The sequence below is a fragment of the Companilactobacillus jidongensis genome, from assembly GCF_003946575.1.
Classification (GTDB): domain Bacteria; phylum Bacillota; class Bacilli; order Lactobacillales; family Lactobacillaceae; genus Companilactobacillus; species Companilactobacillus jidongensis.
Map to the genome: position 1 here is coordinate 1 of NZ_RHOP01000023.1, position 46721 is coordinate 46721.

47 protein-coding genes and 6 pseudogenes are annotated in these 46721 nt (G+C 37.1%); 5 read left to right on the forward strand and 48 right to left on the reverse strand.

Translation table 11 applies throughout. The annotated features are described in order from the left end of the window. Positions 1-134: 134 nt before the first annotated feature. Positions 135-1178, reverse strand: a pseudogene (locus tag EKM68_RS11800) (IS5-like element ISLrh3 family transposase); the annotation flags it as partial. Here EKM68_RS11800 and EKM68_RS11805 point away from each other — a divergent pair. Further along, positions 1149-2135: an ISL3 family transposase gene (locus EKM68_RS11805; protein WP_164509433.1), complete on the forward strand. Its 987-nt coding sequence runs from the start codon at positions 1149-1151 to the stop codon at positions 2133-2135. The pseudogene EKM68_RS11800 and the gene EKM68_RS11805 sit on opposite strands and share 30 nt — an antisense overlap. Before the next feature lie 23 nt (positions 2136-2158). After that, on the forward strand, positions 2159-2281 hold the full coding sequence (locus EKM68_RS13865; protein WP_404810807.1) for a transposase: 123 nt from the start codon (positions 2159-2161) through the stop codon (positions 2279-2281). A 117-nt stretch (positions 2282-2398) separates the two neighbouring features. Here EKM68_RS13865 and EKM68_RS11815 read toward each other — a convergent pair whose 3' ends face one another. The 23 genes and pseudogenes from EKM68_RS11815 to EKM68_RS13635 form a co-directional block, all read right to left on the reverse strand. Beyond that, positions 2399-3520 (reverse strand): LCP family protein, encoded by a 1122-nt coding sequence (locus tag EKM68_RS11815; protein ID WP_125591027.1) that lies wholly within the window; start codon positions 3518-3520, stop codon positions 2399-2401. A gap of 23 nt (positions 3521-3543) precedes the next feature. Continuing rightward, a complete protein-coding gene (rfbD, locus tag EKM68_RS11820; RefSeq protein ID WP_125591029.1) occupies positions 3544-4386 on the reverse strand; it encodes a dTDP-4-dehydrorhamnose reductase in 843 nt (280 codons plus the stop codon). Positions 4387-4413: 27 nt separating this feature from the next. Next, positions 4414-5427 (reverse strand): dTDP-glucose 4,6-dehydratase, encoded by a 1014-nt coding sequence (gene rfbB, locus EKM68_RS11825; RefSeq protein WP_054643352.1) that lies wholly within the window; start codon positions 5425-5427, stop codon positions 4414-4416. A 16-nt stretch (positions 5428-5443) separates the two neighbouring features. Beyond that, positions 5444-6025 carry a dTDP-4-dehydrorhamnose 3,5-epimerase gene (gene rfbC / locus EKM68_RS11830; RefSeq protein ID WP_125591031.1) on the reverse strand — a complete coding sequence of 194 codons (582 nt, stop codon included), beginning with the start codon at positions 6023-6025 and terminating at the stop codon, positions 5444-5446. Beyond that, positions 6025-6894 carry a glucose-1-phosphate thymidylyltransferase RfbA gene (rfbA, locus tag EKM68_RS11835; RefSeq protein WP_125591032.1) on the reverse strand — a complete coding sequence of 290 codons (870 nt, stop codon included), beginning with the start codon at positions 6892-6894 and terminating at the stop codon, positions 6025-6027. Before rfbA ends, rfbC begins: the two co-directional genes overlap by 1 nt. A 25-nt stretch (positions 6895-6919) precedes the next feature. After that, positions 6920-8317: a lipopolysaccharide biosynthesis protein gene (locus EKM68_RS11840; protein WP_164509434.1), complete on the reverse strand. Its 1398-nt coding sequence runs from the start codon at positions 8315-8317 to the stop codon at positions 6920-6922. Between the two features lie 18 nt (positions 8318-8335). Next, on the reverse strand, positions 8336-9538 hold the full coding sequence (locus EKM68_RS11845) for an O-antigen polymerase (RefSeq protein ID WP_125591036.1): 1203 nt from the start codon (positions 9536-9538) through the stop codon (positions 8336-8338). Between the two features lie 23 nt (positions 9539-9561). After that, entirely contained in the window at positions 9562-10464 is a 903-nt protein-coding gene (locus tag EKM68_RS11850) for a glycosyltransferase (RefSeq protein WP_125591037.1), read from the reverse strand. A gap of 24 nt (positions 10465-10488) precedes the next feature. Then, complete coding sequence (locus EKM68_RS11855; RefSeq protein WP_125591038.1) at positions 10489-11289, reverse strand: glycosyltransferase family 2 protein; 801 nt, start codon at positions 11287-11289, stop codon at positions 10489-10491. Next, on the reverse strand, positions 11282-12379 hold the full coding sequence (locus tag EKM68_RS11860) for a glycosyltransferase (protein WP_125591039.1): 1098 nt from the start codon (positions 12377-12379) through the stop codon (positions 11282-11284). Before EKM68_RS11860 ends, EKM68_RS11855 begins: the two co-directional genes overlap by 8 nt. Before the next feature lie 23 nt (positions 12380-12402). Then, a complete protein-coding gene (locus EKM68_RS11865; RefSeq protein WP_125591040.1) occupies positions 12403-13257 on the reverse strand; it encodes a glycosyltransferase family 2 protein in 855 nt (284 codons plus the stop codon). Positions 13258-13278: 21 nt separating this feature from the next. After that, positions 13279-13956, reverse strand: coding sequence for a sugar transferase (locus EKM68_RS11870; RefSeq protein WP_125591041.1), 678 nt, complete (start codon positions 13954-13956; stop codon positions 13279-13281). 32 nt (positions 13957-13988) lie between these two features. Continuing rightward, positions 13989-14774, reverse strand: coding sequence for a tyrosine-protein phosphatase (locus tag EKM68_RS11875; RefSeq protein ID WP_125591042.1), 786 nt, complete (start codon positions 14772-14774; stop codon positions 13989-13991). Beyond that, positions 14771-15502, reverse strand: a complete 732-nt coding sequence (locus EKM68_RS11880) for a CpsD/CapB family tyrosine-protein kinase (protein ID WP_125591043.1) — start codon at positions 15500-15502, stop codon at positions 14771-14773. Before EKM68_RS11880 ends, EKM68_RS11875 begins: the two co-directional genes overlap by 4 nt. Positions 15503-15510: 8 nt before the next feature. Next, entirely contained in the window at positions 15511-16287 is a 777-nt protein-coding gene (locus EKM68_RS11885) for a YveK family protein (protein ID WP_125591044.1), read from the reverse strand. Positions 16288-16569: 282 nt separating this feature from the next. After that, on the reverse strand, positions 16570-16806 hold the full coding sequence (locus tag EKM68_RS11890; protein ID WP_125591045.1) for a hypothetical protein: 237 nt from the start codon (positions 16804-16806) through the stop codon (positions 16570-16572). 269 nt (positions 16807-17075) lie between these two features. Beyond that, positions 17076-17213: a hypothetical protein gene (locus EKM68_RS13870; protein WP_164509435.1), complete on the reverse strand. Its 138-nt coding sequence runs from the start codon at positions 17211-17213 to the stop codon at positions 17076-17078. Between the two features lie 18 nt (positions 17214-17231). Beyond that, positions 17232-17480 (reverse strand): GlsB/YeaQ/YmgE family stress response membrane protein, encoded by a 249-nt coding sequence (locus EKM68_RS11900; protein WP_002831196.1) that lies wholly within the window; start codon positions 17478-17480, stop codon positions 17232-17234. Positions 17481-17987: 507 nt separating this feature from the next. Next, complete coding sequence (locus tag EKM68_RS11905) at positions 17988-18575, reverse strand: recombinase family protein (protein WP_003596518.1); 588 nt, start codon at positions 18573-18575, stop codon at positions 17988-17990. 127 nt (positions 18576-18702) lie between these two features. Beyond that, a pseudogene (locus EKM68_RS13630) lies at positions 18703-18798 on the reverse strand (IS5/IS1182 family transposase); the annotation flags it as partial. A gap of 177 nt (positions 18799-18975) precedes the next feature. Continuing rightward, positions 18976-21507 carry a DEAD/DEAH box helicase family protein gene (locus EKM68_RS11915; RefSeq protein ID WP_225423009.1) on the reverse strand — a complete coding sequence of 844 codons (2532 nt, stop codon included), beginning with the start codon at positions 21505-21507 and terminating at the stop codon, positions 18976-18978. Between the two features lie 113 nt (positions 21508-21620). Continuing rightward, complete coding sequence (locus EKM68_RS11920; protein WP_164509436.1) at positions 21621-23687, reverse strand: site-specific DNA-methyltransferase; 2067 nt, start codon at positions 23685-23687, stop codon at positions 21621-21623. Positions 23688-23795: 108 nt separating this feature from the next. Further along, a pseudogene (locus EKM68_RS13635) lies at positions 23796-24025 on the reverse strand (transposase); the annotation flags it as partial. A 145-nt stretch (positions 24026-24170) separates the two neighbouring features. Here EKM68_RS13635 and EKM68_RS13820 point away from each other — a divergent pair. Next, positions 24171-24233, forward strand: coding sequence for a putative holin-like toxin (locus EKM68_RS13820; protein ID WP_225209209.1), 63 nt, complete (start codon positions 24171-24173; stop codon positions 24231-24233). Between the two features lie 152 nt (positions 24234-24385). Here the strand turns inward: EKM68_RS13820 and EKM68_RS11935 are convergent, their stop codons facing one another. From EKM68_RS11935 to mobQ, 18 genes and pseudogenes are all read right to left on the reverse strand, one after another. Continuing rightward, positions 24386-25510 (reverse strand): ArdC-like ssDNA-binding domain-containing protein, encoded by a 1125-nt coding sequence (locus EKM68_RS11935; protein ID WP_125591046.1) that lies wholly within the window; start codon positions 25508-25510, stop codon positions 24386-24388. A 3-nt stretch (positions 25511-25513) separates the two neighbouring features. Next, a complete protein-coding gene (locus EKM68_RS11940) occupies positions 25514-25729 on the reverse strand; it encodes a hypothetical protein (RefSeq protein WP_125591047.1) in 216 nt (71 codons plus the stop codon). Between the two features lie 121 nt (positions 25730-25850). Beyond that, positions 25851-27986 carry a type IA DNA topoisomerase gene (gene topB / locus EKM68_RS11945; RefSeq protein WP_125591048.1) on the reverse strand — a complete coding sequence of 712 codons (2136 nt, stop codon included), beginning with the start codon at positions 27984-27986 and terminating at the stop codon, positions 25851-25853. 6 nt (positions 27987-27992) lie between these two features. Continuing rightward, positions 27993-28391, reverse strand: a complete 399-nt coding sequence (locus EKM68_RS11950; RefSeq protein WP_125591049.1) for a hypothetical protein — start codon at positions 28389-28391, stop codon at positions 27993-27995. A 22-nt stretch (positions 28392-28413) separates the two neighbouring features. Further along, a complete protein-coding gene (locus tag EKM68_RS11955) occupies positions 28414-29283 on the reverse strand; it encodes a conjugal transfer protein TrbL family protein (RefSeq protein ID WP_062688611.1) in 870 nt (289 codons plus the stop codon). Between the two features lie 22 nt (positions 29284-29305). Beyond that, entirely contained in the window at positions 29306-30817 is a 1512-nt protein-coding gene (locus EKM68_RS11960; RefSeq protein ID WP_125591050.1) for a VirD4-like conjugal transfer protein, CD1115 family, read from the reverse strand. Between the two features lies 1 nt (position 30818). Continuing rightward, complete coding sequence (locus EKM68_RS11965; protein ID WP_125591051.1) at positions 30819-31289, reverse strand: conjugal transfer protein; 471 nt, start codon at positions 31287-31289, stop codon at positions 30819-30821. Further along, complete coding sequence (locus tag EKM68_RS11970) at positions 31290-31658, reverse strand: thioredoxin (RefSeq protein ID WP_125591052.1); 369 nt, start codon at positions 31656-31658, stop codon at positions 31290-31292. After that, positions 31645-32262 carry a hypothetical protein gene (locus EKM68_RS11975; RefSeq protein ID WP_125591053.1) on the reverse strand — a complete coding sequence of 206 codons (618 nt, stop codon included), beginning with the start codon at positions 32260-32262 and terminating at the stop codon, positions 31645-31647. The genes EKM68_RS11970 and EKM68_RS11975 overlap by 14 nt, the downstream gene beginning before the upstream one ends. 13 nt (positions 32263-32275) lie before the next feature. Beyond that, entirely contained in the window at positions 32276-33430 is a 1155-nt protein-coding gene (locus EKM68_RS11980; RefSeq protein WP_125591054.1) for a phage tail tip lysozyme, read from the reverse strand. Next, a complete protein-coding gene (locus EKM68_RS11985; RefSeq protein WP_125591055.1) occupies positions 33431-34849 on the reverse strand; it encodes a type VII secretion protein EssB/YukC in 1419 nt (472 codons plus the stop codon). It lies immediately after the preceding gene. Further along, on the reverse strand, positions 34842-36860 hold the full coding sequence (locus tag EKM68_RS11990) for a VirB4 family type IV secretion system protein (protein WP_125591056.1): 2019 nt from the start codon (positions 36858-36860) through the stop codon (positions 34842-34844). Before EKM68_RS11990 ends, EKM68_RS11985 begins: the two co-directional genes overlap by 8 nt. 11 nt (positions 36861-36871) lie before the next feature. Then, a complete protein-coding gene (gene trsD / locus EKM68_RS11995) occupies positions 36872-37531 on the reverse strand; it encodes a TrsD/TraD family conjugative transfer protein (protein ID WP_125591057.1) in 660 nt (219 codons plus the stop codon). Continuing rightward, on the reverse strand, positions 37500-37862 hold the full coding sequence (locus EKM68_RS12000; RefSeq protein WP_014216295.1) for a hypothetical protein: 363 nt from the start codon (positions 37860-37862) through the stop codon (positions 37500-37502). Before EKM68_RS12000 ends, trsD begins: the two co-directional genes overlap by 32 nt. Before the next feature lie 21 nt (positions 37863-37883). Next, positions 37884-38219, reverse strand: coding sequence for a CagC family type IV secretion system protein (locus EKM68_RS12005; RefSeq protein ID WP_015474618.1), 336 nt, complete (start codon positions 38217-38219; stop codon positions 37884-37886). A 1-nt stretch (position 38220) separates the two neighbouring features. After that, positions 38221-38832 (reverse strand): hypothetical protein, encoded by a 612-nt coding sequence (locus tag EKM68_RS12010; RefSeq protein WP_105923099.1) that lies wholly within the window; start codon positions 38830-38832, stop codon positions 38221-38223. Between the two features lie 38 nt (positions 38833-38870). After that, positions 38871-39208 (reverse strand): annotated as a pseudogene (locus EKM68_RS12015) (hypothetical protein). Between the two features lie 52 nt (positions 39209-39260). Continuing rightward, positions 39261-41324: a MobQ family relaxase gene (mobQ, locus tag EKM68_RS12020; protein WP_125591058.1), complete on the reverse strand. Its 2064-nt coding sequence runs from the start codon at positions 41322-41324 to the stop codon at positions 39261-39263. Between the two features lie 269 nt (positions 41325-41593). Here mobQ and EKM68_RS12025 point away from each other — a divergent pair, with 269 nt between their 5' ends. Continuing rightward, positions 41594-41803: a hypothetical protein gene (locus EKM68_RS12025; RefSeq protein ID WP_021816943.1), complete on the forward strand. Its 210-nt coding sequence runs from the start codon at positions 41594-41596 to the stop codon at positions 41801-41803. A gap of 19 nt (positions 41804-41822) precedes the next feature. Further along, positions 41823-42101, forward strand: coding sequence for a hypothetical protein (locus EKM68_RS12030; RefSeq protein ID WP_057881666.1), 279 nt, complete (start codon positions 41823-41825; stop codon positions 42099-42101). 129 nt (positions 42102-42230) lie between these two features. On the opposite strand, the pseudogene EKM68_RS12035 reads toward EKM68_RS12030, so the two are convergent. From EKM68_RS12035 to EKM68_RS13730, 6 genes and pseudogenes are all read right to left on the reverse strand, one after another. Continuing rightward, a pseudogene (locus tag EKM68_RS12035) lies at positions 42231-42972 on the reverse strand (Fic family protein); the annotation flags it as partial. Between the two features lie 50 nt (positions 42973-43022). Next, a complete protein-coding gene (locus tag EKM68_RS13725) occupies positions 43023-43226 on the reverse strand; it encodes a hypothetical protein (RefSeq protein WP_125591060.1) in 204 nt (67 codons plus the stop codon). Between the two features lie 155 nt (positions 43227-43381). Beyond that, positions 43382-44353, reverse strand: coding sequence for a replication initiator protein A (locus EKM68_RS12045; protein WP_125591061.1), 972 nt, complete (start codon positions 44351-44353; stop codon positions 43382-43384). Between the two features lie 664 nt (positions 44354-45017). Beyond that, positions 45018-45221, reverse strand: coding sequence for a hypothetical protein (locus tag EKM68_RS12050; protein WP_015474751.1), 204 nt, complete (start codon positions 45219-45221; stop codon positions 45018-45020). Between the two features lie 50 nt (positions 45222-45271). Then, complete coding sequence (locus EKM68_RS12055; protein WP_015474752.1) at positions 45272-46057, reverse strand: ParA family protein; 786 nt, start codon at positions 46055-46057, stop codon at positions 45272-45274. 267 nt (positions 46058-46324) lie between these two features. After that, a pseudogene (locus EKM68_RS13730) lies at positions 46325-46617 on the reverse strand (TetR/AcrR family transcriptional regulator); the annotation flags it as partial. Between the last annotated feature and the right edge of the window lie 104 nt (positions 46618-46721).

Below are 46721 nucleotides of genomic sequence, written 5' to 3' on the forward strand. Positions count from 1 at the left end.
AGATGTACCCAAAGTAATCACTCCCTATATTGGTTGGAATTAGCTACTACCATTGTAAGTGATTACTTTGGGCTTTTTAATTTCTGTTCGGATTAATTATAGAATTTGCCAGTACTTAATTAGTGGCTGGTGAATTAGGCAACATTCCGGCTACCTGAAACGTGAATTTGATAGTGAATTAAGATGGATTCCTGCTTATATTTTACAAAAATCAAAATTGGTCCATTAAAAAGCCTTAATAGCATCTTTAGATTGGCTAGATTGATCGCAATATCAATCGTCACTGCGATGCTGGCTACCGTTTTAGTCCGCACCAATGAAAGTCCCAAAGGGCCTTTCATGAAGGCAAAACCGCGTTCAATTTTCCCGCGCCGCTTCTCTGCGTCACGATCAACTTGCCGCTGCTTAGCATCCATCTTTTTAGGCTTACGTCCTAAACGTGGTCCCGACAACCTAATGCCTAGTCGTTGACAGAGCTGACGATTCTCGCGGGTACGATAAAGTGTGTCAGCTAAGATTTCATCGGGATAATAACCATGCACGTCGAAATAATGATCGATGGTTGTTGCTAAATCTTGGCTTTCATTGAACGCCTTAAAATCAAATCGTTCGATATCGATCATGCCATCGGCAATTGAAGCATCAATCTTGGGACCAAATTCGGTTCGTTGTTTGGCTTTACCACGGTTAATCGGGCGAATCCACGGTTGTGCCAAGCTAACAATCCGTCCTGGGACCCGATGGGTCCGATTTTCATACATGAACATTTGCTGGTCAAAAAGTTCACGAATCACAGCCAATCGCTTGGTTTGCCTTTCGTTAAGAGAGGCACCGTGGGTCAACAGCACATCGATATAACGTAGATCACGTCGGACATACTGGAGCTGTACTTTGATCTGCTTGCGTGTTTCCTTAGCCCAACGCCGCGGTTTTCTAGCAAAAGCGGTCCACTTAGCTTTTGCTTCACGTTTGTAGGTTCGTGGAGGCTTGATTTGCAACTGATGAGCCATATCTAATAACATTTCTTCTAGATTGAGCCGAGCTTGATTTAGCAGCGAAGTATCTTGTGGAAAACGAATTTCAATTGGCACCGCAGTAGCGTCTGTGATCAAGACACGGAGCTCATCATCTGGCAATAAGCTTTGGATTTGTTCGCGCAAGGTATCACTGATGATATTGGATGTCCACAATGTGGTTTAAATTCATTAGTCAAGAATGGAAAAAGAAAAACTAATGCCAGATTGGCCAGCTTTAACGGTATTGAATATCATTTGGTACTCAATAAGCAACGTTATATTTGTAAGAACTGTGGAAGCACCTGCGGTGCCCACAGTGATTTATTAATCAAAAATCACACTATGACAAAACAAGTTCAAAATAGAATATTCGATATGGCAAGGGAATCTCTTACGTTAACATCTATAGCCAAGATCATCGGAGTATCAGTAAATACAGTAAGTAGAATCTTGTATGACAATATCAAATTACCAAATAGATGTAACGTTCTTCCTGAGAACCTGTGCTTTGATGAATTTCGCTCAGTTAACGGTATATTTACTTTCATAGCTATTGATGCTCAAACTCATCATCTGATTGAACTTATTCACGACCGATTGTCTAAAACAGTAACTGAACATTTTATAAATAACTATAGCTTGTCGGAACGACAAGCAGTAAAGACCGTTTCTATTGATCTGAATGCTAATTATCAGATGGTTGTTCATAGAATCTTTCCTAATGCTCAAATAATAGTTGATAGGTTTCATATTGTTCAATTGTGTAGTAGAGCCTTAGACCAGGTTAGAATCAGTTGTCTGAAAAAGATAAGTGATAAACACTCACGCTTATACAAAGCTCTTAAATCCAATTGGCGTCTCTATCATCTGCCTGAGGCAGATGTAGACGACAAGAAAGTAAAATATATCTTTGGTATCAATGAATATACTACGACACAAAACGTTATCGATATAGCCATTGATAGCTTACCGATTTTTAAAAACACCTATGATGTTTATCAAGGTATTCAGAAGGCAATACATGAACATGACATAGCACTACTCGAAGAAACTATTTACGGGTATAAAAAGAACAACACGTTATGGATACATCTATTTCAACGTTACGGAAGAATTTAAATTACGTGAGAAATAGTTGTACGATGTCTTACTCCAATGGTCCCCTTGAAGGGACTATCGGAAAGATAAAAAAACTCAAACATATCAGTTATGGTTTTAAAAGTCTTGACCATTTTCTTAAGAGAATAAGACTCATTTGTGCATAAAAAAAGACAACCTACATGAGGTTGCCTTCCATACAAAAACTATTCATCAATACTATTTGACAAAGGACCATTTTAACCGTCATTTTCCTACATTTTTATACCGCTCTTGATATTTAATTAATAACCTGAGTTAGAATATCCACTATTGCTTATACCAGAACCACTGTTTGTTCCAGTACTATTCTTATTGGATGTTCCCGTGGTTGAACGTTGTGAACCAATATTATTGATATCTTGAACCGACTTAGTTGTTGTTGAACTTTGTGTAGAAGGCTTAAACTGAATATTACCTGTCTTAGCATGTGGCAAATCTAAATTCTCACGAATAAAGTTTGTAACTCGTTGTAATTCGGATTCCTTCATAACTTCCATACTTTGTTTTGCAACTTCTTCTCCATTACCTTGCAAATGAGTCTCTGAAGTATGTTTTCTAACTGAATTATAATCCTTAGCAAGGGCAGTTAATTCATCGAATGTCAAATCAGTTTGTGTTTGATCAGATAATGAGTTAATAAAGCTTTGGTTTAATAACGTAGATACTGAACTACTCTTATGTACCAAAGCAGTAAGTACAGCTCGTTGACGAGTTTGACGTCCATAATCACCTTGTGGATCATCATAACGCATACGTGAATATGCTAAAGCCTTCTTGCCATTCATATGAGTCTTTTCACCTTTTGTAAATGAGAATCCTTCATACTTAAAACTTAAGGTTGGTGTTACATCAACACCATTAGCTTGATTAATAACCTTTTCCATACCACCCATATTAATAAGTGCGTAAAAATCAATTGGAATATTCAAAAGTTTTTGAACGGTTTTAATTGCTGTCTTAGTTTGACCGTAAGAATATGCCGCATTAATTTTAGCTGGTGAAACCGACTTATAACCAGGTATATTGACAGCAGTATCACGTGGAATACTTGTTACTGTTGTTTTGTTTTCACTTGGATTTAATGTAATTACCATCATACTATCCGTACGACCTTTGTAATCACGTCCCAATGCACCGGTATCAGTTCCCATCAAAAGAATAGATACTGGTTTTTTATTTTTCAAAGCACTACTTACATCACGTTCTTTTGTAACACCTGATGGTTTAAAAGAACTATTAACTGAATTCTTTACACTACGATAGCGTGTCATACCATATGCTGCTCCACCTAAAACTAACAACAATACAAATGCCAAAAACACATTTCTTAATGTATGCTTTTTCTTTTTCTTATTATTATGCATAATACAAATTCCCCCAATATGTTCTAATTTACATTATTTAGAAAACTAGACAAGGCTTCCTGCCAATTAATTACCTCAAAACCTGTATTTTCAACCTTAGCTAAGTCCATAACAGAATGTCTTGGACGATAAGCCTTTTGAGGGTATTCATCTGATGTTACAGGATCAATTTTAATATTCTTATCTTTAAGTATTTCTTTGGCAAACTCATACCAAGTACATGAACCTTCATTAGACAATTGATATAAACCGTAAGGAACATTATTTTCAACAACGTAATTCATAAACTCAGCTAGTGTTCTTGTCCAAGTTGGACGCCCCATTTGATCATTTACTACAGTTAGATGATCATGTGTCTCAGCCAAACGAAGCATTGTGTAAACAAAGTTCTTCCCGTATTCGCCAAACACCCATGAAGTACGAATAATATAATACTTACTCATTATCTCGGATACTGCTTTTTCTCCAGCTAATTTGGCACGTCCATATTCGTTTTGAGGATTTGGAATGGAATCTTCCGTATACATATCTTCATTTTTTCCATCAAACACATAATCAGTACTTATATAAACCATTGTTGCTCCAATTTTTTCAGAAGCTTCAGCAATATTCTTAGTACCGTCAACGTTTACTTTTTGATTAGTAGTTTTACCAGGTTCTTCTTCGGCTGCATCAACGGCTGTAAAAGCGGCACAATGATAAACAAGTTCAGGCTTATATTTATTAAAGTAATCAGCAACCGCTTTATTGTCAGTAATATCTAAGTCACTTGAACCTGTGCCTACATATTCAATATTCTTTTCATCAAGTAAGTGACAAAGTTCAGTTCCTAGTTGACCTTGAGCACCTGTTATTAATATTCTCATCGTGCTTTTTCCCCTTTAAGTTAAATCCTATTGACCATTTTTAGCATACTTAGCTTCGACTTCAGCTTTTTCAGCTTTCCACCAGTCCTCATGTTCTGTATACCAATCAATCGTATGTTGTAAACCAGTTCTAAAATCAGTATATTCTGGTTTCCAACCTAACTCTTCACGTAATTTAGTTGAATCAATAGCATAACGCATATCATGTCCCGGACGATCTTTAACCAATTCATAATCATCAGATGGTTTACCCATCAATTCAAGAATTAGTTCAAGAACTTCTTTATTATTCTTTTCACCATTAGCACCGATTAAGTAAGTTTCACCAATCTTACCTTTTGTAAGAATAGTCCAAACTGCTCGTGAATGATCATTTGTATGAATCCAATCACGTACATTTTTACCAGAACCGTAAAGTTTTGGACGAATACCACTTAAAATATTAGTGATTTGTCTAGGTATAAACTTTTCAATATGTTGATAAGGTCCATAGTTATTAGAACAATTAGAAATTGTTGCTTGTAATCCAAAGGAACGAACCCATGCACGAACTAGTAAATCAGAACTAGCCTTAGATGACGAATAAGGACTGCTTGGATTATAACGTGATTCAGGGGTGAATTTATCACCATTTCCATCTTTATCTCTCAAAGGAAGATCCCCATAAACTTCATCAGTTGAAATATGATGGAAACGAACATTATATTTACGACATGCTTCAAGCAATGTGTAAGTACCAACAATGTTAGTTTGAATAAAAGGAGAAGGATCAATCAATGAATTATCATTGTGACTTTCTGCAGCATAGTGAACAACTGCATCTGCTTTACTTACTAATTTATCAACTAAAGGAGCATCCTTAATATCGCCAACTACTAATTCAACCCTATCCTTAGGTAATCCAGCTAAATTGGCACGATTACCAGCATAAGTTAATTTGTCTAGTACTGTAATATGTACTTCTGGATGGTTCTTTACAACATAATGGACAAAGTTAGAACCGATAAATCCAGCCCCACCTGTAACAATAATATTTTTCATTGGTTATCTCCCTGTATTAAATTTCACCATATACGAATGGATTATTTTTTTCAAACTCTGTAAATGTAGGTTGATTAGCATCCTTTTCAGAAGTAATGGCTTGATCAAAATCGATTGGCCATTGAATACCTAACTCTGGAGTTTTAAATGAGAAACCACCATCTGCTTCAGCATCATAATAGTTATCACACTTATACAAGAAGTTAACGTCATTTGTTAATGTGACAAAACCATGGGCAAACCCCTTTGGTACTAGTAATTGACGATGGTTACTTGCAGAAATAATGTAACCTTCCCATTGTTTGTATGTGGGTGAGCCTTTACGTACATCAACGATTAAGTCAAGAACAGCACCTGTAACAACACGAATTAGCTTAGTCTGAGCAGCTTTCCCTCGTTGAAAATGTAATCCACGCAAAACTCCAGCTTCACTAGATAATGATTGATTATCTTGAATGAAGTCAAAATTAATACCGGCTTCCTTGAAGTCACGGTCTGAATAAGTTTCAGTAAAGAAACCACGACTATCTCCAAAAACAGCCGGTTCAATAATTTTTACATCTTGTAATTTTGTTGTTGTTACTTTTAATTTTCCCATTATTTTTCTCCCACTAATCTCAATAAGTATTGCCCATAATCATTTTTCTTTAATGGTTGAGCTAACTTAATAACTTGTTCTTTATCAATGTAATTCATTCGATAAGCAATTTCCTCTAAACATGCGACCTTGAGGTTTTGTCTCTTTTGAACAGTCGCAATAAAACTACTTGCCTCTTGAAGCGAATCATGTGTACCTGTATCCAACCATGCAAAACCTCGCCCCATCAATTCAACATCCAATTGATTTCTATCTAGATAAGCCTTGTTAATATCAGTTATTTCCAGTTCACCACGTGGTGAAGGTTCAATATTCTTAGCAATATCAACTACTTGATTGTCATAGAAGTACAAACCAGTCACCGCGTAATTGCTTGCTGGTTTTTTTGGTTTCTCAACGATTGACTTAGCATGCATATTCTCATCAAAATCAACAACGCCAAAACGTTCTGGATCATTAACATGATAACCGAATACTGTTGCACCTATTTTTTTGGAACTTGCATGTTGTAATGTTTCAGACAGACCTGCTCCATAGAAAATATTATCTCCAAGAATCAGGCACACTGAATCATTGCCTATAAAATCTGCACCAATTATAAAAGCATCAGCCAGTCCTCTTGGCTCTTTTTGAACTTTGTATTCCAGGTTCAATCCAATAGAATGACCATCCCCAAATAATTCCTCAAATTGAGGTAAAAATTCTGGCGTAGAAATTATTAAAATATCTCTAACACCAGCCAGCATAAGAGTTGACATTGGATAGTAAATCATTGGTTTATCATAAATTGGTATTAATTGCTTACTCGTTGCCTTAGTTATTGGATAAAGTCTTGTACCCGAACCACCTGCCAATATTATTCCCTTCAATTTGATTTCCTCCTTATATTCTTCTCTAAAAATTGGATAATTTCTTTAAAACAGTTATGCCCAATTTTATTGAATCCTTTTTTATAACCAAATAAATTAAAACAACAATTAAATAACCTAGCACACTCATAATTAAAGAATAATTCCAAGAAACAATCATAAAAGCAATAATAAACAAATTTTCGAAAATTAATTCTTTCCAAAAAGTTATTTTTATTCTTCTTGAAATTATAAGTTCTGATACAACACTTCGCATTCCCATAACAATTGCTATAGAAAAAACTGCAGAATTCAAATCATGAAATATGTAAACAGTGAGAATGGTTAAAAATATACTTGCTAACAAAGTTATTACATTTATAATCAAAAGTTTAAATTCCATTCTCAAATTCTTCATAAACGTATTTGATAATATTTCAAATTTCCCCTGATAGACCATCATCGGCATCAAAACAGCGGCATACTGTAAAGCATCTGAATACTTTGGTAACCACATTGGTATCAATAGTTTTATAGGAAAGTAAGCAAACATTATTACATATAACATTGGCATTAAAACATTTCTTGTTCCTTCATATAGCTCCGTAATATTTTGATTGGTTCTACGCAAAGTAGGAAATAGCACCAGACTAACTGCATTAATAAAGACCATTATTAGATTTGCTATTGATAATACTAATGACACTTTACCAAAAGTTGATACAGACCATCTCTGTTGAATACCAAATCTTATTACTCCTACAATTAATATTGCTGTAAAATTAGCAATCATTAATTTAAAACCTGAATTTATATTTAATTTTGCCTCTTTAAAGGCATCTTTGAAATCATAAGGTTCATTAAAATCAAAAATCTCCTTTAATTGTAAAAAACCTGATATACACGTTCCAAATTGAGAAATAAGAAACGCAATAATCATAAAGCGATAATCAGCTAACCCTAATAAAAGAATGACAATAATCAATGCAAGATAGACAATAGATTGAACGGATAAATTAACTGCATAGCCTTTAAAATCCCCAACTGACTGCAATATCATGGTAATCCATGTTCTAATATTTGCAACAATCACTGCAATCCCTAACGTCTCAATAATAAAAGAGTCTCCAGTTGAAAAACACAACCCATAAATATAAATTGAAAGTCCTAGTATAATATTATATGAAATAAATAAAATAGTCTCAGCCATGATGGATCCAATATTTATGTCTTCGACCTTTTGACCACCCCTTCTAAGAAATAAGCCATCGGCCCAACCTAAGTGAAGGACACCCACATAACCAAAATAAAATATGAATAATTGCCATAAACCATATTCATAAACACCTATAAATTTTGGTATAACCAATATTACAAGTATTGACACAAGAACATTCAATATGTTAGATGAAAACGTATACGATATATTTTTAAGAAGTTTCAATTCATATCCTCAATCAATTCATTTTTTTCTCTTTAATATCAAGGCTAAAAACAATATCAATATTAGTTGCATTGATATACCTGAAAAAGCCCAAGGATTATCAAAAATAGTCATTATATACATCGTACTCAAAGTAGCTATTCCAATTATTGAAAAGCCTCGATTAATTGTATAAAGCAAATATAAATAAACAATAGGAAATAACAAAAAGAATACTGCCATTATTATCATTCCCATCCAACCTAATTGAAGATAAGACTCATAAAAAGCAGTCGCAACATTTAAATTAACATTCACCCTTGTTGAATAACCAGAAATAGAAACTTGATCCTTATAATCAGGATACAAATTTTTAGATACAATGTCCGGAGTATATTGAGTAACTATATATTTACTAATTTCATTTTCACCATTATTTAGTGATACGTTATCACTCACAGCGGACTGTAAATTAGCTACAGGAGATGTAAGATATAAATAAGGCCAAAAAAATGGTGCATATGGAGATATACTAGAAATTTTTGAATTAGCAGATCCAATTTGATATATTAAAGAACTATCTAATACATTCGTTGTTTTTAACCCCACTTGATTATTAAGACGGTAGTTACCCGCTAATCCGAATAGAAATGCAGCGACTAGGCTACCAATTATCAAACCCATAAATATTTTGAACTTAATTACATTAAAATTACTAAGTATATAAATAATAGCTGCCATTACCAGAGATAAAATAATTCCTGCCCTCGAAAGAGCTAACAAACTTGGTATAAAAGAATACAGAGTTACAAAAAGTATTTTCTTTTCTTTATTTAAACTAAATAATTGTACCGAATACAACGTAAGAAGTGTCGACAACATTATTATTATAACGTGTAACGTCGGTATACCATAATTCGTCATTGGTTTAAAGAGTGGATACCCCTTGCTATAAATACCATCTGCAAAGCTTCCCATAGTTATAATTAAAATTAAAATACCCATAGTTAATTTTGACTGTTTAATTCCAATTTTCCTAGTTGATAATATTCCCTTTGTAAATTGAGGAAGCATTAAACGTCCAATTATAAGCATTCCCGCTATAAAAGCAATTAAGAAAATCCACATTGACAGTGATATTCTAGGATAGATTGAAGACCATTGAAACGAATAAAAGAATAACGAGCAAATAATAATCATTGCTATTAAATAATAAGGGTTTAGTTTATTAATATTTTTCACTGCAAAAGTCCTTTCATGTTTAATTAGATCATTAAAAATAGCTTTACAGTTTCATGCTTATTAAGCCCTTTTATTTTTAATTCACGTAATAACTTTATTCTTTGAATTTTATTTTTCATTTTCAAACAATTATAGAATTCTATGATTAATCTGTTTTTTTCTTTCAACGGAACTCTAAGTACTCTCTTACATAATTTCAATTTTTTAATACGAAATTCTTTTCCTTTTTTAACATCTTGGATAAATCCATTTATTTTTTTAAAATAATTCATTCTTTTAAAATTATTAGTCACATTATCATTATGAAGTCTATGAAGCATGGTCACATGATCTAAGTAAAAAATATTTCCATATGTTAAAGCTAACAACATCACCCAATTATCATGGTTATCCGCCTCTGGTGGAATACTTCCCGAATATTTCAATAATTTATTATTAATCATAACGGTACATCCCATTATCCAATTTTGAAAAAGCAATATTGAATGTTCTTCTGTAGGAAAAAAGTTATCATATTTATTTTTAATACTACCAGATATATTATTCTCATTATAATTTGTATACACAAGCGTTGGACCATTTTCTTTCGACTTCATAAACCGTAAAGTTTCGAGTATTTTATCTTTATACCAAATATCATCCTGGTCTGAAAACATTATATATTCATATTCCATATTATTAACGTATCTCATTAATTTATCAAAGTTATACAGTTGTCCATTGTTGTTGTCCTTAATATTCAAAACATGTACTCGATTATCTTTAATGGAAAAAGATTTTATTATATCTAGTGTTTTATCTCTTGATCCATCATCATTGACGTACAAATCAAATTTAGAATATGATTGGTCTAATATGCTTTGCATTTGTTGCTTTAAAAACTTTTCTCCATTGAATGTAGCCATCAAAATACATAATTTATTCATATCTACCCCGTATTCACATCATTACTAGTTCATTTTCCCATTTATTCCATCATTAATGCCCGATGTAATAAATTTTATTCTCTTCAATTTATTCTTACAAAAAAATATTTCAAACACTGTATGTTTAATAATCTTGTAGATAAACATCACTTTAGAATCAATCATCAAGCCATTCTTTAATAAATAGATAGAATTTCGATAAAAATAATAATCCCTAAACGGTTTTGAAACTATTTTACCCACTACTTTATCTGGCTCATCAGTTTGATGGGAAAGAATAACTGAATTATCAGAATAAACCTTGTACCCTTTAGATCTAGCTCTCCAACACCATTCATAATCAACGAAGTCTATAAAAAAATCGTCCCTCATATTTCCTATATCTTTAAGCACTTCTACTGGTATGAGTGATCCTGAAGAGATAACTTCTTTTTCAAGAGTATATTTGATACTTGTCTCATCATTACCTGGTGCTATTATTCCAACCCTATGACTAGTCCTTAAATACTCAATCGATTTCATTAGACTATTTATTTGTTCCGTAGATAAGTAACTATCCTGATCAAAAAACAACAGATATTTAACTTTTTGAGAAATTAAATATTCAATTCCAATATTTTGAGCCTTAGCAATTCCTAAATTATCGCCAGCACATATATACTCTATATTGGAATACTTAATTAAACTTTCGCCTACATAGGGATTCTTCGAATTATCTACTACAACTATATTATTAGAAGAATCAATATATTCATTAATATTCCCAATAAAATCTTTTTCATCAGGATTATACGTTACAATAATAATTCCAAGACCATCAATCATTATTAGTTACCACTTTTCCTGAATTAAGGATCAAGTCAATTACAGATTTTTTCTCTTTTATTTCCATTGCACTACCACTAATTTTATATTCACGTTTTATACAATGTTCCATCTTATCAACAAGATCATTCACACTCTTAACGTCATAAAAAACTTTATTTTTATATTCCGCCAATATTTCCCTACCAAAACTTGTATTACCAATGATAATAAAATCATTTGACATAGCGGCCTCTAAGATTGGTAATCCAAACGTTTCTATTAAAGATGGAAAAACAAGAACTTCTGTTTTATATCTATTCATTACTTCATTTCTTGAAATTCTACCCAAACAATGAACAGAATTAGGAACTTTTAAGTTTAAAGTATTTAATTCCTCACTTGTTAGTGTGCAATACACATTAAACTTATATCCCTTTTTTTCCAAAATATCGGAAGCTTCAAACAGTAATTTATGATTTTTGTATGCCATACCAGTCGCTGGATAAAAAAAAGATGCCATATTCACATGATTACTTCTAACATCATTATGAATTCTATTTATCTTAGGTGGGAGAATATAAATATCTTCTGTCCTGGTAAGTTTATTATTCAAAACAGCATCTTTCATCCAATGAGTTTGTACTATTACTTTAGTATTACTATGTTTCAATGTGAAATTTATTACTTTTCCAACAATATTTTGGTATATCCAGAGTTTACGTTCGCTTTTATTAAATGGAGAGAACTTCATTTCCCTCTGATAAGGAAGAGGTTGATGTAGATAGGTCCATTTATTTTGTGCTTTTATACCAAGAGTCATTGTATTTTGCAAAGATATATATATATCAGGAGCCAAACTATTAATTAATTTTCTTCCAGAAAAAAATTCAAAATTCAAACGCTTGAGCCAAGATCGTTTTATTTCAGATTTTTTTATTATTTTTATTTGATCTGTCTCTTCAAAATATGTATCTGATAGAATAAATATCCATTCTACACTTTTGAATTGCTTATTAAATTCACATACTTCCTTATAAAAATCCTCAAGTATAGAATAAACACCTCCGGACTGAGGTACTGCTACAATATCATTTACTACAATTCTCATTTATTTTCCATCCTTGTATACTACTAAAATTTATAAGCAATAAATTTAATGACTTTCATAAAAAACGAATAAGGAATAAGATACATCTTGTTTTTTTTAAATAAGAATTTCCATTCAGATACAACCATTTTGATACCTTCCGACTCATTACTCCCAAACTCATCTTGTATCCACGGGTTTTGTTTATGGAAAGCACCTATACTCCTATATCGCTTAAATTGTTGTTTCAAATTCATTTTATTTGAATGTGTAACAACTGCATTTGCACAGTATCCAACCTCATATCCACTATTAATAGCTTTAGCCGCAATAAACATATCTTCACAATACTTTACACCCTTAGGAAAGGAACCTATCTTCATTAATAATTTCCATCTATATATTGAAAATGCATCTGAAGAAAAGACAGTTTTTATACCCAACTTTGGTATGTCCTTCTTTGATTTTATCTGACTCACATTTGGATAATTGAATTCTCTTGATCGTTGTTCCAATATATTAGTTTTCAATACATCTGATTCTTGCTTTCCATAAGCCACAGCCATGTTAGGATGATTTATTATAAAATTTAGAATTTCTTTTATCGCATTTTTATGTAAAAAAACATCCTGTGTCATATATATAATATATTCACAATTTTTTAACGAAATTGCAGCACGCCTTCGAACCTCACCGTGAGTAAATTCTTTTCGTGAAATTTTCTTTACATCAAACCCATGTTTCTCAGCTATAGAGACGGTATTATCATCTGAAAACGAATCAATTATTAACCTCTCAACTTCAAAACCTAGTTGATTTAAAGAATCGTCTATTTCAGATAAAACTTTTTCAAATTCATTGCCTGCATTATAGGTTGGAATAAATAATCCCAATTTCATACCCTTATTCCCACCTTACTTTTAATATGCACCTTTTCCCTTGAATATATTCACGACATTTCCGAACATTATCTTCATATCCAAGAAAATAGAAGCATTATCAATATAGCTCATTTCAATATTTGCACGTTCTGGATAACCAATTTCACTTCTACCAACGGCCTGCCACATACCCATTGCCCCAGGTTTTACTGATAATAGTTTATCTTTATCATATTCTTTAAGTTCTGCCTCAATAACTGGTCTTGGACCAACTAAACTCATGTCTCCTTTTAAAACATTAATGAATTGCGGTATTTCATCAACAGATGTTTTTCTTAAAAATGCTCCTAATTTTGTAATTCTAGGATCTTCCTCTGGTTTTAACTTATAATTATTATCAATGTATTTCTTATAAAGTTTTTTATTTTTATATAACTTCTGCTCAGCATTTACAACCATAGATCTAAATTTATACATTCCAAATTTTTTACCATTTAAACCAATTCTTATTTGCCTATAAAATAAAGGACCTCTATCAGACCTATTAATAACATTCAGCATCCAAACAATTAAGAATATTGGACTCAGTCCTACTAGTGCAAGAATAGAAATAACTACATCAAAAAGTCTTTTTACACATAAATATGTAAAGGGTAATTTTATCCGAGTTGATTTAATTTCTTTTTCTTCATTATTATCTCTACCTAAATATTCCATATCTTATACCTTCCCCCGCAACAATACATATTCTAAAATAACCAAAATTTCTTTTTCTTCTTAGGTAATGAAGATATCTCAATAAAATCAGTATCACCAACGTCATCACCATTGATGATATTTCTTGCATTAAGATTAAACAATTGAGCCTTGCGAAGTCCCTCTTCTTTTTCTAACTTCTCAAAGGCTTCCTTCATCAAATATCTACGCCCCTTAAAATTATGAGCATCAGATGAAAAAACAAATCCCAAATTGGCCTTAATAATTTCTTCAGTAAGTGTTTGAACCTTCTTACCAAACACGCCAAGATAACTACTACTTGTCAATTGCGTTAAACATCCCATTTTAACGAAATCATATAATTTATCAGGATCTTCTTGAATTCCTTGATTACGTTCCGGATGGGCAATAACCGGCGTTATACCACGAGTTGTTAAATCAAAAATCATATCCGCTGTATATTCAGGAATACCATCATGTGGCATTTCCAATAATATATAACGATTAGTTTCATCCATGAACAGAACATCATCTTTAGCAATGGCATCCATTAGTTCCCCTGTTAGATGAACTTCCTGACTAGCAAACACACTTAACGGTATGCCCGCATTATCTAAAGCTTCTTGAAATTCATTAGTCTTTCTAATCACATCCTGTTTGTGATTAGTGTATTCCCCATCCATGTGGTGAGGAGTTACCAGACTATTGGTAATTCCTTGATCTACAGCTGCCTTAGCCAAATCTAATGACATCTGCATATCTTTGGAACCATCATCAACGCCTGGCAATATGTGGCAATGCAAATCAATTAATTTCATTTCTCTTTCTCAGCTCCATAGTATCCGCCATAATAGCCTTGTGACTTTTCTTTTGTGACACGATTCATAATTACACCCAAAATATTAGCATGAACTGTATCTAATAATTGTTTAGCATGTGCAACCCCAGCTTTTTCAGCAATTCCTTGAGGCACAACCATTACGACACCATCTACTTGAGTAGCAAGAACTTGCGCATCAGTAACCGGATTAGCAGGTGGAGCATCCATTATTAATAGTCCAAATTTGTCCTCAAGGCGATTGATTAAGTCCTTATTTCTCATACTACCTAATAATTCTGAGGGATTAGGCGGAATCGGTCCACTAGTAATAACGAATAAATTTTTAACCATTGTTGGTTGAACGACATCCTCAAATGAAGCATTTCCCAATAAGTAACTTGAAAGTCCGACCCTATTACTTACATTAAAAGTTTTATGAATTGTCGGACGACGAAGATCGGCATCAACTAACACAACTGTTTCACCTTGTTTAGCCCAAGTTACCGCAACATTATTACTTACCGTAGACTTACCTTCACATGTAGCAGATGAGGTGAATAAAATTGAATTCAACTTTTTATCTACAGATGAGAATTGAATATTAGTTCTGATAGTATTAAATTGCTCTGAAATCGTACTGGTAGGGTCATCATAAGTAACCAAACCAACACCATTTTTCAAACTATAATTATCTAGCTTTGTAGTTTTCCTTTTAAATAATGCCATTTTATTTCCTAGACCCTTCTATGATTTCTTGAAGATTTATTGATACTCAATTTAGATTGAACTTTCTTATGTTCAACGGTTCTTTCAATATCTTTTTGATCGATTTCAGTAACTGTTCCTAAGCTTATAAGTCCTAGATCATCTGTCAAGAAACTCTCAGTCAAAACAGTCCTATCAGTTAATTCACGAACGAATGCTAACGCAATTCCTAAAATTGCACCTATAACTATTCCAGCTATAACATTCAAAGTCTTTCTAGGACTAACCGGTTTAGTATTAGCCGTAGCTTCGGATACAATTGAAACATTATTAACACTCATAATTTTTACAACTTTTTTCTTGAAAACCTTAGCTGTCATATTGGCAATTGCTGCCGCTGTGCCAGCATCTGTAGATTTAGCTGTTACTGAAAACACTTGAGAATTTTGAGAATTACTAATCGATAGTGATCCTTTCAATGCTCCCATAGAACCTGGATAACCAGGATAGCTGCTAACTTTCTTATTAACATCTTTTAAAACAGTAGGACTAGTAATAATATCCTTATAAGTACTGATCATCTGAACATCAGCCTGAACCTGCTGGAACTGTGCCGACTGCATGTCCTCTGATAATTTACGATTGACCAAAATTTGTGTAGTAGCGCTATATTTTGGTGTCATAACGAAAAAGGTAACAAAAATCGCTGCCAAAGTAACAACAATAGTTGTCCCGAAAATTGCTTTTATATGTTTGCGTAAGATGCCTACGATCTGCATCATACTAATATTTTGTTCTGATTCCACTTCGTCCTCCGAATATATACAATATAATGTTATTTATATACATAAAAACCCCAGCTTAATAAAGCATGTATAAAAAAAGTATAGTCCATTAACTCGTCCCAAACAATAATTCTTGACAAATTTAAAAATTTGGCAACATTTACCAGACATTTTTTAGTGTTTAGTAAAATTTAATTGGACTTTAATTTTACCTTTTTGATCAATCGTCTTTGTATATATGTTGGACAATGAAATCTAGAATTATTTCATTCATTTCTTACCCTTAAACAAAGCCTTTCTAATTCATCTCTGGGAAAAACCATAAATGTGTGACAAATCTTTAATACTAATAGTCTTATCACTGATACTTCCCAAATATTTTTCTAATGTTTGACGATCATAGAGTTTCATCGGCATCTGTACTTGGGTGCCTCGGAATTCATGATAAACTTTCATCATATTATCTTCGCCAACTAAATCATAAAGAGCCTTGTACGTTGGATGTAAAACCTCGTAGCGAATCTTTTCCTTTTTCAACATTATTTCCTCCCGAACTCCACTAATATATAAAATAGCAAAAATCTGGACACTCTAAAAATGCACGGTGCAATACAAATAGCATGTATGAAGTCCTATGAAATGACATATTAATGGAGACTTATTATTTTTATTTGTTGTGTTTCTTCCTATTATTAATAGTTAATTAGTCTATTAATAAAAAATAACAACTACATTTGAACCGGTTCATTCACCTTTGTATGTTCAAATATATTGGGAGTCAAGTTCAACTGTACAAAAAAAGGACGTCATTAGACGTCGCTTTCTCGCTTTAACCACTCAATATGATTTTTTTCTCGTTCAATAGCGCGCGTCAAAATCAAATAGTGACCAAAATTATTTTTTATTTGTTGTTGATCAGAAAAAACTGTTTGGAGTCGTTTTTGCAAATGAGCATAGGGAAAAATTTATCTTGTGCTACGACTTAAAAAGAAAGAAACTACTGCTACAACAACTATTGCGCCTATAATTGACGGAATAATGGCCATACCAGCTATATTTGGCCCCCAACTGCCTAAAATAGCTTCACCAATGGATGAGCCAACTAAGCCAGCGATAATATTGCTAATCCAGCCCATAGCTGCGCCCCGATTAGTGATGGCACCAGCAATTGCGCCAATAACAGCACCAACAATTAAAACCCATAACCAATGCATAAAATTCACTTCCTCTTTTTTGAACAAACTTTCTATAATGATTACAAGGATAAATATAACCTCATCAAGGGTGTGATGCAAGGAAACCATACTATCAAAGCTGTTGAACAAATTCATAATATTTCCTGTGCATGCTATTTATTTCATAAATGTTTCAATAATAAAATAGGTATGTAAAACAATTATTTGTGTTTCATATCTCCGATCAAGTGAAGTGTCCATTAACCAATTTTTGAGATTGCTAGTGTTGGGTTGACTGGGTGTCAACTTATATTATTAGCTACACCAATATGTATTTTCGGATAGATCAGTTAATTTAGCATTAATCATTTTTTCTTAAATAAAATAAAAAAGTGGGTAAATGAAAAATGATCATGATGTATACACAGTCAGGGTGTCATTCTTGTATGACATCTCGTTGATGGTTTAATAAACACGGAATCAGATTCCAAGAAAAAAAACTTTAGTAAACACCCTCCAAAACTATAAGTAAAGAAAATAGGGTCCCTATTTTCTTTTAATACCGTATTTCACACGGTATCGAATAAAGGTCGTCCGTTTAATACCTGTATTTCGGGACACATCAATGTCACTCATGCCAGCTCGATAAAGCTTAAAAGCATGTTGCAAACGGGGATCATCTTTGGCATATTGGGGTTTGCGCCCATGATATTTACCCTGCTGCTTAGCTAAGGCAATCCCTTGTTGCTGGCGCTCAATGATTCGCTTACGTTCACTTTCGGCCTGATACTTATAGAGTTCAATAATCAAGTTGGTCATCAGTTGACGTAAATTTGGGTCAGCAATCCCTGTCATGGACGGCAAATTTAACACATCTAGGGTGGCACCCTTATTTTGAATGGAGTTCATGATCTTAGTCAAATCATGGTTGTTTCTGCCTAAGCGATCTAATTCAGTGACCATTACAATATCACCCTCACGAATATAGGCCAGCATTTTTTGCAGTTCTGGCCGATTAGTGTTAGCCCCACTTAATTTATCCGTAAATAATTTATCAACGTCTTTTAAAGCCGCTAACTGTCGATCTAAATGTTGCTCCTTGGAACTCACACGCGCATAACCGATTTTAGCCATTTCCAATTCTCCTTTTGGACAGTTCTAATGAACACTTGTAATTCCTAGTATAGCACAGAAACAAAAAAGGCCACTAGGGTATACCCTAATGGCTACTTAATTCCTTATTAAAAATTATTTTGGGTCTAAACTTTCGAGGCTTGGTTCGCTGACGAAAATTTTCTAAAGCTGGTCGAATTAATTCAAATTGTTGCCGAGTAATATTGCTGGGATAATTTTTCATAGCTTAAACTCGCTTTTTTCATAGAAGTATATCAAAAATCATAGATCTTGGACAGCTTCTTAAGAAGAAATTATTAATTTTTTGACCTTTAGTACAGAAAACCGAACCATATTTTTTTAATATTATGGTTCGGCTTTCATATTTTTAAGCAATTCACTCTCTACGATCTGAAAACATTTAATTATCAGCTAGTAATCCTTTTTCCCGTAATTCAGGGAACATTCGGTGAATATCTTGCTTACCATTATCTTCAACGTAGAATTTCACGCCAAACAACTTTATATCATTATTATCTTCTAGGATTATTATGTTATTAGGATCGATTCGTTCTAATAACTCTTCCTTCCATCGATCTTTTTCAACGAATGCTGTTCCCTTCGGTTCCATATAAATCTGGTAAATATAATCTTCGTTTCTAAGATACATGATGAAGTCGGGCATATATCCCTCATAACGGTAAACAGACTCGCCAAAGTCATGAAGTTTAAAGTCTGTATTTCTCTCATCAATACGCAATAGGTAAATCTGATCGTACTTCTTTTGGAAGTTTGGAATTTCTGCACTAATTCGATCAATGAAATCCATCTCAAGTTGATCAACAATTGCATAATCATAAGCATACCAATCTTTACCCTTCATTTCGTAAGGACCAATCTTAGCCGCCTTGGGGTCATTAAAGCTATCTCCAACACGCTTATCATAATCTCTGATTACTTCATTGACAGCAACTTTTTCAAATTGATTAGTTCCTTTAGATCGTTGGAAGTTGTTTACTAAAACATTCTGCACTCGGAGCAAATATTTTTCAACAGCAGTTAGTCGCTCTTGAGGGGTCAAGTGATGTCCATTAGCAACTCGTACCCTTACAACAGCATGACCTAACCAATTATCACTTGTAAGAAACTCCCTTACACTTGTTAATGTAGGACATTGTTTCTTTAATGATTCAAATCGGTAGAACGGATTGAATGAAACGGCTGTTCTAATTAATGTTTTATCTTCCGGATTGTTGAAGACAACTGCATTAACTATTGGAAACGAAGAACGATTTTCTTTGTCTGCACCAGTATCGATTTTACGCTCAGTGGTTGCACTGATCATATCAATTGGTTCAGTAGTATCAGAGTCAAAACCGTATTTTTGAATTGAATCATAGTGATCTTCTGGAACTACTTCAACTTTATTACTGTAGACATTTCCATGTTTATAAGTGTTAGTTCGTTTGAATGAGTTCTTAACTTTCGCCGTATAAATTTTATACTTAGTATCTTCATTAACAGGTAAGTTAATAGCATCTAAGGACTTACGTAGGTTTTCTAGATACTGTGGATTGTTAATGGTGTGATAATAAAGTCGCTCCAGCAACTGAATTTCTGGTTTCCGATCATCAAAGCGACGAGTATACGACTTCTCTCCTTTATAAATAAAAGGATTATAACGGGCACCACGTCCAATTAGCTGTGCTTCTGCGTTGGTATCATTAGGTTTTATATTCTTTTCACCGATACGAACAATGTCGTAAAGATTTAAGACGTCCCAACCTTCGCTTAATTTGGCAACGGCAAAAACCGATCGAATGGGATTTTCTAGACTTTCAAGCGTATTTAGCTTCCGAGCAACACTCTCATTATCAATAATGTCTTTTTTCTTTGAATCATTTGCATTAATTGTCGTAAACTCTTGGAAATCTCGTTTTAATTCGGCAACGGTTGCTCCGAAGTCCTGATTTAACCAGTATTTGTACGCTAAGCTAAGGGCTTCGCTTTGTGTTGAGCGATTTTGTGATTGAACAAAACTTTGCAATGATTCAGCAGTTAAATTGTCAATCATTGTCAAAAAACGCTCGTTAACATTCCATGATGCCTCGATAGTATTGGACTTAAAAAGTATGACTGGCTTAAAGTCAGGAATATCCATATTTTGCGCAATTCGCTTTCGATATTGGGATAGTAAGACAGCGTTTAACATTTTATCTTTATCACTATTATTAGCTTGAAGCCGATAAACTTGCTTAGAATAGCCGTCGTTAATAAATTTACTCAAATCATACTGTGCAATAACCTTTTTTTGATACTTGTGGTAAATATCAGGATTATGGAGATCGATAGTTGCAGTAAATTCAAGTTGCTGATTTTTAGGGTTTAAAGCCCTGATTCTATCAAGTAGAGCTTCCCAAGCTTTGTTAGTAGTATCTTCACTCTTGCTTCGTGTACCAACGTTAAAGTGGTGGGCCTCATCAGCTAGTATCACAATTTTATGTTTCTTTAGTGATTCCTCAGTTATACTGTTTTCTCGTGGAGAGTTAATGTCATTTGATAATTGTTGAATACCAGTAAATTTTAAATAAATAGTATTCTTTTCAGGAGTTATAGGAAATTCTGATACAGCTTTAATTGCTACTCTTCGACTGTCTATTACGAGGGGATCCTTGTATAGGTACTTAGGAGAAACAACATTAGTGAAATTATCAATTGTCTTGTTAACAACAGCGGTTGTACTTGTAGTAAATAAGAAATAATGATAATCATGTGCTTGATACATGTACAGGATAATGGCTGCCATTATATCTGTTTTTCCGGATCCAGTAGCCATATAAAACATCAATTGGTTATAAGAATCATCTTTTTTATCTAATTTTTCAACAGCATCTAGGTTATAAATTGCTGAAAATTGATAGTCTCGTAAGCTATGTTTAAGGTTTTGCTTAATGTATAGTGGTAACCTTTGAAGTCCCTAGTTTTGATTAAACAGAGAGGTATCATTCAGCCAGTTTAATAATTTCAAGTCGATTTTTTCTTCTGGAATTGTTTTTTTACGAGCCATTATTCTGACTCCTTCCCATAGAAGCTCTTGTTGAATCTATAATCACTATCTGAGATAAGATCACGAACATCCGCATCATCAATATTTGCTTCATTATAGTAAAGCTGGTTTTTATCTAGCATCTTGATTAAAAGCTTTTTTTGTTCGTCAAAAGGCAAAGCTTTACGTTCTGCATCATTTTCATATTTATCAAGATCCACTCGAAAGTCGAAATCTGCTACCGCTTTCATGCGTTTATACACAGCATTTAATTCATTTATATCTTTAGTCGCTAACAGATCTTTTAAGTAACCTTGATTCTTTTCCATTAACTCTGCATAAACAAAAGAGCCCCCCCTCGTCCATTCAACTTCGGTTGAAATTCCTTTATCATCTTTTCCATCAACAACGTTTTGAAGCCGTTTTTTCATGATTTCAATCTGCGAATCAATCTGTTCACATGTTATCCATTTACGACCAAGTTTATGAGCAACAGCTGCAGTTGAGCCTGATCCACCAAAAAAATCCAACACAATATCACCTTTGTAACTAGACATTTCGATAACATTTTGAAGCAACTTTTCGGGCTTTTTACCGTCTGGAAAATCAACCTTCCCTTCTTTTGACAGATTGTTGTATTGTATATTATCCCAAAGCGTTGTCAGTTTTTCTTTATAGAGCAATCTGCCATCCTTACCTTCCGTTAACATATCAGACAAGAACATAAGCATATTAGTTGCACCTGTAGTTGTGTAAAATATTTCAGTTAATTTATCTTTATTTTTTCCTTTAGTGGGCACATATTCAATACTGACTAAACCAGTGTCAATATTTTTAGTTTCTTCCATAACTGTTGTTCTCACAGAAGATTGGGCGTTTGTTGATCTAAATATTTTATCTGGAATATAATTGTAAACATCTTCCTCAGTCATATTGTGTTCAGTTGCATATTGTTTAACAGACATTTGTTTTGCGTTCGGATAATGGTAATATTTACGATTTGATTTTTCATCACATTTGATAAGTTGACGTTCACCAACTTCCGTTAAAACTGAGTTATATTTCCAGCTCTTACCTGCTTCAAGATATTCTTCGTTGATGTAATCCCAAACAGGTGTCATAGCATAAACAGGTTCAAGTTTGATTTGCTCTTTGTTTTTCGCATAAACTTGAATAAACTCTGTGGCATCTTTAAGACTCTTGCCTTCAGAACTACCAGAAACGCCACCAATTTTGGTTTTAACAGTTACAAGATTGATGAAATTATTTCTACCAAATATTTCATCTAGCAAAACGCCAAGATAATTAACTTCAGTGTCATCTGTTTGAACCCATAAAATTCCATTTTCAGCCAGAAGATCATACGCAATTTCCAAGCGATTTTTCATAAATGTCAACCAAGCTGAATGATTAAATTTGTCATTATAAGCAAATGAATCCGAACCTGTGTTGTATGGTGGATCGATATAAATCAATTTCACTTTACCCACATATCTTTTTTGCAGGCTATACAACGCATTTAAGTTGTTTCCCTTAATGATTAAATTATCTTGATCATTAAAATAAGTAGCATCATGCTCCCCATCTTTATCATGCCGTTTTGCATTAACCAGAATTTTGGGCTCAAACAATTCACTAATTTCTGAATGCGCTAATGTCTCATTTAGAAACGGCTCGTCTTCCCCCACTTCAGAATCAACGTCTTCCTTACTCATTCCTGCTTTCAATACTGTATCCTTGTATGGAAAATCAAGGACAACATCTGACGAATCAGAAATAAATTTATCATCACCTGTAAGACCTATTCTATTAGCATACTTGGTGAAGCTATCTTCCCAAAACTCCTTATATTCAAACATATTAATAAATTGATTAAGTTTAAAAATGTCAGCATCCGCAATCTTTTCGGTGTACTCATCGTAAATTAACTGATTTGAAAGTAATGCTGTTATTAAATCACGATCATATTTATCAAGATCATTAATTACGGTATTTCGTTTTAATACTCCACTTTCTGTCATATATTTTGTACCAAATTGATGCAAAACAGTTTTTACTTGCTCCATTATCTTAGTTTCTATTTGCATATATATTCTCCTGTTAATGAATTTCCTTTTTCTTGAGTAACTGCTGTACTTGATAATTTCTTTGTAGTAATACATTACAATAAATTTTTGTGTAAACAGTCTTTGCCAACTGTTAGCACCATCGACTAGAACATCGCGAAGATCATTGGCATATAAGGCAATCATCGCACTGGCCCCGTCCCGATCAAAAACATTGGCTCGGGTAATATAAACGGCTTGTGGAAACCCGTTTATATCAACGGCTAGATGGCGCTTAATTCCCGATATTTTCTCTTACCAGCATCATAACCTTTATTTTCAGCAGTTGCGGTATTTTTACCGCTTTGACCAAGCACAATACTTAATTCAACTGTATAATGGATTAAGCAAGAATTTTTAAGGGCGGTGGCTGTCTTTTCCCTTGCGAGGTGAGGCCCATGGGAACATGGAATAATCTTCAGGAAGGTTTCACAGTCAATGAACGTCTTCCAGACACTCTCGTTGATGTTGCTGTTTGGCACGTTTTTAATCGCGCTACTCAGCTATATCGACAGGCACCACAAATAAAAAAGCCGCCCTGTGTAACTTTGGCAGGTTACAGGACGACTAGTATCTAGTCTAATGTTAATGCCACCGCCTTTGAAGCGGCTTGCGCGGGAAGCCTTGTTCGAGCGGGGCTTTTTTTCTGTTTCTATTATAGCATGACCTTTAAAAACTGGCTAACGTTTTAGACTTTGATCAAGTTCGGATTCGGGTTGTTTGATCTCCGGATTCTGTTCAGCAAATGCTTGTAGCTGTTTTTGTGTTCGATTACTGATTTCATGGTGTATATCATTTAGTTTATTTTTTAGTTCTGATTTTTGTTGCGGGTTCCTTGCTTGCTGAACTTGTTGTTGCAAGCCTTGATAGGACTTATTAAGTTCCTGGGCTGATAGATTTTTTAGATTATGCTCAGGCTCTTTTTGGGCTTCTTGTAAGCCTAATTGTTTGGTTAAGCCATCGCTAAGCTCAATCACTTTGTTGCTCACTTGCTGGATCTCACTTAAAGCACTATGGATCACGGCTTTATCTTTGGCCCAGGTGGCCACGTAACCGAGTGAGTAGTTGCTGGTATCAACGCCAATATTTTGCATGGCAACATACGCGATCGCTTCGGCTTGGGTTTCCTGATAGGCTCGTGGCCGATCTTTAAAGGCTGATTTTAATCCGTGTAGCTGGCTATGCGCATATTCATGATATAACGTCTTCAATTTTAAAGCATTATCGGGCTCATCGCCACCAATGACGATTTCATTAGTGCTGGGTTGAAAATACCCCTTAGCCCCATTTAGCGTCTCTAAAGGCACTTCACTGACTTTAAGGTCGGTTTGCTGGTTTAAATAATCTTTGAACGCGTTATACAAGCTCGTTACATTCTGATGATCGGCTAAATTTTCTTTGACAAAATCCTTGGCACTTAACACTGGCTCACCGCTAGTTTGTGCCACGTCAAAGACGGGTAGATAACGGTAACCGACAATGGCGCGTTCATCGGTGGTATTAAGACGCTTTTTCTCGGCTGGAGTTAACTTCTTAATAATCGGGGCCGCAATCCGAATCGCCTTTGCGCCCCGGTTGACGGTGCGGTTAAAAGCCTTCTGCCATTGCTTAAAACCGGCGACTTGAGTGGCTTGAGGATTTTGCGCATAGATCAAGTCAATGTTTCTGGCGCTATAACGATGAAATTTAGCCAGGGTATTAAGATACTGTTTAAATCGGTCACTATCGGTTAATTTTAGGATTTGCTGTTCAGCCTGGGCGACTAATTGTGCTTTCCAGGCTTTAACGTCTGCTTTACTCGGCATTGTCTACCCCTCCTCATCTTCAAAAATATCATTCAATATAGGGGCTACGATGATTTGAATCGGGGTCGTGCCATAAAGGGCAACGTAACCGTCAGACAATTTTTGCCAGGCTACTTGATAATAAGCGCCGTTACCAGTGATTTCTTTTAAATACTTGTAGGTTCCTTTAGCCTGTAAAACTGGTAATTCACTCCCAATGACTGTTAATTCGTTATCCATTTCATGATCTCCTTTGCTTTGCTAATCTCACCCGTTGTTTGGGTTTACTTTTAGGGTTGTAAAAGTGAACCTAAATGACGGGTTCACCAACCGGAACGTAGTGCAGGGCGGTAGGCAGGTTCTAATCAAAATCAAAACTTAATTTATGGCCGTCAAGCTTTAACTTGGCGTCAAACGACTTTCCCTTTTTGCTCTTGAAACCCTTTAGTTTGCTGGTTTCCCCTTTGGTGACCAGTGCTTTGATCGCGGTCTTTCCGAGGGTCTTACTACTCCATTTCTTGGGTAGGGTAAAGTCTTCGCCTTGCTTAGGCTTCACAATGTAAAATTTTTGTTTGTTTAATACGGTTGCTTGTGGTGTTTCTAAAAACACCTCGGCGGACTTTTGTGCTTGCTGTTGGTGATTGATTTGTTGCTTAATGGCTGCACTGCCGGTTAATTGTGTGGGAACATCAGCGATCAATTTCACTACGAACTTCTTAATTTGGCTCAAAAAGTTATCCGGGGTGCGTTCTTCGGTACTGATTTGCTGTAACGCTTGCTCCCATTTAGCCGTCATTTCTGGGCTAGTTAGCAAGGGCTCGAGTTCAACCGCTTTACATAAAGTAATTCCGGCTTCACTGACGTGGAGCTTGTTCTTTTCAGTAACTAAATAGCCGCGTTTCTTTAACACTTCTAGCACATTGGCCCGGGTCGCACTTGTCCCAATTCCTTGCACGTCTTTGAGAATTGCTTGGGCTTCTTCATCATCAAGTGTTTTACCGGCCGTCTTCATGGCTGTGATTAATGTCCCTTCGGTAAACGGTACTGGTGGGGTCGTTTGTTTTTGCGGTGTTTGCAGGTTTGCTTGGACCTGATTGCCTTGGTGAACGAGCGGTAAAGTTGCTGCTGCTTGCTGGTCGGCTGTGTGATCATCGAATAATGCTTGCCAACCTTGCTTAGTTGGAACCTTACCGGTTGCTTTAAAATTGGCGTCACCAACTTGGGTAATAATGGTGGTTTCCTCGTACTCGTACGGATCAGCAAACATCGCTAACGTCGTTTTTAAAACTAAGTCATAGACTTGTTGCTGTAATTTAGGCAAGCTGGCCAGTTTCTCTTTCGTCGGCACGACTTTAGTCATAATAATGGCGTAGTGTTCTTCAACCTTTTTCCCATTAACATAGTGCTTATTCGGGGTGGTATTGGTTAAAGCGACTCGCTTAGAGACTAACCCCAGATACTTCGTCAGATTAGCCACTAAATACTCAAATTCTTCATTAGTGATATAAGCACAATCCGTTCGGGGATAACTCAACAACTTGGCTTCATATAAACTTTGAATAGCCGCTAAGGTTTGGCTGGCACTGGCATGATACCGTTTATTCATCGCACTTTGCAGACTGGATAGCGAGAATAGTTGGGGACTGGCACTCTTTTTAGCCTGCTTTTGCACGTCCTTGATTAAACCGCCCTGTGATCCTTTCTGAACGTGTTTAGCTTGCATGAATGCCATTAGCCCTGTTTCGTTTTTAAACCGCTGATAGGGGTCTAATTTTGCGACGAATTTTTGCTGATTGGCTAAAATTTCCGCATTTAGTTCAAAATAGGGTTCCGGCTTAAAGTTTTTGATTGCCTGGTCTCTTTGATAGACCATATATAAGGTTGGCGTCTGTACTCGACCAATCGAATACACCCCGCGTACCCCGTTTTGTCTTAATAACAAAGTATATAAAGGACTGCCATTCATACCAATTAACCAGTCACTAATTTGACGGGTTTGGGCTTCTTTATAAGCCAGATAGTCTTTGTGCCAATCACCAAGATTTTTAAAGCCGGTAATAATCGCGTCTTTTTCTAGGCTATTCAACCAAAGGCGCTTAATCGTTTTCGACTTAACATCAATATGCGCTTGGTTCATGATCGACCACGCGATATTTGACCCTTCTCGGTCGCTATCTGTGGCAACAATCACTGTATCTGCTTTCGTTAGTAAATCTTTGACGACTTTAAACTGCGTTTTCTTATCGGTTGGCACGATAAACTTGTATTTATCGGGGAAAATCGGTAAATTAGATAGCGCCCATTGCTTGTACTTTTGATCGTATTTTTCTGGTGTTGCTAATTCGACCAAATGGCCGAATCCATACGTGATTACAGTATTTTGGGGCAAAACAGGGTCACTAACCGTATAGTAACCCTGTTTTTTTGTATGCTGTTGAAATGCTTCTACGTATGAACGGGCTTGACTGGGTTTTTCAGCTAAGATAACAGTGGTCATGTTCGTTCACTCCTTACGATTCAGTTTCTGTTCTAATTCTTCTTTGCCTTGGTTCGCACTATCCAACCAGGCTTGTTTTCTAAGTGCTTGCATGTCCTCTTGTTTGACCTGCTCATAAGCCTGTTGACGTTCCTTTAAGCAATCTTTGTAAGCTTTATGTTCACTTTTAGCTCCGCTTCTTAGAATCATGACTAGGCCACTGCCACCCACTAGCAAAACGATTACTTCAAGCCACAGGCAAGCTAAAACTTCATATAGAACTAGCAAACCTCCCATAACGATGACGAACCATTCTAGTGATCGATACAGATAGTAGAAGATTAAGTGGTCAAGTGGAGCTCCTTTAAAAACATTGACATGCGAATCAACTCGCCACTTCGTTTTTATTTTTTCTCGCCACTTCATTTAAATAACCCCCCCTTTTGGCCTAATGCTTTATTCTATTTTTTAACATTCTCATAGCCCCTGCTAAACCGCCTTTAGTAGCACCAGTCGAACTCCAAAAGTCCTCGACAGCTTTCGGTGTATGCAATACTAGCCAACCCATACCAATCGATAAAGCAAAAGCTCCAATTCCGTTGCTAACCCAATGGGTAACTCCCCAAACACATAGGGTCATGGATAACACTTGTGAGAGCATAGAAGCGTTTAGGTAAATTAACTTCTTCCACCAAGTGCCACTATAATCCCAAGTCTCGGTTGCGATACTGATGGCCGCAAACGGGATTGTTAGATAGAACCAGGCTATATCAGCCATAAAGATACACATTTTGAAGAAGAAGAACACGGTCACTATCGCAAAGAATCCTAATAATATCAGTGACATAACCGATCCTATCGCCAATGTTCCACCAATATTTTTTGAACCGGTAATCATTGAAGCCGTATATTTACTATTCATTGAAAACATAAATTTACCGAGCGGAAACACGATTGCTTTCAGTAAAAATCCTTGTAAAAAGACCATGACCGGAATTGCGGCAGCTGATTTAAGACTGTCCATCACAATATTAGCCCAAGTAACATCAGTACTTTCATCGGCCTCTTTTAGCAAAGTTCCTACAATTCTTCCCAATACAACAACGACCACTAGGGACGTCGCAAAAGTAAGAAAGATTGCATACCATTGATCTAGGACGGTTTCATGTTGACCAATTTGATCGAAAATAGCTCTGCACCATGATGTTATACCATTCATGGCCCCACTAAAAACGCCTTTAAGCCATTCATTAATAGCACCCGAAATTTTATCGCCTAAGACACTTGCCAAAACTGGGTGGAAATAAAGACTTTTCATATTTTAGCCTCCTTTTTAATCATTAACCCAACATCTTTTTGTGCCTTACTTTTAAGTCTTGATCCATGCTATCCTGTAGATTTTCTTCTTCATCATCAGTTGTCTGATCAGCTTTTTTGACCTGGTGCTGTGCTTTAACTGTCTGATTCCACTTATCTACCTTATTCTTAAAGTTGGTTTCCTGGCTGGCTTCTGGTTGGCCTTGATACTCGTTTTGTGACAAGTTAACTAAATGATCAGCCCCTGGAAATAGTTTAAATTGGAACGCTTTTGTAGCTTTGACCGGCCGCGCATTACTAAAAATTAATAAGCTCTGATCTTCGGGCATACGCATGATTTCATCGGGTGTCATGAGCGAACGGCTCGTATAGCTGTAACTATCGCTCTTGCTGTGGCTTTCTTCCTTGCTGTGACTGGTACTCTCACTACCGGTTTCAACTTTTACGGTCGATTTACCTAACAGATCACTAAAGTATTTAGCGGTCACATCATTAGCGGCATTTAAGCAAATTTTAACCGCGTGATTACCTAAGATACTTTCGGCCTTATCCTTGCCATACAAGGCTTGTAGCTGGGTTAAGGTCTGACAAATGGTCGTCACGCCAATACCGTACCCCCGGCACGTCGCTAGAAATTCTTCGTACTTAGGAAACTTCCCTAAATTGACAAATTCATCAAGGATAAAGTCAACTTGGTGGGGCAATTTAGCGTGATGATCGGCGGCTAATTTGTATAATTCATCAAACAATTGTGAGAAAAACAGATTGATGAAGCTTTCATAAGTGTTATCCATGACGGGGATAATCACGTATAGCACCACTTTGTCATTGCCAATCTCTTTTAAATCAAAATCCGAAAAGCTGGTAAAGTCGGCCACTTCTTGATCGACGAACTTCGAAATGGTCGCCAACAGGCTTTCAATAATGCTGGCTTTCATTTCCCCCTTGGCCTTTTTGAACCCTAACTCATAAGCGCGTCTTGCTGGATCAGTCATAGTTAGCTCAAGAAACAAGGTGTCTAACGGACTATCTGCGCCCTTTTCCTCGGCCTCCACATCGTTTTCTTGTAAGACTTGCGTTACACCGGCCAAATTCCTTTGGTCGGGCGCACGGTGGTTCATCACAAACAGGATCAACGCTTTTAAAAGTTGTCGTTGGGTACTGAACCACACGTCTTTCTTACCTTCGGCATTTTCGCTTTGCACGATCTTGGTCGCAACGGTTTCGGCTTGAATATCGCGCTGAATATAATCAAAAGGGTTGTAGCGATCACTGTGCGCCATGTTCGCGAAGTTGACGACATGCACTTGATAACCCTGGGCTAGTTTGATACCGGCCGTCTTTTCGTATAATTCACCTTTCGGGTCAGTTACCACAATGCTGTTCTCCGTTTCGTTAAACAGGTTGGTAATGACGACTGACTGGGTCTTATATGACCCCGGGCCCCCGACCACAAAAATGTTCCGGTTGGGTTTGGTACTATTATTCTGGTAAACAATCTGTTTATCTACGATCCCTAAAATGGTGCCATTCATGTTAATCTGCCCCCTTCGCTGACTTTTCTCGATCCACCAATGATTTGAGAATTTCGGCCTTGGTACTCTTGTTAAATGCTGTGGTGAGGTCTTTGGCATTGATACTATAGTAATGGTCACTCAATTCTTTTAGATTACCCCAGGTCGCGCTCCCGTGGGTTTCAGTGTCCGCAGTTTCCCACGCTTTATGTTTGCTATTGCGCTTCAAAGCAAAATAGATGGTGTATAGGACCACGGCGACACTGACAATAATTAGTACTGGGTTCTTTTGGCCCAAATACAAGTTGTAATAGTGCCAAGGGTGTAAGGCTAATTGTTTTAATACGGTTGGCATATGATCTGCAAATGCCAACTTATAGCGGGACAAGGCCATGACAGAGCCAGCTAAAATCTCCGCTAAATACAAGCCAATGATTAGCGTTAGTAGGTACGGCCAACTGGCTTTAACGCTGTTTAATAATTTGTCTTTCATCTAATCACCCACTATCTGTTTAATTCTTTGTTGGTTGGTGCCGGTGTACCGTTGCTCACCATGGATCAAGGTTGGGACTGACGTTAATTGATATTTTTGAATGTAATGCCAATTCTGCGGTTGATTCATGTTAATCAAGACGATGTTGTGACTGATTGCGTTGTGCCAATAAATTTGATGGAAAATAGACTGACAATCCGGGCAATCATCGCGATAGAAGAACAACACTTTTTCAGGGTGCTTAGCCAGCGTCACAACTGGCCGCTGTTTTTCCACGTGATTGACGTATTGATGACCAGCAAACCCGCTAACGGCTAAAACCACCACGATTACCGCTAGGGCCTTACCAACCCGCTTAATTAAGGTCACTGGCTTTAAAGCTACTACCTAAATTTTGGACTGCGGTGATTCGATCCGTGGTGGTATCGAAGGTCACCTGATAAAGTACCGTCGCCTTTTGCCAGTCGTTGTCGCCACTCTTACTTTCGTAACTGACAACGGCCAAGCCTTTCATATTTTGCCCCTGCTTACTTTGCGTATACAGGTTCAGTTGATTTAACTTAGCTGAAACACTATTGCTATCACCATACGTGCCCTTATTTGAAAAGTATTGCTGATATAGCTTGTCGGAAATCAAGTCTTTCACGCCATCTTTACGCTGGCCGTAGGTCTTGGGCTTAAAGTTATTCATGACCTTAAAGAACTTGGTGACCACCGTATTAAAGTTAAGTTCAGCCTGACTTTTGTCCTTATTATTTTGGTAGGTCTTATAACTGTCAATTTGGGTGCTCAATAACTGCTTTTGTTGGTTGGTTTTAGTCAATTGCTGGCTGACTTGACGCTTTTGTTGTTGTAAGCGACTAATCTGTTGTTGTGCCTGCTTAATTTGGCTATGCTGATAGGCATTCGCCCCTAATGACATAACTAAGATCAAGCTACCAATCACAACACTTAAAACCACGCTACGCTTCATTTACTCGTCCTCCTTACTTCTTGATTGGCCGGGCTAACGTCACATCGCTACCGTTCAATAAGCTATAAAACGCGGTGCCAAATGTGCTTTCGTTAACCTTGTCGCCGACACCACCTTGCTCAATGATTTTGGTGGCTTTGCCTTGCCACTTGTCTAACAAGATTGCGGTGTGCCCATTGTTCCCGGCCCCGGCACCTTGATTAACAATCACAATATCGCCGGCTTTGGCGTCATTTTCACTGATCTGTTTCAGATATTGATGACTGCCTTTGGCGTCACTTGCCATCGTACCGGTAAACCAGCCCATGTTGGCCGGTACCTTGTAACCAGCTTTATTAAGCGCTAACCAGACAAAGCCTGAACAATCGGTTCCACCGGTTTTGTTAGGATTCTTTAAATCGCTACCTAAATCGGGGCTGGGGTGGGTTTGCACATAGTAGAAATCGCCTTTCATACTTTCCGCATTTTTGACGATACTCCCACCGGAATAGCTTGGGTCACTATCACAACCCAGTTCGGTCAGATCGCCGGAACTCGCATTGTCTAAGGTGTTTCCGGCCACTGGATCACTCGCACCCAACACGGAATACCAGTGATCGGCATATCCGTATCTTTGGCTTAGATACCATTGTTCCGGGTTCTTACTCATACCCTCATAATCCATTAGCCAGGCTTTCGTCGCTTTATGCACGTCCATGTACTTAAAAATCTGTTTGTTTGACGCATAGTAACTACTGTTCAATTCTTGATCGAGATAATCCAACTGTACCCCGAGATTAGTCGCTGGTTTATTTTCCTTGTGGGCTAAGTCTTCCAGCTTATCCTTTCGACCGCCTAACCACTGGGCTAAGCCCGTGGCCCCGGAGCTTGAATTAACCGAATTGGGATCAAGGCGACTTTCTAGTTGCAAAACACCTAAAATTCCGGCGGCCGCTTGTGGGGTGGCGCCATACTTCTGTTTCCAGTGCGCATAGATATTTTTGGCATTTTCTGTCATGCTCTTACTATCTAATTGCGTTTCTGTGGTGGTTGAGTTATCACAACTGTTTTCTTGTAGCTGACCAGTAATCGCGGCAATCAGCAAGATGATTAGCAGAATGGCGCCGCCCACAATATAAGCAATCAACTTCCACTTCTTTTTCTTATATTCAAACGACAATACCTGCATTTAATCACCCACTTTGTGCTTGGCCTGATCGACTTGTTTTTGCGCTGCTGATTGGTCACTCTGCGCATTCTTTAAGTCCGACTTGGCTGAATCCACCTTCTTGTCTTTGTCCTTATCTTTACTGCCATCAATCTTGTTGGCGTCATCTAACTTCTTTTGCGCGTCGTTAACTTCGTTCTTAGCGGAATTGAGACTTAACAGGGCTTTTAAATACTTAGCTTTAGGACTGTTCACGCCGGCTAATTTGGTTTGGACGGTCTGGGCGTCTTGCGTATCGTTATGGGCGAGGAAAGCTTGCCCCATTCTCAATAAAACATCACCGTTCGTCGTAAAGGATAATTGGTTATTGAGCGTATTGGTATCGTAGTTAACAATCGCTTTTTCGAGTTGCAATTGGTCTTTTTGCTTGCTTGTCGCCTTAGTTGGCAACTGCCAATCAGCCACTTGGCTACTATCTTTGTTGGCATAAGCCGTGTTAACAACCTTGTTCAACTGACTTGGATCAACCTTTAAGGCTTGCTGGTACTGACCATGCTTTAAAAAGACATTGACTTGCTTAGTTGCAGGGTAGCCGGCCCGTTGCATATCTTTTTGCGCTTCCGACCACTTCCGATCATTTAAAGCAGTTTGAATTTGGCCGCTATATTTTAATCGCGTGACCTGGGCTTGGTTCTGGTTAGCTAAGCTCTGATATTGCCGTTCGTCACTTTTATGGACTAAGCCGACGGCCAAAACGGCCACAATCGCCACTCCGGCCACGCTCAACCATAAACGTTGTTTGGTTTTCTGCTGGGCCGTTTCAACTTCCTGCCATTCGTGATAACTCACAAAGTCCTCAATGCCGTTAACCACTTCCGTTAACTCATTTAACGACGTAGCTTTAGCTACTTGTTGTAAATAGTCATCAGGGTGTTTAGCTAGGGCTTCTTTAGGATTGCTTAGTAGCCGTTCATAGGGCGTCCCCGTCAAGCAAAATAGAATCAGCGCTTTGTATTTGGCTAAGTTGCTATGTTTGTCATCATAAGGCATGAGTTCATTGGCGCGATAGGCGTACCAAACATGTTGCATGGGGTAATACCACAGATTAGCTGGATTTAAAGCAATATGATACTGGCTATCAGCAACCACCTTTTGCGCCATAATTTTCTTGGCAATGGCTGCCCGGATCGCCTTATTTTCCTGCGGTAATTCCTTTAATGATCTGACCTTATCCGGCAAGGTATAAGTTAAAACGACCTTCTGGCCTTGCTCAACCACGTTAACCAACTGCAAGAAATTGGCATCAGCTTGCTTTAATTCGTTTAGCTCACTCAACTGGTCATATCGAAACTGATTGTGATTGAGTTCAAGGATTAACTTGTTTCCTTGCCGCCTGAACGTCCCAACCTCGATATTCAATAACTGATTTGATTTACTCATTTAAAGCCCCTCCTTCCTCCTCGGTGGTGGTCAAAGCGTCAATTTCACTTGGCGTCAACACCACGCGCTTTTGATAATCCGGTTGGTTGGCGGTCTCACGGTTATATTTTTCCTGGTAAGCTTCGGGATCAATTAACCGCAATTCTTCTTCGGTCAACTCGACGCGCATAAAGGCACGTTGGCTGCCATAGATCATCAGGGCTTCGCCTTGTCTACGACGTTCTAGTAGCTTCTTTTCTTTATCTGAGAACGTCATACGCAACTTAGTAATGACGTCATCAACGCCTTTGCCATCAAGGCCAAAGAACACTTTGGTATAGGAGTTCCCAATAATGGCTTCCCCAATGTTCTGCCCAGTATCTGTTGTTCCTTCGATCACATCTTGAATTTGCTGCGTTCCGGCAATGGCTCCGGCATTGTACTTTCTAAACCGCTTGTATGCTTGGTGGAAAAAGGTGGCGGCCGCTTTATGCAAAGTCAAAAAGTGAAATTCATCAACAAACAATTTCTTGCGGCTATGCCGATTTTTGGTAATTTCGTCCCACAAATATTGGAAGGTATTTAGATAGGCGGCAGATTGGACTTCCTGTTCACTTTGCAGGGGTTTTAAATCAAAAGAAATGATCTTCCCCTTTAAGTTAACGTTGGTGTGTCCGTCAAATAGGCTGTTAGAGCCATGGGTATAACTACCTAAGATGTAGTAAAAGTCTTTAACTCGACTGAATTTGTCAGTGTCCTTATCTGCCAGTTTTTCCAACTCATCATAAACATTGGATAAGGTCGGCCACTGATCATCTTTAATTTCTTTTAAGCGGCTATATTTCAAAACGCCACTGTTGACGTAAGCTTGTTTAACGACATCATCAAGGATTGCCAGTTCAACTTGGGTAATCCCGGTTTTAAGGACTTCAAAGAACCCCTTTAATCGCTGGATTTTGTCTTTGACTAGTAAATCAAGGTTCGTGACCGCTTCATCAGCGCTGAGGATTTCTTCGGAAAAGATTTGGAGCGGATTAATTTTGTACTTAGCATTCGAGGTTAGGTGCAAGACTGCCCCACCTAGGGATTCGACAATCTTGGTATATTCATTTTCTGGATCAATAATGTAAAGCTGATAATCTTGAATGGCATATCTTAGAATCTTCTGGATCATGTAGGTTGTTTTACCCACACCGGAAGTACCAATAACAACCATATTCTGGTTCAGGGTCCTGTTGCGATCCAACATATCCACGGCAATTAAGCTGTTGGTATCTTTGTTAACCCCTTCAATATCGCTTCTCGGCTTTAAGTCCAGAATTTCGGCGTCGTCAAAGGGAAACATGCTGCTGGCAACTTCGGTATTACTTTCTTTGTACGTGTAATCCCCCATGAGGTTCTCGTTAATTGGCATGGTTGACCAAAAAGCTTGGAACGTCGCTTTAACCGGTACTAGCGGTTTCATCTGTAGCTTAATCAACGTATTCTTAACGTTTTCGGTTAAATCGTCTAGTTCTGCTAAACTATTGGCCCGCAGATAAACCAGCATATGTTGATAGACAAATGTGGTAGAATTATCAAGGTATTTATCTAGTTGCATATTGGCCGAATCAATATAATTTTGCAGAATCTTCTTTTTATACGGGTCGAACGTATTTAACTTCTGCGCTTCCTTATTTTGAATCGTCTTCTTGTAATAGGTAATCATTGAATTGTTACTGGCGCTGTCGATATATTGCACAATATCGATAACGCCTTTTTTGCGCTTCAATTCTGATAACCAGTTGCCATACACCCGCTTGGGATAGTCAGCAATCGCTAACACCCGAATAAAATTCTCGCCCGACTGGACGTAGGTGGGGTACTGTTCCCAGCTAAACGGGAATAGTGAATGCAAGCTATCGCGATCAATCAGCTTGGTAAAGTCTTCAACCTCCGGTTTGGGCTTACTACCCGTTTGGCCGCTGTCGCCTTGATGTCTTTCTTTTTTAGTTGGCATAAATAAATCAATGACCTTATCACCAAAACTCATCCTGTTTCCCCCTATCCATTAAAATTGATCAAGTTCTTTAAAATCTCTTGGACTTCTTGACTAGTCAACACTTTGGCCGTCACATCAAAGTCTGTTAACGCATTTTCAATATCCCGCTTAACCTGTTCGATTTTTTCGTCTAAATGAGTGACCGCTAGGTTTAAGCTCTTAACACTTTTGTCCTTAATCGGCACCTTAACGATTAGCAGGTGTTGCTTAGTCGTCATGTTTTTGGATTCTTGGACTTTAGTAAAGTGATCCAAGTAACTGGCCATTAATTGGATTTTGAACTGTTGCTCGGGGTGATCTTTTTGTAAAGTGAGATACCGCCGTTTGAGACCATTGAGATAAGCCGTCATATTGACGGGAATCGTCGGCTCTAAGAACTGTAAGGTGTCATCAACACCTTCACCTAAGGTGCTCATCAGAAACGCACCATAGTCCTCAAAGACGTCTTGCTGTTCGGTTTCATTAAGTAGATCCAGGTTGATTCCACTAACTTCCAAAATGCCAACGAGATTACCCGTTTTGGTAACTTCGTAATTACCATACATACCCACCACCAAGCTCATGTCATCAATGGTTTCTTTGCCACCATTGATTTTGGGCGGTTGGTAATCCCAATCTAGCCTGGCTGATTTATTGGCGGTTTTGTTCTTCTTCAAACGCATTTAGTTCACCTCGCTTCTTCGGTTTTAAATAAAACAGTTTCTGACCATTGGCATAGCGGCGTTTCAGCTTAAAGTTATCCCGCACTTTAATATTCTTCCGCGCCGCAACTGGCCGAATTGTTAAAATAGCCATGACAATCGTCATGGCTAAGACAACAATCACTATTTTTATCAGGACTAAGATTAGACCATAGGGTGGGATCGCAATAAAAATTAAGCCCACTAGTCCTGCCAGCGCCGCATAGCCAAAATCCTTCAAGGTGTAGTCTTTCCAGATCCCATAATCTTTATCTACGTTCTCTGGAAAGATAAATTCTTTTCCTTTCTTCATTTTGGCAGGCTCCTTTTTAAATTAAGTGAATAGGCTGTAAACCCAAGGTAATAGCCAGATAATCGCTGCCGCTAGGGCCACTAAACCAGCCACCCGACCAACCGCGTGATAAACCTCTGATTTCTCTCGTGGATCGTCTGCGTCAGGCATTCTTTTGATAATAATAAATAGCGCGACACAAATCCCAACTAAAACGACCAAGCCAGTTAAAATACCTTGAATCGTCTTACCAGCTTGAGTTAACTTGCTTTTAACTTCGCCGCCGTCCGCCGCCAAAACAACCTGGGCGTTCATCAGCCCTAAATAAATCGCAGTAGCTCCAGTGGTTGCTAACGCTTTTACTTTGCTAAATTTCATATTATTCCTCCTTTCCGTCTTCCTGTGAACGTAATTGAGTCGGTTCTGCTCGCGTTTGCTCGGGTTCTCGCTGATAGAATTTGTCCAATTGCTCCTCGGCAATTTGCTGGCTTGGTAATGGGTCGGTGGCTAATTTAACTCGGCCATTTTCGCTCGTGGCTAAGTAATACTCTTTTTCTGACTGACCTAGCTCTTGGGTCTCTAAGACATGCAAATTATGTTCGTAACGGCCTAAGGCGTTATCAACTTTCAAACCATAGAAACCTAAGAAGCCTTCCAGGAAACTCTCACCAAAAAAGGTCATTTCGTTTTTAATTTGCTTATATTGATGGGTGGGTTTATCACTTACCAATTTTTCGGCCTTTTTAGCATTTTGACTGTCTTGATGGCGATTAAACCAGCCGCTAAGTTTTAATGGTTCAGTCTTTAACTGGCGTTTAACGGTCTTCTTAATCATTGCTTGCCGAACTTCATCAATCGGTTGTCCATCTTGTCTCAAAATCTCTTGTAGTTGTTTTTGATCAGTCAGTGCTTGGTCATCATCAACCACAATCGCCTTTTGCTCATCATGAAGTAGCTTGCCACTAATGCCTTGCCAGCTTTCTACTTTCATTGGATCACCTCCTTATGTTGTTTGTTGGGTTAGAAATATTAAACAACTAGCTTTCCCCTAACCCGCCCGGTAAAATGGATTATTAGGAGGGTGACACCTAGAAGGCGTATTTCTAGGTGCTGATCCCCGTTAGCAACTCTACTGCTGACGAGGACGCCCTCTTTTTTATGTGATTTTTAACCCACTCTATCCCTTCATCAGATATTAATTTATTGGTACCTGAACCAAGCAAAAATTGATCAGGAAACTCTGGATGTCGTTTGATCCAGTTGCTGACATAATTTCGGCCACGCCCCAGCTTGTGATTAGCTTGCGTTACGCTGTACCATTCCTGATTGCCTGTCACATGTAAGTTCTCCTTTCTTAATTTAGTCATAATTTAACATCAAAAGGTGTAACTTACACCATTTATTTTTTTTACATTTAGGTTACAAGTGCCTGCCCCCATCTTCATGCCGGTTTCGAGTTTGGTGTTGCCGTTGCTTTTTCGTCATTTCCCACTCGGTCTCTTTTAAACCGCGTAGTTGCTGCTTTCTTAGATAGTCCGTATTTTTCGCATATAAAATGGTCATTAAGGCTTCGTCCAAAATATTCATCAGGTAATTTTTCGGGCTAGTTGGCTGGTAATTAATGGCCTGATAGTCCTTAACTTGAGCTTGCTTATATTGATCAAACCGCATTGCCTGTTGTTTCAAACGGGTTTGTACCATTTCAATTTGTTGGTGATCCAACTTAGGATCTTGGCCACATTCGCCAATAAACAGTTGCCGGGTGCCATCATATTTTAAGACCCGTTGCAGTCGATGATCCTGAATATCTTTTAATTCCATTTTACCTAACAGGTAATTTAAACCGGCTTGGTGTTGCTGACTAGTAAAGACTACCGGTGGCTGCTGTTGCAATTGACTAAGATCATCGGCGCTTAATGGCTTTAATTCTGGGTCATAATAAACCACAGCGGTATAGATTTGCTCCTTATCAATCGTCTCTAGCTTATCCAGGTCACTGTCCGGAAAAGCAGTCGTTAGAATGCTGTTGTATTGGGTTTGCGCTACGGCTTTAACTTCCCGAATGACCCGTAAATCTTTGACCGCTTTAGAAATGAATTCGAGTTCGTTAGGTTGATAAGCGGCTAGCATGCCCCGATCAGTAGGCTTCAAATCGTCTAACTGGTGACCATGTTTGGCTAGTACCGTGGTTAATTGCTTCTCAATTGTTTGGGCCTGCTGATTAACTAACTGCCAGCTGGTATATGGCCGCTTGGTAAACGTCAATAATTGCTGGGTTAATAAGTCACTTCGAATATCCGCTAACCGTTCTGCCAATTCGCTACCCTTAAAAATCGTTTGTTCACTATTAGTTTCTTTAATCAGTTCCCGTCGTTCAGCTGCGGTTGTCTGTTCAAAATTAAGTTCCGGATAAAGCTTTTTCGTTGCTCGTTCCACCACTTTATTTAACAACTGGTTAGCTTGTGCTAGTGATGTCGTTTGCTGGTCAATAGTCAGCAGTTGTTTGGTTACATCTTCACCAACCGCGTGTTTGATTAATAAGCTGTTCTTCCAATTAAATAGCATGCGCTGTTTATCGTCTAAATGTTCTAAATCGACATAGGCTTTCAATTGCTGACTTAGATGACTAATTGTGTGTTTTTCAGAGAAAGATAGCTCGTCAGTTAACGCGTCAAAATGTTCATGATTTCTTATCTTTTCGTCAAGATTATGATATTTAGCTTGAGCGTTTCTTTGCGCTCTAACTTGTTGATTAAATGCTTTTCGATTTTTTCTTTGGCTGTTAATGCCTTCGTGTTGGGTAGGTGTCTCTTGAATCCCTTGATCGACAAACGATTTTTCACTGATCCGATCCGGAATGCTTTTTTGCTCTAAAACCTGATTGACACTAACTGCCCAATTATGACGCCATTCAATTATTTTTTCTTTCTTATCCCAATCGACCATCAGTATCTTTCTACTCTTAGGGTACTTGCTAGTTCCGGTATACATTTTATTGCCATTCTCATCTAAAATATATTGCTTTTTACTCTTGATTCCCCATGTTCCGTCTGGGTTAAATGGTCGGTTGGTTAACATCACATGTGCGTGCGGATTATCTTGGTGGTCGCGATGAATCGCTACATCAGCTACCATGCCTTGATCAACAAAATTTTCTTGCACGTATTTTGTCAATAATTCTTTCTGTTCATCTTCGCTTAGTTCAACTGGCAAAGCCACGTTAAACTCTTTCGCATACCGAGAATTTGCTCGCCGATCTTTTCTTTCTACTTCGTTCCATAATTTTTCTCGATCACTGGCCCATGCTGGTGCATTTTTAGGAGTTAAAATAAAACTCTCTGGCATGACTGACCGAGCATAGAAATAGTGGCGACCTTCTTGATTATCAAATAATTTTTCACCACTTCGATAAGCGGCACTGGCAATCGCACTTCGTCCTTTCCCAGCACTAATATTACTAAAACTCATATGAAAAATTGCCATACTAGTCACCGCCTTTCTTTGGCTCTATTGGTTGATTTTGTTGTCGCCAACGGCGACTTCTAATACAAGTATTTAGCACGATTTACCCAACAAGTATTTAGTGGGGTGTAAGTGCGCATTGACCTCGTTTCACTCGTCCTGCTGATTCCCATAAATTTACTTATAGTGTATGCCTTCCGCTTCGCTATTTCAACTTCTATCCTTTGATTTAACGTTCTCTGTATGATATAGTGTCGGTGATTATTTTTAATACGATTGGAGGGATCATTATGTCTCAAAGTAACTTAGAAAAACAAGAAGCCAAATTAAAACAGCTTAATCAAAAGATTAAAGCTGAAAAAAATAAAATTGAACAAAATCTCGGTAAGCAAATCATTAGATCAGCCAATTTGGATTATGGGACACTTACTACTCCACAGATTAAAATGATTGCTAAAAAAGTTGCCGCCTTTTTAAATCAAGCTCAAAATAACCGATAATAGTTAGGTGATAATGACTATGCCTAATCAATATGAAAAACTAGTTGAGCAACAAGCGCGTTTAAAACAAAAAATTGAGCGAGAAGATTTTAAATTACGGCAATCTAAATACTACGAAAATCGGCAAGCCCGCAAAGCCCGTTCTCGCCGATTAATTCAAAAAGGGGCTTTGCTAGAAAAATACTTTCAAGCTGATAATCTCTCGGTTGAACAAACTGAAGAGCTTTTAAAAATATTTGCCGATTACGTTAATGTCCATAAACCAAATAAACTCAAAAACGATCAACCTAATAACTAGGCCGATCGTTTTTATTTCCAGGATTATTTTTTGGCTTAACTTCTAGATTTTTTTAGCAAAGTCTTTGAGATGGTTTTGGGTTCTTTTACTAATCTCGTCTTCAACTAATTTAAGTTCTAATTTATCCGTTTTTTTTAGTTGTTTGTACATCTGGTTTAATTCATTAGCACTTAATTTTTTTGTTTGCTCGAATTTGTAATCCTTGAATACCATTATCATATGTCCACTGTTTAATTTTAGTCATGTCATTAGTCTGATAATAATTGGCAATTAGTTCGTTCCATTGATCCCACTTATCTAACGGCACATTGATTAAGCCTGCACCACCGTCAATCATAATTTTATTAGCACTTAAAGTCGCCGTCCTTTTGTTCCCGTCCCAAAAGATTTGTTGGCGCATATTATGATACATGACAGTCAATGCTTTATCAGTAATCGTCGTTCGTGGATCAGCCAAGATTTTTTGTAAAAAGGATTGTTCTTGTTTTTCGTTAATTAAAGGTGGTTCAAAAAAGTCTTCACTACCTAAATCAACTCCTCCTTTCCCTTGCCGTAATTCTCCCGGTACTAAGGCGTCTTCCGCTGCCACAATCTTGTTGATTTGTTTTTCCATGGTTAACGTTAAAGGGGAATTTTGAGCAGTGATATATTGCCACCCACGCTTTAAGTTAACAATTGTCAAAATATCTTCAACAGGAACGCCTGCCACACTCATGCCGTCCATAATGGTTTGTGTTTGCGGCAAAGTGGTATTTACGCCTTCAAAGCGGGCATTAGTGTGCACTAGCTTGGTAAAATTTGTTCGAGCAAACCGTTTGTTTTCTGCAACTGTAAATTGATACTTGTCCATATATGCTTGTGTCTTAGTCATATTTTGTACCTCCTTTTCATTCCAACCACTGATTCATTGACTCGTCCATGTTAAATCACGAAATGCTTTTCGTTGATAATTTGCTCTTGGCGCTTATCTAAGAGGTAAGTGTGTAACGCGTCAAACAGCTTGCGTTTATCAGGATCTGGGTTAGGGTTATGGGCTGCTTGCTCCCAAATGTCTTGAATATCGACTGCCCATGGGTCAGCCAACAATTGATCAATTGTTTCGACTTCTTTGCTGGATTTGGTCAGTTAAAAAGCTCCTTTCACATTCCCTTAGTTCAGTCATCGCCAATTCAGCCACTCAAGATGCCTATTTTTGCTTCTAAACGATTTTAAACCAGTTTTAATATAATTATGTGTCGAACACTCAAAACGGCTTAGATGAGCTTATATGCTGTTTAATTCTAAAAGCACTCATTGTCAGCGTTTTGCTCTTCGGGGTGTTTGGCCGCATATTTTCTAGCCGCTTGTTTATTCCACCAAACCCCAAATAGGTTTTGCATGGTGCCGTACAGGTAGTTTTCAACGTTCTTAATGTGCTTCTCATTGCTTCTAAGAGCGTTAAAGTAGCGTCTCAAGGCTTTGGTCATTAAAGGCTTCAGCTCCTCATCATCAAGTGGGATTAGGACCCCAATATCCTGATGATCCTTCTCAACTCGGTACTTAGCATTTAAGATAATGCCGATGAAGCGACGCATTTGTTGTGGGGTTCGGCACCAAAAGCTAAGTAGTTGCACAGCTTCGGGTTCTAAGAAAACTGGTAACCCACTGTCTTCATCAGTTAAGAAGTCCTTAGCATGTTTCACGAGATCATGGTTTTGCTTTTCTAGTTCTGCTGGTGAGAATTGGGCTGTGGAAAAGTCCAACTTTTGAGTATCTATATTATATCTATTAGTATCTAAATTATTAGTATAGTCTAGATTGTGACTCTTTTTGACACTTTCGCGTGTACCAAGGGTTCGTGGCTCTTGTTGCCGAGATTTTGTATAAATGTCTGTTGCCGTAACTTCTAAATCTGCTAAATACAATCTATTTGGTTCATTTTTACCAGTTTTGGGATTAAAGTGCATGGTTTTCTGAAATAATAATCCTTGGTTTTCAAGTTCATTTTTTACCCTAATCACTTTCTTTTTTGACCAGCCCATAAGATCTGTTAGTTCTTGATTTGTAAAAATGAAATAAACCCGGTTATCTTCATCAACCCAGTTGTTTTTCAATGAATAATCTAGTCTATCGCGTAAAATCATATATCCTAATTTTGCACTATCACTTAATGTCTTATATTGAGATCCATAAATTAAAACCTGTGGGAATTGGAAAAAACGAGTTGCATAAGCTTTTTCCGACTCAATAAAATTGAAATGAGTTTGATTCATTATAAAACTTCCCTTCTCAACTGACACATACTGTCTCGAAAGAGAGTTGCTAAAACATTAGATTTGCTTTAAAATACAAATCTGATATGCTTTAACTAAATTACAAAGCATTCATTTAGCCGTGAGGGCTTTGTAATTTACCAGCATGTGTCTATTCTTGGTTGCCCATTCGGCAACTTTTTTAATTTCTAACAACAAAAAATGGACTAAATAGCTTCGGTTAGCTACTTAGTCCATTGGCTTTGATTTGTTTTCAACTATCCTTCACTTGTCCTCTAGGACTGGTTTGTGGTATAATTAACCTACAAATTAAGAACAATATTCAGTCGATTTTCACCGCCAAGTTAAAATCGACTGAATCTAAGTAGCTGTCTGATAGCTACTTGCTAAACAGAAAAAGTCCCTGATTCCCCGTGAATCAGGGACTTTTTCTGTTTAGCTTTATCTTCTATTCGGTTGTTAAATTAGTTTTAATCTAGCATAGTGCTTATCTTCCAGCAACATTATTTGATCTTGTATACTTTACCAGCTCTTAGTTTGGAACCAACAAGCGATTGAATATACTAGCAAATATTATTCAATCGATGTTTTAATTAAATTAACCAAAAAATGTAACATTTATTGTAGTTGCTGTTGTACTTATGCATTTTCTAGCTGATCATAATTATAGATTGAACTCTTTTTTCAATAGCTGTTCTAAATATCTGGAAGCTGTTAACTCTTTTCCTTTGGCACGTCTGGCCAATTCATTAGCAACGTTTTGTTTTAAAGTATAAGACTTTGAAACTCTAGGTGTAGGAGGTTCATTTGTTATTGGATTGCTGTTCATACTGTTTTTTAATTGGTCCATTTTATCTTCAAATGCCATGATGTTGATCCTTTCGATAGCATATCATACTATGTCATAGCATGATATGATTATTGCTTAGTAAACGTATCAAATATTTTGTCAATTTTCTCAAAAAATTCCCTTGCTTTTGGAGTTGAGCTTTTGCCTTTTTCCATGTTGATCAGTGGTTCATGATTAAGAGTTGTTTTATTGAATACTTCTCTTTCAGGAATTAAGGCAATGGTTCTGGGATCTTTTTTCATTTGTTCCACAAATTCATGTGAAGATTTAGTATTATGTTTTATTCTATTTCCAATAAATTTTAGTTCTGCTGTGATAAAGCTTTTACGACTTTCAACATTAATTACTTCTTGCTTTAATTGTTCCATTCTTAATTCCAAATTACTTTTGGAAATAAAACCGTATTCACTTGGTTCAATCGGACTAAATACTAAATCTGAAATTACAATCATATTTTGCGTGATTGTCGAAAAATCCGGATGTGTGTCGATTAATACATAGTCAAATTTTTTCAGTTTGTCATAATTGTCTGAGAACCACATGTACATTAGTAATTCTTTGTTGGCTCTCGTTTGAAGATCATTGTTGACCATATCTAAATTCATAGAAGCAGGAATAATTGATAAGTTTTTGTGCAATTCAATAATTTCTACTTTTTCACTATCTTTTGTAAAAATGTTAGCTAAGGTGCCATGGTCTTTATAAATATCATAGGTTTGGGTCAGACTACATTGGTGGTCGCTATCAATCAGCAAAACGTTATAGCCTTTGCTAGACAGCCATTCACTATAATTGAAAGTTAACGTTGTTTTGCCAACCCCTCCCTTAATAGCAGAAAAAGTAATTATTTTCATAGGGCGCCTCCTTGTTTGCAGTTAAAGCATATCATAGCATGATATGCTATGCAATGACTGAATATAGCACAGCATGTTTTTTATATCTTTTTTCTTTGTTGTGTATGTTTGCTAATGTCCGTCTTTCTAGTAGCTTCTGGTCTCACCGAAATGATTTAAATAAGTAAATGGCCAATTGTTAGGTAGTAATGGTTGATATTCAAAAGGATAAAGCGATGAGTGGGGATAGAAACAAGCTTAATTAGAGGTTGTGTGTCCTAAATCTGTTTAGTTGTTATTCAAACTATTAGCTAATTGCTGAGCAGCCAATAACATTAAATCCTTAATTTGCTCTGGTGACTCAGGCTGATCTTGCCTAACCAGACACGTAGAATATTGGTAAAACCACCTAGTTGAAAAGCCATCACATAATTCACTTGGGTAGGAGTGCCCTGAACATGCCAGGGAGCCGCAAACTGTTGATAACGGGGGATTGCTTTTTGCTACCAAATTTCATTCATGTGATCAAATAAGCCTTGGCGGATCAATAATTGAATTAAATCCCGTTTTCGCCAGGCAAATTCTATAATTAATCCGAACAGAAATTAAAAAGCCCAAAGCAATCACTTACAATGGTAGTAGCTAATTCCAACCAATATAGGGAGTGATTACTTTGGGTACACCC

Bases quoted from the DNA above. Each gene is read 5' to 3' on its own strand.
- EKM68_RS11860 (WP_125591039.1), bottom strand. From the start codon at position 12,379: ATGAGAATTGTAGTAAATGATATTGTAGCAGTACCTCAGTCCGGAGGT.
- EKM68_RS11875 (WP_125591042.1), bottom strand. From the start codon at position 14,774: ATGAAATTAATTGATTTGCATTGCCACATATTGCCAGGCGTTGATGAT.
- EKM68_RS11865 (WP_125591040.1), bottom strand. From the start codon at position 13,257: ATGAAATTGGGATTATTTATTCCAACCTATAATGCAGGCAATGAATTT.
- EKM68_RS11855 (WP_125591038.1), bottom strand. From the start codon at position 11,289: ATGATTGATGGTCTTGGAATTATTATTGTAACGTATAATCCTGATGAA.
- EKM68_RS11985 (WP_125591055.1), bottom strand. From the start codon at position 34,849: ATGAGTAAATCAAATCAGTTATTGAATATCGAGGTTGGGACGTTCAGG.
- EKM68_RS11900 (WP_002831196.1), bottom strand. From the start codon at position 17,480: ATGCATTGGTTATGGGTTTTAATTGTTGGTGCTGTTATTGGCGCAATT.
- mobQ (WP_125591058.1), bottom strand. From the start codon at position 41,324: ATGGCAATTTTTCATATGAGTTTTAGTAATATTAGTGCTGGGAAAGGA.
- rfbB (WP_054643352.1), bottom strand. From the start codon at position 5,427: ATGAAAAATATTATTGTTACAGGTGGGGCTGGATTTATCGGTTCTAAC.
- EKM68_RS11990 (WP_125591056.1), bottom strand. From the start codon at position 36,860: ATGAGTTTTGGTGATAAGGTCATTGATTTATTTATGCCAACTAAAAAA.
- EKM68_RS11950 (WP_125591049.1), bottom strand. From the start codon at position 28,391: ATGAAGTGGCGAGAAAAAATAAAAACGAAGTGGCGAGTTGATTCGCAT.
- EKM68_RS12025 (WP_021816943.1), top strand. From the start codon at position 41,594: ATGTCTCAAAGTAACTTAGAAAAACAAGAAGCCAAATTAAAACAGCTT.
- rfbD (WP_125591029.1), bottom strand. From the start codon at position 4,386: ATGAGAATATTAATAACAGGTGCTCAAGGTCAACTAGGAACTGAACTT.
- EKM68_RS11815 (WP_125591027.1), bottom strand. From the start codon at position 3,520: ATGCATAATAATAAGAAAAAGAAAAAGCATACATTAAGAAATGTGTTT.
- EKM68_RS11955 (WP_062688611.1), bottom strand. From the start codon at position 29,283: ATGAAAAGTCTTTATTTCCACCCAGTTTTGGCAAGTGTCTTAGGCGAT.
- EKM68_RS11920 (WP_164509436.1), bottom strand. From the start codon at position 23,687: ATGCAAATAGAAACTAAGATAATGGAGCAAGTAAAAACTGTTTTGCAT.
- EKM68_RS11890 (WP_125591045.1), bottom strand. From the start codon at position 16,806: ATGTTGAAAAAGGAAAAGATTCGCTACGAGGTTTTACATCCAACGTAC.
- trsD (WP_125591057.1), bottom strand. From the start codon at position 37,531: ATGCGTTTGAAGAAGAACAAAACCGCCAATAAATCAGCCAGGCTAGAT.
- EKM68_RS11940 (WP_125591047.1), bottom strand. From the start codon at position 25,729: ATGGATAACGAATTAACAGTCATTGGGAGTGAATTACCAGTTTTACAG.
- EKM68_RS11870 (WP_125591041.1), bottom strand. From the start codon at position 13,956: ATGGAATATTTAGGTAGAGATAATAATGAAGAAAAAGAAATTAAATCA.
- EKM68_RS12000 (WP_014216295.1), bottom strand. From the start codon at position 37,862: ATGAAGAAAGGAAAAGAATTTATCTTTCCAGAGAACGTAGATAAAGAT.
- EKM68_RS12010 (WP_105923099.1), bottom strand. From the start codon at position 38,832: ATGAAAGTAGAAAGCTGGCAAGGCATTAGTGGCAAGCTACTTCATGAT.
- EKM68_RS12005 (WP_015474618.1), bottom strand. From the start codon at position 38,219: ATGAAATTTAGCAAAGTAAAAGCGTTAGCAACCACTGGAGCTACTGCG.
- EKM68_RS11880 (WP_125591043.1), bottom strand. From the start codon at position 15,502: ATGGCATTATTTAAAAGGAAAACTACAAAGCTAGATAATTATAGTTTG.
- EKM68_RS11935 (WP_125591046.1), bottom strand. From the start codon at position 25,510: ATGCCGAGTAAAGCAGACGTTAAAGCCTGGAAAGCACAATTAGTCGCC.
- EKM68_RS12055 (WP_015474752.1), bottom strand. From the start codon at position 46,057: ATGAAAATAATTACTTTTTCTGCTATTAAGGGAGGGGTTGGCAAAACA.
- EKM68_RS11975 (WP_125591053.1), bottom strand. From the start codon at position 32,262: ATGAAGCGTAGCGTGGTTTTAAGTGTTGTGATTGGTAGCTTGATCTTA.
- EKM68_RS12050 (WP_015474751.1), bottom strand. From the start codon at position 45,221: ATGGCATTTGAAGATAAAATGGACCAATTAAAAAACAGTATGAACAGC.
- rfbC (WP_125591031.1), bottom strand. From the start codon at position 6,025: ATGGGAAAATTAAAAGTAACAACAACAAAATTACAAGATGTAAAAATT.
- EKM68_RS11980 (WP_125591054.1), bottom strand. From the start codon at position 33,430: ATGCAGGTATTGTCGTTTGAATATAAGAAAAAGAAGTGGAAGTTGATT.
- EKM68_RS12045 (WP_125591061.1), bottom strand. From the start codon at position 44,353: ATGAATCAAACTCATTTCAATTTTATTGAGTCGGAAAAAGCTTATGCA.
- EKM68_RS11850 (WP_125591037.1), bottom strand. From the start codon at position 10,464: ATGAATAAATTATGTATTTTGATGGCTACATTCAATGGAGAAAAGTTT.
- EKM68_RS11960 (WP_125591050.1), bottom strand. From the start codon at position 30,817: ATGAATGGCACCATTTTAGGGATCGTAGATAAACAGATTGTTTACCAG.
- EKM68_RS11965 (WP_125591051.1), bottom strand. From the start codon at position 31,289: ATGAAAGACAAATTATTAAACAGCGTTAAAGCCAGTTGGCCGTACCTA.
- EKM68_RS11905 (WP_003596518.1), bottom strand. From the start codon at position 18,575: ATGGCTAAAATCGGTTATGCGCGTGTGAGTTCCAAGGAGCAACATTTA.
- topB (WP_125591048.1), bottom strand. From the start codon at position 27,986: ATGACCACTGTTATCTTAGCTGAAAAACCCAGTCAAGCCCGTTCATAC.
- EKM68_RS12030 (WP_057881666.1), top strand. From the start codon at position 41,823: ATGCCTAATCAATATGAAAAACTAGTTGAGCAACAAGCGCGTTTAAAA.
- EKM68_RS13865 (WP_404810807.1), top strand. From the start codon at position 2,159: ATGTCTTACTCCAATGGTCCCCTTGAAGGGACTATCGGAAAGATAAAA.